Source organism: Peribacillus sp. TH27 (genome assembly GCF_016650915.1).
GTDB lineage: Bacteria > Bacillota > Bacilli > Bacillales > DSM-1321 > Peribacillus > Peribacillus butanolivorans.
The window spans coordinates 4,280,931-4,338,601 of the sequence record NZ_JAEKEV010000002.1 but is presented as its reverse complement, the minus strand read 5'-3'; the positions used below and the strand labels follow the sequence as shown (position 1 = coordinate 4,338,601).

The following is a 57,671-nucleotide window of genomic DNA, read 5'->3' as shown; positions in this document are numbered from 1 at the left end:
AGGGCGAGAGCCCAACGGTAAGGGGAGATGAATGGCGGTTGGCATAAGCCAAAGTAATCTTTTGACAAACATACGTTCGATGGTTAATAATAACTATAAGGGGGTGAAACCAATGGTCGTAAACAAAGCTTATAAATTTCGAATCTATCCAACTAAAGAACAACTAGTTCTAATCAATAAAACGATCGGCTGCTCCCGTTTTGTCTATAACTTCTTTTTAGGCAAACAAAAGGAGAAAGATGCCTACTGGTATATCTGTGAAGAAATGAAGCAGAACGGCCAATTACCCTCTAATGAATGGAAAGGTTCTTTTCTGAATAAATACGCAACAATCAAAGAACTTCCAGCTTTAAAGAAAGAGTATTCTTTCCTGAAAGAAGTAGACAGTATTGCCTTACAGAAATCGGTGGAAAATTTAGCAGATTCCTATAGTCGATATTATAAAAAGCAAAACAAGTCACCACGATCGAGATATTAACGCAGGACTCAATCTAATGAATGAAGCCTTAAGGCTTCTAACCGTAGGAACTACGGGAGTAGCCTAATTAAAAATTGGCCGATAGGCTAATGTTCTTAGGAATCCCCCACTTCAATCAGACAGTAAGGTCGATAAGTGGTGGGTAGTTCAATCAGCCAGTAATAAATATCATTATGAGCTTTGATAGATAGAGTGTTAGTGAGGAAAGCGAGCAGTAGGATAGAGAGCCACCTTTCAATCGAAATTAAAGAGCCCCATTCGTACTAGTACTAGTACGAATGGGGCTCTTTACAATAAAAGGGTACTTTAAAAGATCGAGGAACTACTTGCTATATCTCTTATAGTGGGATTATTCCTAATACAAGAGATACCAGAATCATGACAAGTGTCGATCCGCAAGCCCACTTCAAGAAAGTACGCTGCAGGGCTCCAAAATCTTCTCCTACCATCCCAATCAATAGATAGGTTGATGGAACAAGCGGACTTAATAGATGAACTGGTAACCCTAAAAGAGAAGCTCTTCCTATCATGGCAGGATCAATTCCATAAGCAGCACCTGCCTTAGCAAGTAATGGAAGTACGCCATAATAGAAGGCGTCATTAGACATGAAGAAAGTAAAAGGTGCGCTAATGATAGCTGTGATAACGGCAAAGTGTGCACCCATTTGGTCAGGAATGTGCTGAATCATAGAGTTTGCCATAGCATCTACCATTTCCGTTCCGGAAAGAATTCCGGTAAAGACACCTGCTGCAAATATCATCGAAACAACTGATAAAGCATTGTCAGCATAATTGGCTACACGATCTTTTTGATCACTTACTTTCGGATAATTAATCGTAATAGCAATGGCAAAACCTATCATAAATAGGACCGCTGAAGGCATAAGTTCCATAATCAGCGCGACTAGCAGGGTAAGTGTTAACGCATAATTAAAGACAATTAATTTAGGACGCTTAATGTAAGCATCTTCAGTTGCAGCCGCATGTTGAGCTACAGCATGATAATCTACTTCTATTATCCCGATTCTTTTTCTTTCTTTTTTACCCATACAATATGCCATGAATAGAACGAATAGCACGCCGCCAATCATAGCAGGAATAACAGGCGTGAATACATCGGACATTTCTAATTTCAAAGCAGTCATCACCCTTGCTGTCGGGCCTCCCCAAGGAAGAAGATTCATGACTCCAGATGACGAAACAGCGATACCAGCTAATATAAGCGGTTTCATTCCAATCCGTTTATATAGCGGAAGCATGGCAGAAATCGTGATCATATATGTGGTTGTACCATCTCCATCTAACGAAATAAGTAAAGCCAAAACTGCCGTACCGATGGCAATTTTTACAGGATCTCCTTTTACAAGTCTAAGGATCGTATTAATGATTGGATCAAAAACTCCAGCATCAATCAAAATACCAAAGAAAAGGATTGCAAATAAAATCATGATTCCTGTTGGCGCCACACTTTTGATTCCTTCTAGCGCCATTTCACCCATTTGACTACCGAAACCACCAATAAGTGCGAAGGCACTAGGTACTACGATCAAAGCTATCATGGCTGAAAGTCGCCCTGTCATAATTAAAATCATAAACACTAAAATCATCAAATATCCTAATAAAGCGAGCATATCTATCACTCCTATCTTCTAATAAAGTAAATTGTATATGAAAACGCTTAATCTGTAAGCGTTTTCAATTTATTGTGTTTTAAAACTATTTTGTTAATTGTGTTCATTGTGTTCACGGAGGTACTTTTCATCTTCAATTTTCAGACTATACCGGATGCCATGCCCGGGGTTTGAATGGTCGGTTTTTAAATGATTTTAACAATATTGGTAATCTCTAAAGCACTTTTCTCCCCACCGATTTTCCCATACAAAAAACACCTCCATTTACGAAGGTGTTTTTATATTTCCTAGGTTATCTTTCTCTGAATCAAATCTTATAATATCTACGTTCTGGTCTCCCTACTACTCCATATATTACTTCTGCCTTACATTTCTTTACGGATATCAGGTATTCCAGATAACGCCTTGCTGTTGTTCTAGAAGCGCCGATTTGAGAGCTCACTTGCTCAGCTGACAAACCAATGTCGCTTATTTCAAGAACTTCCATTACTTTCGTTAATGTGATTTCGTCGACTCCCTTTGGTAATGCAGGTCCATCATTGATTTCCGGCGTAGACGATCCCTTTTTTAAAATAAGATCAACAAAATCCTGGTCTATATCTTGTTTAGATTGCATAAGGTGGGCTTTCTTAAGATACTCCACTATGACTTGGTTGAAGCGCTTCATTTCTACCGGTTTAATTAAATAATTCTCTACACCATAGTGAAGGGCCTTTTCAAGTTGTTCTTTTTCTGTGGCTGCCGTAATCATGATAATATCCACATTCGGGAATTTCTGACGAATGCTTGGAAGTAAGTCTGTACCAAGCTGATCCGGCATATAGACATCAAGCAGAAGCAGATCAGGGCTTTTTTGTTCCAAGATCCGAAGAGTTTTTTTTGCATTTACTGCTTTCCCGACCACTTCTATTTCTTCAAAGTTTTTTAAAAATTTCTCATGGATATCCGCTACACGAAAATCATCTTCTGCAATGACCGCTCTTATTTTTAGCATTCTTTCCCTCCTGTCTGCTCTTTAGGAAGATACACGGTGAATACGGTGTTTTCTTCCTCGCTTTGAACTTCGATGATGCCACCCAACTCTTTTACAACATGATCAGCATTTGATAGTCCATATCCACTTGGATTTCCACTTGTTTTCGAAGTGAAACCCCGGTCGAAAATAAACGCGATATCATTCTCGGGTATTCCCTTTCCATTGTCACTTACTTCAAATACCATATCATTTCCGATATCGGTAGCGAAAAATTTCACTAGTGGCTCATCCATGCCAGAAACCGCTTCCAGCGCATTATCGATTATATTGCCAAGAATCAAGGTAAGTTGGGACAATTTTATATGGTCCGGGAGTTTCTCTAAGTAACTTTGTGAGTCTATTTCAAAGGGAATCTTCTTTTCTGATGCTTTTCCTATCTTCCCAAGTAACAGAGCTTGTACCTTTGTATCTTTAATCTGTTCGAAAACAACACGGTTCAGAGAGTACAATTCGGATGTTTCGCTTTGAATCATATCTATTGCTTCATCATATTCCCCTAACTGTATCAATCCGGATAGAACATATAATTTATTAGTAAATTCATGGGTCTGTGCTCTTAAATCCTCTGAATGCATCTTCACTTCCGATAGTGTGTTAACCATTTCCTCTATTTCTGTTCGATCACGGAACGAAGCGACAACACCGCTTACACCTTCACTATCGAAGATCGGCGTGCAATTCACAATAACAGATTTATCTTTCCATGAAATTTCTTTATCCACTTGCGGTTCCCCTGATTTCAACACTTCATATAAATATGTTGAAGGAAACAACCCATCTACATTCAAATGGCGAACAGGTTCCTTTATATCCAGCAACTTTTTTGCCGGCTGATTCATGGATGTAATCAAACCATTTTGATCAATGGCTAAAATACCTTCTTTCACCGAGTGAAGTACAGCATTTTTCTCTTTATATAAATTAGCAATTTCAAATGGCTCTAACCCTAATGTATCTTTACGTATGCTTCTTGCCAGCATATAGCTCCCGACGATTGATATCATAATGGCTACTAAAGACACAATCATCTCTTTAGATAAATCCTTAAAAATTTGGGCACGAACATCGTTCACTAAAAAACCGACCGAAACGATTCCAATTATTTTTCCATCCTTATCAAATATCGGTGACTTTCCTCGAATAGAAAGACCAAGCGAACCAGCCGCTTCAGAAACGTAATATTCACCATTTTTTATAGCTCGGTTGTTATCCCCGCCTTTCATTCGCTTCCCTATTTCAGAGGCTAACGGATGAGAATAACGAATTCCCTCTTTATTTCCTACAACGATGAATTCAGCCCCCGTTTCCTTGCGAATCTTTTCGGCAATCGGCTGGATCGTTCTAGCAGGATTTTCGGATTCAAATGCCTCCGTGACGGTAGGCATAAAACTAATGGTTCTTGATAACTCCAATGCTAACTGACCTTTATCCTTCGCTATTTGTCTTCCTTCCATATAGGAAAAGGAGGTCGTTAATAGGAGAATCAAAAATAAGCTCAATGATAAGACTAACCCAAGAATCTTGGTTTCTAGCGATACTTTCTTCATATTCAACAGCATCCTCTATTTTCATTTCCACTTTTTAAATTTTATAGGAATATAGTGATTTTACCATTTCTAATAAATAATGAACATGAACCCTGATAAAAAAGAGAGAGCTTGTTTTGAAAAAGATTAACCAAACCAAGCCCAAAACCTGTTCAATAATAAACGGTATTTTTATTATTCAATGTTCCTTTTACTTGATTTATTTCTTATAAAGCTTGTGGAACTACTTGTTGAGTTTTACTAAAATCAGCCTTTTCTACGGGATAATTTAACCAGAGAGGAGGACAATCAACAGTAGGCATTTTGTTGAATAATGGTTTTCTTTGGCTTGTCCTGATTCTATCTTGCTTTGAAGCCCTTTCTTATTAGAAGAAAGCAAAGCAGTTTAAAGCTTAGGTTATCAAATTTCTCCAATGTTCAAGGGGGATATTATGACTAACATCCCCTTTGAATACTTTATTTTCAAAAACATGTAAATGAATTAATTTGTCTTGTATCAATGCCAAAAACCGTCCAGAACCTGCCATTCCATCTGAAGCCTGCAACAGATCGCGGACCGACAAAAATGGGATAATACCAGAAACTTGCACCATTATTTAGCCATATAAAAGTATTCCGGAATAAGCAAAATGAAATGGCTCCTGGGTCTACAGCAAATGTTGAAGCCGATTGTTGGAGAGGGATAAACGATGGCGGAGGGGCCGTTGGCGCTTGTGAACTTGGTGGTGATCCTGGTTGGCCCGGAGATCCTGGTGCACCTGGAAATCCTGGTTGGCCCGGAAATCCTGGTGCACCTGGAAATCCCGGTTGACTAGGAAGCCCTGGTAAACCAGGTATACTTGGAAAGCTGGGTAGACCTGGAAACTGTCGTATAAGATAATCTTGATTTTCATAATGATACATTGGGTACATATACATAGTCATTCACCTCTACATGATTGAATGTAATAAGATATGGTGAATAGGCTTGAGATGGTTGGGCTACTTTGTAATTATTAGGGGGATTCTCACTTAGTACGCTCTGTAAAACATTATTGTAAGAGAAAGGGGAATACATTTTTGACTCAATATATCTATATGGCTTCTCCAATGAAACTTCCTGAAGGTTCGCTTGGACATAAGCCAGTCTCACCTGAACAACCAAATGTTTTCAAAGATGAATTGGATTTCACACATTTACATTTTGAAGATAATTACGATAGGGCATCAAAAACAAGATTTTCATATAGTTCCCACTTTTCATTCAAACATCAGGTTGCCATTAACCATAACCTTTTACCGCTAAAATACCTATCCAAAAGCAATGCGATACAAGAAAAGTGTTTAGATATATTGTATTCGTATATAGAGGAAGAACTGCACGCTAGCGGAGTTATCGAGTATTTCACTAGTTTGAGTGGCCACGAAGACTTGCCCATAGGAATTAATCGAAGCGTTAGTTGGACTGACATTAAAACACCTTATAATCTAGTTTTAGCGGACCGTGAATTTTGGTATATTACCTTGTGAGCACACTAGCCTCCCACATTGAAAAATGAACATTCAAAAGCCCGCTTGAAACCAATTCAAGAGGGCTTTACCATGGCTTTTTAATATAGCAATCTCCATAAATAGAACGTCGCATAAGACTCCCAATTGGCCCACGCTCCTGATAATTTGAGAATTTCTTCTTTCGTAGGTTTTGCTTCAGTTTCCATAACCAATTTCATTGAATTATGCAACCCGACATCATCAATTGGAAAAGCTGCTGGAAAACGTAAACAGCGCATCAATACATAGTTCGCTGTCCACGGACCGATTCCACGAATTTTGGTCAGCATTTTTTCAGCCGCTTTAACATCCTTAGCATTTAACAACTCTTCTTTTGTGAGATCTCCTCGAACCATCAGTTGGGCCACGCCAATTAAATATTCGCATTTCTTCACGGTCATCTTCATTTCTACAAAATCTTCTACGGTTAAATTCGCGATCACTTCAGGCGTTGGGAACAGCCAATATTTCTCTCCTTCATATTCAACAGATTTACCGAATCTCTCAACAAGTCTGCGTTTCAATGTATAAGCATACGTCAAGTTGATTTGCTGCCCAAGAATTCCCCAGGCAATAGCTTCAAATAAATCCGGGATACCGATATTTCGCAGACCATAAAATTGACTTACTGGCCTTTGCAATAAAGGATCATTTTTTGCTAACTCATAAAAAGGAAGCAAATTCGTGTCCAGATCAAACCATTGTCGAACGTATTGGGAAACGGCTTCTTGAACATGTTTTTCTACTGAAGTAGTACTTCTTAAAAATCGAACAAAAATCATCGTGTCGTTCTCAGCTCGGATTTCCACTAATATTGTCTCGTTTTCTACGAATAAGGCACGATAAATTTTTTGATCAACAATTTCAAATAGACATTCATTGGAGGATCGTGACAGGTATCTCAAGTTTTCCGAAAAGCTAAACTCTCTGGGGGCGTGGATGATCAATTCATCCTTCTCTTTATCAAGTAATTCTTTGTTCATTTTATATGGCTCTTTCATTTTGCCCCTCCTTCTTCACGCTCTCTTTATTCTAATCCTATTTCCAAAAAATTAATTACGTTATCTTGCACTTTCCTTCTAAATTTGGACGGTGTATGAAAACAAACAAAAAAAGTAATGAATCCTAGAAGCTGAAAGTCGAGAAATCATAAGTAAACCAAAAGAAAAAAGACCATTATTTTTGGTCCTTCTTAGTGTACATCGTCCATATTTTAGGTATTCCTAAGACCCTCTCAATGTTGACGGATTTGCAAAAGGGGGGAATTAATTTAATAAACCTAATCGAAAAGCAAGGGCAACGACTTGCGTCCTATTTTTTGCTTTTAGTTTAGTCATTAAACTGCTTACATAATCTCTCACCGTATGCTCGCTTAAGAACAATAATTCACCTATTTTTTTATTGTCGTACCCTTCCGAAAGCAAATCAAGAATCGTGGTTTCTCTTTCTGTTAAGTGAAGATCGGAAGTTTTTGCTACTTTTTCACCTTTCCTTGATAAAAATAATCCAAGACGTTTCCCCACTTGTTCAAGTAAATCTAACTCATCTTTCGAACAATCAAAGTCTTCCCCTAACTGATCAAAAGTAAGCCATCCAAACAATTGATCTTGATGGGTGATCGGGATAAAAATAATGGAAGACAGATTAAATAATTTAATATGTTCCTCTTTTACATAATTTCTTGGATTTTTTAAATATATCGGTTTTTTGGAAGTAAGAACTGAAGTCTGCTCAGTAAGCTGTCCTTTCATGCTCTGTACCTTTGGAAGCTCTGCACCAATTACACCATAGAATTGATTCGACCATGGGATATAAGCGTAAAAAACACATCGTTTATAGTGAAAATACTCTTCACATTTTTTTAATATATAGGCTAAATCATGAACTCCTGAAGAGCGAATCAGGAGTTTGTTTAATTTGTCTAATAATTGTAGCCTTTTAAGTTCCCTATTTTCATGGGGATTTTTCTTGGTAAGATCTGTAGTATCTGCATCTACCCAATTGTTATAACTATGGACAAGGTACGTAAAAATAGATAATGAAAACATTAATATAGGAATGATTCGGTTATGTTTTATTTGGATCATGAGTGTAATCAAAGATTTTTGGAAAATCAATTGAAACAGGTTAAAACTTTTCATATTTAAAATCGATAACTGAGATTGAAGCCAATTGTCAAAGTGGCTAGCTAAATCTTCATCGATACCTTCAATGTTCGATTGGGTTAATAGTTGAAAAAATGAATGCAGCAACGTATCAGTTATTTTTCGATTTGACTCGGAAATGGAAGGTTCTAGACTGAGGTAGATATTTATATTTTCTTCAATCTGTTTGCTATGAGTTTTGATGAACAATACGAATTGTTGAAACGTAATTTCTTCATATGGATGAAATGGCTGAGTCATAAGAAATTCTTCTCCTTCAAACAAAATAACCCTATAAATGGAGGATATTCACTCTATTATTATACATCATCTTATAGGATAGTATTTCAAAATGAACGTAGTAAGATGAATGTGTAGCAAGTTAGTAAATCTTTTTGAATCCGATTTCGAATAGTAAAAAGGTTCTTTGTACACAATTTTATCCATGATTTTAATAAATATTGAAAGGATGCGTACTTGTAATGAGACTTGAAAATAAAGTAGCCATCATAACCGGTGGAGGTACAGGAATCGGTAAAGAAACAGCCTTATTATTTGCTAAAGAAGGAGCAAAAGTTGTTATCACTGACATAAATCAAGAATCTGGAAGCCAAGCAGTAAAAGACATTCAAACAAATGGTGGAGAAGCACTTTTCGTCCAACACGATGTTAGCAAAGAAGAAGACTGGAAAATGGTTGCAGAGGAAACCATCAAGACTTTTGGCAAAGTTGATGTTCTTTTCAACAATGCTGGAATTTATATTATAAAACCTGTTGCAGAGATTGAACTGGAAGAATGGAATCGTCTAATGTCTATTAATGTGACTGGCGTATTCCTTGGAATGAAACATATCATGCCTTTGATGGCCAAACAAAATAAAGGTTCAGTGATTAATGCTTCCTCCATAGCAGGTTTGATGGGATCTCCAGGACATGTTCTATATGGTGCTAGTAAAGGAGCAGTACGTATTATGACAAAAGATGCGGCGATGGAATATGCTTCTGCGGGGGTTAGAGTGAACTCTATTCATCCTGGATACATCGATACTGGAATGGCAGACTATGCTTCTGAGGTAACTGGAAATTCAAAAGAACAATTAGGTGCAAATTTATTTCCTTTAGGACATCTAGGATCTGTAAAAGATGTTGCAAATACAGTGCTATTTCTTGCTTCTGATGAATCAGCTTACTCGACAGGTGCAGAATTTGTGATTGATGGTGGAGCAACAGCACGATAAAAAGATTAAGCAATGTTAACAATAGGATATCGACTTGAATTAATTGCAGAATGGAGAGATTAATATGAAATTAAAAGACAAAGTAGCAATCGTAACAGGTGGCGCAAGTGGAATTGGTGAAGCGACTGTTCGCCTTTTTGCTGAAGAAGGAGCAAAAGTGGTCATTGCTGACTTTTCAGAACGTGGTAAAGACATATCAGTAGAATTGAATACGAATGGATATAATACATTATTTGTTAAAACAGATGTAACAAATGAAGAAGATATTAAACAGATGATCAATGAAACCGTGAATAAATACGGCAAGCTAGATATTATGTATGCAAATGCTGGAGTTGCTGATGATGCACCAGCACATGAATTGTCCTATGAAAAATGGAAACGAACCATCGATATTAATTTGTCAGGAGTATTCCTTTCTGATAAATATTCGATTGAACAGTTTCTTAAACAAGGTACAGGCGGTGTCATTGTTAACGCTGGTTCTATTCATAGTTTTGTTTCATTACCAAATCCAACAGCCTATTCCTCTGCAAAAGGTGGCGTGAAGCTACTAACTCAAAACTTATGTACTGCTTATGCAAAAGATGGTATTCGTATTAATGCGGTCTGCCCTGGTTATATTGACACTCCTTTACTTGCAAGTGTTGATCCTCAAACGAAAGAATATTTAGTTTCTCTTCATCCACAAGGCAGGCTTGGAAAACCAGAAGAAATAGCAAAGGCTGTCTTATTTTTAGCAAGTGATGATGCTAGTTTTGTTAATGGTACAACCCTTCTTGTTGATGGGGGCTATACCGCACATTAATTTAAATTAAGGGATATCTTTTAATAACAAAGCAGTCTAAATCGTAGATCATTTAGAACTGCTTTGTTATTTCATTTAAAAAAAGTGTACTAACTCTTTCATCAACAAATAGACCCTTTTGTGATTCACAACCAAACTATGTTTGCGAAACAGCCAAGTTCTCACTCTGCCATAAATTAATTCTATTTGTCGCAAATACTCCTGGAGCTTTATCTACCTTCCTTAACAGATTCAAACTATTTATAGTCACACAAGAAAAAAGCCGATCACTAATATAGTGAAAGGCTTTTTTTCTTATTTGTCCGGGCAGCCATCTTCGGCTGTCTTTTCCTATTCCTATTTGAAAGAAATTACGTTATCTTGCTTTTATATTATCGAAATGTTTGTATATCAATACTTTCTTGTATACTAAATGGAGAGGTGAATGTGATGAATTTGAAAAAAACAGACATTCCTAACGATTACTGGAAAGCTATTGTAGAGTGTGACGCAACGTATGATGATCATTTTTTATATGGCGTAAAAACAACAGGCATCTTTTGTCGGCCCTCCTGTAAATCCAGGGTGCCCAACAAAGAAAACGTGCAGATTTTCAAAAATGCCAATATGGCTTTAGAAGAAAATTTCAGGCCTTGTAAACGCTGTAAACCCGAAGGCTTGAATCTGCCAACAGAAGAGTGGATTGAGCAAATAACTGAATGGATTGATCAACATTACAGCGAGCCCCTCACATTGAACACATTGGCGGATATTTCTCATGGCAGTCCCTACCACTTACAAAGATTGTTTAAGCGTGTGAAAGGTCTATCGCCTACTGAATATACTCAACAATTCCGCCTTGAAAAAGCAATTAGAATGCTTGAAAGATCCGAACAGCCGGTAACCGAAATAGGATTGGCTGTAGGATTTTCAAGCACCCCCTATTTTATAACGTTATTCAAAAAGAAAACGGGATATACACCATCAGGATATCGAAAAGCTTACCATCAAAACTTGAAAAAGGAGCTTGAACAACATGATGAATGTTAAAGAACAAACAATAGATTGGGCCATTTTAAAATACGATAAGTGGCAATTATATGTAGCCAAGTCTGAAAAGGGACTTTGTTATGTAGGTTCACCTGGTCAATCGTATGATGAGCTGAAAACTTGGATACAAAAACGCTTCCCCTTGGCGAACCTTGTTGAAAATGAAGAAGCCTTAAAGCCCTATCTAAAAGAACTGTATGAATATTTCGAGGGAAATCGGCAAACTTTCTCATTACCCGTAGATGTTAAAGGAACGCCATTTCAACAAGAAATTTGGGCAGCATTGAATCAAATACCCTATGGAAAAACCTATTCCTATTCCGATATTGCCGAGCACATTCAAAGACCTAAAGCTGTTCGCGCGGTCGGAACGGCTATCGGTGCTAATCCAGTTCTGATTACTGTGCCCTGTCATCGGGTAATTGGAAAAAATGGAGCCATAACTGGGTACCGCGGAGGAACGGAGATGAAACAATATCTGCTTCAATTAGAAGCACAAAATGGAGGGAGATAAATGAATAGGGATTTGAAGAATTCACCAATCTACACACTTGACTGGGGCCAAATTCATCAAACATTGGACGACCAAGGCTTTGCAAAATTGCCTGTCCTGCTTACTCCTGAACAATGTCAAAACTTTATCAATTTGTATGACCAAGAAGAACTATATCGAAACACAATCAACATGGGACGTTATCGCTTCGGTGAAGGCGAGTATAAATATTTCGATTATCCATTGCCAGCTCTACTGCAGGAGCTACGTACGGCATTTTACCCTGAACTCGCAATAGCTGCTAATCGATGGTTGCACCAGTTAGGGAAAGAAGCTATTTATCCTGATTCGTTAGATGTTTTTTTAGAAGAGTGCCATGAAAAAGAACAAACCCGTTCAACCCCTCTTATTCTTAAATATGAAGCAGGCGGCTATAATTGTATGCATCAGGATCTATATGGAGATGTTTATTTCCCATTCCAAGTTGTATTTACACTAAATCAGCGGGGGGTTGATTATACCGGAGGCGAATCCATTCTTGTGGAACAGCGTCCCCGAGCCCAAAGCCGAGGGCATGTCATCACGCTAGAACAAGGAGAAGCACTCCTCTTCCCTACGAACCACCGGACAGTAGAAGGTAAAAAAGGATATTACAAGAATACGATGCGTCATGGCGTAAGCACTCTTCAATCTGGAATACGCTACGGGATGGGAATCATTTTTCATGATGCAAAGTAACGGTACAACACGATAACAATGAGATTTTCAGCTTTTTGAACACAACTTAAGCCCCAACAAAACTCGAATTGTTTTGTTGGGGCTTAAGTTTTAGTTAGCTTTGGTCAGAACCTGAATGCTATGATAAGTTTTCTCTGATCAACCTAATAATGCTTTTATAATAGGAAATATCATGCGGCACAAATTTATCTCTGCCAACATATTGATCTATCATCATTCTATGGTCATCTTGATTGATTTCAAAGCCTTGGATATTCACTTCTTCTTTTGTTCCGTCCCACAGATCTTCAAAATCATCCAATTCAACTTTTACCATCCCTGAAACTTCTTCTTTTTGTAAGGTGAAGTCATCGAAACACTGAGTACTTTCATATAGAAATACGTTAGCTAATTCTTTGTCGATGAAATTTTCTTTTGTTACATGATATTCGATAACACCTAATGAGACCAACTTATCAAAAGAAACCTCGATGCCTATTTCTTCTTTAATCTCCCTTACACCGTCGTATATCGTTTCATGAGCCAGCAAATGTCCGGCAGCCGTAATGTCCAATAGGTTCGGATAATCTTTTTTCATCTCACAACGATGTTGAAGATAAAGATAATCCACCCCCGCTTCTCTACTAACGAACCAACAATGGAAAACCTCATGCCAATGTCCCATTCTATGTACTTCTTCACGAGTAGCCACGCCGATTTGTTTACGATCAGCATTAAATACTTTCAACATCTCATTTTCCATATTTCGCTTCTCCCTACGTTTTATTTTTTACTTTTCGTCTCCAAACATTAAAAAGAAACTGCGACATAGAGGACAATATGGGATGCAGGTTAGATATAGGTGGTGAAAAAGAGCCAAGATTTAATGTGGTTCCATACCCTCACTCTTTTTTACACTACCTTCTAAACTTTTATTTTTCATTTTCCTGCTTTTTCTTTTTTCCAATTTTTCGGATTTAAGTAACTTTTAAATTTAGCAGCTACTTCTTTTCCGACTAAAAGTGCACCTACCCAGAACATTACTTCTGCAAAGACTATTGCTCCTGTTATGACCCCCGCTTTAACCGCAGTTGGAAATGGCGTAAAAGGAGCTATTACAGGAATAATCCAAGTGAGAAGAGACACTATTAGAAAACCCATTCCTATTTTGTAAAACTTCGATTTCGTTACTTCCTTACCTTCTTTATCCAATTAAATAACCTCCGTTATGATTATACTCATTTAATTTTTCCGGCAACCATTTTACTTTCAATATACCATTCTCTAAATATATTCTTTTTTTATACGTTTGAATGGACATTTCGTTTCATTATAAATGAAAATAAAAAAATAGTTGATAGTGAAAGCATAATCAATAAGCCACTGAGGTTACCTGGGATGAAAAATAGAGTAGCCAAACAGGATGATTTATAGGTAACAAATGTACAATCCTCCTCCACAATTGGGCAATATAACGGCATTGTTACTCGTGTTTTGGGCCAGACTCAGAAAGAGCAATGCCAGTATTTGTAAGTTGTATAAATAATAAATATTCGATTTTAATTTCCATTGTTTCCCAAACTTGTATGTGATATAGTATCATCGTAACTTATTAAAGATCTTTAATAAGTTTTTTATATTAGGTGGTGAACATTATGAATGAGTTATTCGTTACTCCAAAATCTATGAAGAAGGTTATCCTTAATGGTATTCGTACAACTCTTTTAGAACTTGGAAGTGCAACAAAAGTTGAACTCAGCGATAAATTAGGAATTAGTTTCCCGACAATAAGTAAATTCCTAGCGCAGATGGAGAAGGATGGGGAACTTATTTTAGTCGGCCTCGATGATTCTAGTGGTGGAAGAAGAGCAAAACGATATGCATACAATCCTGAACATATGTTAGGTTTAGCACTATTTTTAGAGAGAACAGAGACAAATTATGCAATTTTTAATTGTTTGGGTGAAGTGAAGGAACAGGGAAAAACGTCAAGTGTATTAATAGATGATAATCTAAAATTATTAACCAAGTATATTGAAGACATTATAGCTAAATACTCAAAGATTAGTTCAATGGCAATTGGTGTCCCTGGTTCGGTTGATAATGGTCGGATTTTTTATATACCAGGCTACGAGCATTTTCAAAATTTTGATTTAAAAGGATACTATGAGGATCGTTTTTCTATACCTGTGGTAGTAGAGAACGATATGAATGCTGCAGTTCTTGGATATCACAATAATATGGGGAATAATGACAATCAATCTCTTATATATTTGTATTCCGGTCAAAATGGTCCAGGTGCAGGAATTATGATAAATGGAGACGTGGTGCGAGGAAGTACTTTTTTCTCGGGTGAGGTTTCATTCGTCCCGCAGTATGATGACCGAAATTTTCTGCAAGCTTTAGAAAATGGAAGTGGACCTAAGAAAGTAACTATCCGTGAGGAATATGAGATTGATGCAATTAGCCGTTTAGTAGCTACGTTTGTAGCAATCATTAACCCTCATACGATCATTTTTTGCAATGATGAAGTGAACAAATTAATAATAGACCAAATTGTAATAAGGAGCTCAAAATATATCCCAGTAGAACATCTTCCAGAGATAACAATGAGTGATTGGAAACAAGACTATCTATATGGATTACAAAATCTTGGACTTGATCTCATGATCACTGGAACAAGCAGGTAAAACGAATCAGAAGTACAATGGAGCACCGCAAAAAAATTAAAGGCGGGTTATATATATGGCTACATTCTTTTTAGTAATCATCTATTTGGCTTTCATCAGCTTAGGTTTACCTGATTCATTGTTGGGGGTTGCATGGCCTGTGATGCAATTGGAATATGGAGCACGGCTTGAGACTGCTGGCTTGCTTTTTATGACGATAGCAGGTGGTACAATTATTTCAAGTTTAGCAAGCGGAACTGTACTTAAACGGTTCGGAACTGGGAATGTTACATTTGTCAGTTGCTTAATGACTGCTGGGGCTTTGCTAGGTTTCACTTTTGCTCCATCGCTTGTATGGTTAATTATTTGTGCCATACCACTTGGATTAGGTGCAGGTTCTGTTGATGCAGGATTAAACAATTATGTTGCTACACATTACAAAGCACACCACATGAGTTGGCTACATTGTTTCTGGGGAGTTGGGGCTACACTTGGTCCCATCATTATGTCTCAGTTTATTTCAGAGCAAAATTCTTGGAGACAAGGATATCTTGCTATTGCTGGAATTCAGTTCGCATTAGTTGTAATCCTATTCTTCACTCTGCCTTTATGGAATAGGGTCGCAAGAAACAGCAATGTTACTTTAAGTGAAGAGCCGGAAGATTCAAAAAGTGTATTTAATGATGAAGATGCTAAAGATATAAAACCTTTGAAGATTAGGGGAGTTAAGCTAGCTCTGATATCTTTCTTGTTTTATTGTGGTGTTGAAGCAACAATGGGCCTATGGGGAAGTAGCTTTCTGGTAAATGTTAAGGAGTTACCCGTAGCGGTAGCTGCACAATGGGTTTCCCTATATTACGCAGGAATAACAATTGGCAGATTTATTACAGGCTTTATTACTTTAAAGGTCAGTAACCGTACTCTCATTCGGGTAGGCCAAATAACAGCATTAGCTGGTGCGGTACTTCTATTCTTACCATTGCCGTCTAGTTTCTCACTTGTAGGCTTTGTCATGATTGGATTAGGATTAGCACCGATATTTCCGTGCATGTTACATGAAACACCAGCACGCTTTGGAAAGGAGCATTCTCAGACAATTATGGGCTATCAAATGGCTGTTGCCTATACAGGTAGTACGTTCATGCCTCCTCTTCTTGGTTTCATTGCATCTCAAGCAACAATAGGAATCTTCCCGTTTTTTATTGTTGTTTTTGTTGTAGCAATGATATTGGGTTCAGAAAAATTAAATGTCTTATTGAAAAAAAAGGATTTTTTTAAGGGGGAAAATACGAATTCTAAAGTACTTTAGTGATATAGAGTTTGCATTGATAACTACGTTGCTTATTTTTATATTAATGAGAATAAAGATTAGTAGTTGTTTAGTATGAAAGCTGATAAAGAGAAAATAAACGAATAAGGTGAAGATGATGAAAATTGAACATGTAGCTATTTGGGTGAATGATTTGGAAACAATGTGTGCTTTCTACACGCAGTACTTCAAGGGCACAGCCAATCGTTTATATCGTAATACGGAAAAGCAATTTGAATCCTATTTTATCACTTTCGAAACTGGAGCACGTCTAGAAGTTATGCGACAGAAAGGAATACAAGATAAAATGACTACCCCAATAACAGGATATGCTCATATCGCTTTTTCTGTGGGAAGCAAAGAGAATGTCGATCAATTAACAGAAACGTTAAAAGCAGCAGGATACCCTGTGTTGAACGGCCCACGTATCACTGGGGATGGTTATTATGAAAGCGTAGTAAACGACCCTGAAGGAAATCAGGTAGAGATAACAATCTAACAGAAAATCAGACCATGATAAAATTGATTGTGACTGTAGTTACATAGAAAGCTGATTTCGTTTCTAAAAAACCTCCCCTTTTTTTGAAAATGAAATGCTTATTCTTTTGTAATGAAACTTTCTTTTATAAACCAGTTTATTGTCACTGTTCTTCTGACACTTAAATTGTTTTATCCAAAAATTAATCAACAGCAACAAAATGATATACTTTTATTATTGTGATTCCTATGAAGGATACCAAAGAACTTGTCAAGAAAGGAAAATCTAATGTACATTGAATTTATTGCCACAACCATAGAAGATGCCCTTTTAATTGAAAAATCGGGTGCAGACCGTATCGAGCTCGTTTGTGCTTTAACTGAGGGCGGTTTAACTCCCAGTTACGCCCTGATAGAAGCTGTCGTCAGTTCGGTAAGCATTCCAGTCAACGTGATGGTAAGGCCTCATAGCCAATCATTTCAGTATTCTCCTGATGATCTGAGTATTATGAAGAATGATATAAAGATTATTTCCTCATTGGGGGCAAACGGCGTCGTATTGGGTGTATTAAATGAAAAAAATGAAATCAATCAAATATACCTGGAAGAACTATTAACAGCATGTGAAGGTTTGGAGATTACATTCCACCGAGCCATCGATGATACTCCTGACCCAGTACGAGCTGCTGAAATGCTAGCACAGTATCCGGAAATTACAACGATATTGACCTCCGGTGGACATGGTGATTTCCCAACCCGCATGCAAACCATTCACCAAATGAAAAAAGCCTGCGGCGACATCTCGATTTTAGTCGGCAGCGGCTTAAATAAAGATAATTTCCTTTCTATCCATTCCGAACTAAATACCGGTTACTATCATTTTGGTACAGCTGTTAGAAAAAATAGCAGCTTAATTGAAGGAGTTCAATTAGATAAAGCGAAAGAAATTGTAAACATGCTAAAGATTTAATGAAAAGATTCTGTTAAAAAACAATAGGAATGGGACCATTTCTTTGGTCCCTTTTCTGTCCCTTATTGAAGTAAAGTACACGTTTGTTGCATAAAAAAGGGCTGATCGTAACAGCTCATCTTGGTTCGTTACTCATATTTATTTTTCTTCATACTCCTCTATATTGATTAGTACGAATAGCCAAATCGCTGAACAGTTAATATACTTAATTCCACCAATTATTGTATGATTAAGAAAACATTATGAAAGTGAGCTGAAATCTGATGATGTATTCACCACTATTTGAAAATGATGTACCTGTAGTTATTCTCCCTTAACGGTAGAAAACTACAACTCCGTTAAGGACAGTATTATTTGTCTAGAGAAAACGGAGGGCACAAAATGAAAAACACCTTATTAGGTTCTTTATATTTATCACTCGCTGCTAGTATTTGGGGCGGGATGTATGTTGTGGTAAAGGTTGTGGTAGACTCTGTTCCACCACTTGAATTAGTATGGTTCCGCTATGTAATTGCTATTGTTGCATTGCTAATTATTGGCGTTGTAACAAAACAATCATGGCGTATTGAAAAACGAGACTGGCTGCTAATTTTCATGATTGGGCTTACTGGAAATACAATTTCCATTGTAACCCAAGAAATTGGTACGATGCTTTCTACCGCACAAATGGGTGCTATCATTACTTCAACCACACCTGCATTCATGGTGCTATTTGCGCGAATTATTTTAAAAGAAAAAATTACGTTTAAAAAAGCACTTTCAATTATTCTAGCTACAATTGGTGTCTGTATTATAGTCGGAAATGCGCATATCAATTCATCTAATCAACTTGGTGCGGTATCGTTACTTATTGCAGCACTAACATGGTCGCTTATGTCTGTTCTTATTAAGCGTGTCCCCGGGCAATATTCACAAATTGTGGTAACAACCTATGCTATTCTTGTTTCAATTATCTTACTTACGCCTTTTACAATTAATAGATTAGATAAACTCGACTTCCAAGCCATGATGCATCCAACTATTTGGGGCGGCCTTTTATACTTGGGAGTCATTTCGACAGCATGTGCCTTTTTACTATGGAATCGCGGATTGCAAATGCTTAATGCTTCAAGTGGCGGATTATTTTTCTTTTTCCAGCCTATAGTCGGTACCTTTTTAGGGTGGTTATTGCTAGGTGAGCAAATTGGCCTGCCTTTTTGGATAGGTACTATATTAATCTTTATTGGTGTTATATTTGTTATTCGAGAAGAATAAGCATCAGGAAAAAGCTGATTGGTGTTATTGCCGATCAGCTTTTTATATAACTTTGGCATTTTTATTAATAGTTAATTAGTCACTTAGTAAGTAATTCTTCCCATTCTTCAAGTGAAAGTTTATTGGTCATATGCTTATATGCATCAGGTACTTCTATTGAACACATAAGCTCCAAACTATTACCATCTGGATCATTAAAATAAACGGAAGCGTTCCCTTGATGGGGACGAACAAAAGGTTCAATGGACGTTCTTTTTCCAAAAGGGACAACTTGAATTTGCAGGGATTGAAGCCAAGTCAAAGCATTTTTCATATTTTCATAAGATACTCGAAAAGCGATATGCCGTAGTGAAGGGTGATATGGAGTTTGATATTCTTCCCCTTCCCACAGACCTACCCAACTTTTGTTTTCCTCGATCCAAAAGAAGGCAGTATCTTCATCCTTCCATGCCATTTTCAAGCCTATTTTCTTATAAAATTCCATTGAAATGGCTAAGTCTTTAACAGGTAAATGGGCTTCATATAAACCTTCTATCATAGTAGATTCTCCGTTCTCGTTCAAAGTAATGAAAGCTTTTACTATTCTTGCGAAACATTCATGCCGGTAAAATATTTTGGGAATGTTGTATGTTCTATCATTTTTTTCATTGGTTCATCTCCTAAATATCTCAATCGCCTATTTTTCAGTCCGAATTTTTATATTGTCCTACAATAATAGATAAACGTTTCCTTTTGACCGTGTTCATTTTTTTCCTCATTAATAGAAATCCGTATAAATCCGTTTCTTTCTAAAACTTTTTGAGAGGCAATATTGTTACTTGTTGTTTTCGCATGTATCTGGTTTACACTTAATTCTGCCGCTGTGTTTACTAATAGCTTTAATGCTTTATTGGCTATTCCCCTTTGCGTATACTTCTCTCCAATTCTATAACCCACATGTGCCGAGCCATTGGTATTATCAATATCCACCAAGTTAATTCTTCCGACAATAGAGCCTGAGTCATTCTTAATGAGATAAAAATATGAGATATTTTCTTCTTGTTCTTTTAATAATTCCCTATGTCTATTTTTAAACGTTTCGAAGGTATAATAATCATCTCCACGACTTGGGACCGTTTGTTCAAAAAACCTTCTATTATTGCATTCAAATGTAAATAACTCTTCCGCATCTCGTTCATTTAGCCTATCAATAAATATTTCCATCACTACTCATCCCTTTCCAAAACACTTGGCTCATCTTTACAAAGTTTGATAACTTCAATACCCTATAATTCAAGAAACCTATTTACATATCCTTCCTGATAATACCTGCCCTATCAAGTTCCCAAATCTTTTTGAGAATAAATATTTTTCCATACGTTGTATAAGGTGTAAAAGCTTTTACAAAAAAATAAGGGGAATCATTACATGAAGTCTACTGATGAAAATTTTATACAACGGCTGCAGCGACAAGAAGAAGACGCATTAGAATTTATAGTTGATAATTACTTGCCATTGATTAAGGGGATCACATTTAAAATTCTTTCCCCCCTTAAGAACGAAGGAATTATTGAAGAATGTATCAATGATATTTTTCTCTCCATCTGGAACAATTCGAAAAAGTTCCATGGCGATTCAACAGATTTCAGAAAATGGATTTGTGCGATCGCTAAGTTTAAATCGATTGATTCCTACAGAAAAGCTACTAAGAAAGTGGAATTTACTTCAAGTTATACCGATGTGAATCTAGAAAAATCAGCAGAAGACGAACTGATTATGATGGAAGATAGAACGGAACTACTTCAGTTAATCGAGCTTTTAGAGCCTGTTGATCGAGATATTTTTATCTTGAAGTTCTTTCTAGGTTTTAAGAATGAGGATATTTCGATAAAACTCGGGTTAACCAAAGCTTCGATTGACAATCGAATTTATAGAGGAAAGAAGAAACTAAATCAAAAAGCTACGAATCTTAAGTTAGGAGGCAGCGTAGTATGAAGGATATTTATGAATTATTAAATGATATAGACATAGACGAAACTGAATTTGAGGAAATGGAAGTTACTGAACTAGAAAAAGCTAAAGTCAAAAGAACTCTTAAAAAATCAATAAGCAAGAAGAAAAAAATGAAGGGTTGGCAAAAGAAAGTTCTGGCTGCTTCCATTATATTAGGATTATCCACCGCAACCATTGGATTATCATTCACAGCTTCTGCTAAAAGCATTCCTTCGATTGGAGATATTTTTAGCTTTTTTGGTAATGGAAATACTGGTCTCTATGATGATATCAAGAATGATGGAAAGGGTCTTTATAGTGATTATAAGAACTACTCCAACGAAATTGGCCTTACCGAAGAAAGCAATGGCCTTACTTTCACGATAAATGACGCCATTTATGATGGAAAAACAGTAACCATCACTTATACCATTGAAAGTGAAGAAGATTTGGGTGACGGATCATTCTATATTCCCGGCCCACAAATAAAAGAAATAAAAGCCCAAGCAGGATCAGATGGAATTACAAAAGTAGCTGATAAAAAATATGTAGGCTTACTAACGGCTAGTAATTTAGATGAGCTTAAAGAAAATACGGTAAATATAGACTGGGATATTAACAGCATTAGTATTACCGATACGAATAAAGAGATAAAAGGAAATTGGAACTTTGCATTCTCTCTAAAAGCAACGGAAAGCAACGAAAAGGTTATTAATAAAAGTGTAGATCAATATGGAGTAAAGGTGTCCGTTGAAAAAATCGCGATATCACCGATGTCCTTTGTCGTTCATTACAATCAAGAAGTTTCCGACTTAGTTAAAAACAAGTGGGATGAGGTCTATGTTGAATTGACTATTAAAGATGACTTAGGAAATGTGTACGCTGGACAAGGCAACGGAGGAAAAGGTTTCGGTTCTTATAATATGAGCTGGAGTAAAACCTTCCAAAAAATTGATCAGAACGCTACGAAACTGATTGCAACTCCTCATTTGTCCTTACGTAATTTCACTTCAGAGAACCATGGGGAAGTAACCATAACGGAAGATGGTAAAGAAAAGGTGTCATCCTTCCCAACAAAACCGAGTAGTGCTCCCAAAGAGTTGGTATTGGATGATATCGTGATTGATTTGAAGAAGTAATAATTGTATCTATGAGAGGTATACTGAAACCCTGATCCGTGAGTGGAGAAAGGTTCATGTATACCTCTCTTTTATTGTTCCTTCTTATTCAGTTCTTGAATATGGATAAATACATGAATTCCTCTCCAAGTCAAAAATAAATAATTTTCTTCTGGTAAATAAATAAAAAATGATGTATTATAATTTCAGATATTAATTAATCTTATTTGGTTAATCGGAATTGAGGAGGGAAATATATGATTGGTTATGTATTTTTAAATCTTGCTATTATGCTCGTACTTTTAGGCGTTTTATTTTATATGAATAAGAAACATGTTTCTTTTACAAAAAGGGTCTTTACTGGACTTGGATTAGGGATTGTATTCGGTCTTCTTTTGCAGTATTTCTATGAACCTCAGTCAGAAGCGATTGTTAAATCAGTCGATTGGTTTAACATTGTAGGTTCAGGCTATGTTAAGTTTCTGCAAATGATTGTTATGCCGCTTGTCTTCATCTCTATCTTGTCCGCCTTTACAAGGTTGAAACTAACTAGCAATATCGGAAAGATCAGTGTCCTGATTATCGGGATCTTGCTTGGAACGACTGCGATTGCAGCAGCCGTGGGGATTACATCCGCAACTGTGTTCAATTTAGAAGCCGTTCAAATTGAGCAAGGAGATGCAGAGTTAAGCCGTGGGGATCAAATAACGGAAACATACGGTACCATTCAAGATAAAACGATGCCGCAACAAATCCTTGAATTGATTCCGTCAAATCCGTTTCAGGATTTAACGGGAGCCCGTCCGACTTCAACTATTTCTGTTGTGATTTTTGCTGCATTTCTTGGGATTGCCTATTTAGGGGTCAAAAGGAAGCAGCCTGAACATGCTGAGTTTTTTGCTAAAATAGTAGATACATTGCACAGCATCATCATGCGCGTGGTAACGTTAATTCTACGTTTAACGCCTTATGGAATCTTGGCGATCATGACTAAAACGGTAGCGACAAGTGATCTGGACGCTATCCTGAAATTAGGAAAATTCGTGGGAGCCTCTTATGTCGCCCTAATTGTCATGTTCTTGATTCATTTGTTATTGTTGACGCTTGCCGGATTGAATCCAGTGGTATATTTGAGAAAAGCTTTCCCAGTATTATCGTTTGCCTTCACTTCAAGAACAAGTGCGGGTGCTCTGCCATTGAACATCCAAACACAGAAACAATTAGGAGTGTCTGAAGGAATTGCCAACTTTGCTGGATCCTTCGGTTTGTCGATTGGTCAAAACGGCTGTGCCGGCATCTATCCGGCCATGTTAGCCGTCATGATCGCTCCAACAGTGGGTATTGACCCTCTAACACCATCCTTTATTGCCATGTTAATTGCCATTGTAGCCATTAGCTCTTTCGGGGTTGCTGGCGTAGGTGGAGGAGCAACTTTTGCTGCTATTCTAGTATTGTCAGCAATGAACTTGCCAATTGCCTTGGCGGGACTTTTGATTTCCGTTGAGCCATTGATCGATATGGGAAGAACGGCTGTGAATGTCAGCGGAAGCATGACTTCAGGTATTCTAACAAGTAAAATAACGGGTGACCTGGATAAGGAAAAATTCAGCGAAGAATCATCATTGAAAATAGAAGCTGAAATGTAAAAGCAAAAGCACCAATCTTCTTATTTCTTGAAGATTGGTGCTTTTCTCATTGATTGTAAAATGTATTTTACTTAAGAAGCCTATATAAAATGCCACTGTAAGATATACGCTCCTAAGAGCTGGTATCTTACAGTGGCATTTTTCTTGTAAACGGATCAAGGCATTTTCTCAAAATACCTATAGATCCGTATTTTTTATTTCTTTTTTTATTTGTCTCCCTGCATAATGATTGGTCCGATAGGCTGATAGTGCTTGGAACATATACTGTATCGAAACATACACCCCACATGCAAGGAGTATTCCTGCTAGTACATCTAAAACAGCATGCTGTTTCGTAAATAGCGTGGATAAAATAATCAGTGTTCCAAATGCAGTGACACTAGCAAACTCCCATTTATGCTGGTCTTTCCGTTTATACACAACGATCATCATAATAAATGTTGTCAGTACATGAATACTAGGTAAACAGTTAACAGGTTGATCATGACTATAAACAAGTCGAACTAAATTGGCAAAGATATCGTTCCCCACCACTTCTGGACGTGGTACGGTCGTTTGCCAAAAACAATATACAATAAAACAGAGAAGTTTTCCGCTAACCAAACTACCTAATGCAACAAAATAATGCTTGCGGTCAACAAAACAGTAATAAATCATCAATCCATATATATACGGATACCAAAGTAAATAAGGAACGACAAATTCTTTAATGAAGGGAATCTCCCCATCTATTAGAGTCGTAACATCGACAGCATGACCTGTTGATTGATTGATGATCGAGTAAATAGAACTAGTAAGTACCAAAAGTAATAAATAACATACTGGGTGAAAAGAGAAAAGAGTATTGTTTTTCATAGTTCGCTCCGGCTTTCAATATAATGGTTATTTTCCAAAGATTATTATACAACATTTAGCACTCAATTGGACTCATAACATGCTAGATTTAATGATTCCCAGGAACTATTAAATGATATCTTTGACTCTTTCTAATAATAGACCTTCTCATGATAAAAAAAGCCATGGTATGTTAATATATACCATGGCTTAAATAAGTTGCTTTATCCAACTCTCTCATTCGTTCGATAATACTTTTCTTGACCATATGAAACTGGAACTACACTATAAGAGAAAAAGGGTAGCCCCTCTTCCTTCTAGATTTTATTAAAGCGTCTTTTCCATACATAAGTTAAGGTAATAAAGAAGTAGATGCTAAGTGTAATAATCGTTACGATGATGGATGTCGTGAAAATGATTCCAATCAGGATCGTTATTAAAGCGATGATCGCAGCCCAAGTTGTATAAGGGAACCATTTAACCGAATAGGCACTTGTTTTTTCAGGATGTTTTTTACGTGATTTCAGATGAGCTATAGCTATGATTAACCAGATAAATAATACGGTATATCCCAGCGATCCCATTAGGAAATCGAAGGTCTTGCTCCCAGCAAATAAGGAAATCAGTACACCGCCATATAAAGCTGAAGTACACATTAATATTGCGTAAACAGGAACTTTCTTCTTGGATAAACGTGAAAAGATTTTCGGAATGCGACCGTCCACGGCTTGTGTATACAATACGCGAGATGAACCATACAGTCCAGAGTTCATCGATGAAATGATTGCTAGTAGAACAACTGCGTTCATAATATGGTCGGCACCTGGAATCCCTATCATTTGAAAGACCATCACAAACGGACTTTCAGGCACCCCGTTTACTTCGTTCCAAGGAATTAAACTAACGATGATGAAAAATGGAATGATATAGAAAGAAATGATCCTGACCAATGTACTGCGAACGGCTTTTGGAACCACTTTTTCGGGATTTTTCGTTTCAGCTAACGTGACCCCAATAATTTCAGTACCACCATATGAATAGATCACAACAAGCATCGCAGTGATTAAACCTGTTGATCCATTCGGAAAGAAACCACCATGGTCAGTCAAGTTAGAGAAACCGACGGCTGTATGATCACCAAAAGTTACGAGCAGTAACAATAATCCAGCCATGATGAACACAATAATGACGGTAATTTTAATTAACGCAAGCCAGTACTCCGTTTCAGCAAAAACCTTTACCGACAGCAAGTTAATCGCTGTAACTAACACAGAAACAGCTAATGCCAGTATCCAAATTGGATATCCAGGCAGCCAATATTGAATGAAAATCGCTGCAACGACGGATTCTGCCGTTATGTTCAATACCCACATTTTCCAATAAATCCAATCTAGAAAATAGGCAGGATACTTTCCTAGGATCGATTGAACTAAGTCCCTGAATGTTCTTGCACCGCTATTGCGGACCGCCATTTCAGCTAAACCTTGCATAATGAATAATAAGATGATTCCACCAATTAAGTACGCAATAATTACGGATGGGCCTGCCATATCAATGGCTGAACTGCTTCCTTTGAATAAACCTGCTCCAATAGCACCGCCTAATGCCATCATCGTAATATGCCGTGAAGTCATTGTCCTCTGTAAATTTCGTTTGTCCGTTTCCATATCATTACCTCCCAAAATCAAAAAAGGCATATCGTCTCTTCCTTCATAATCAAATGAAGAAAGAGACGATATGCCTTATGCTTACCGCGGTACCACTCTTATTGGTTCTTTTGAACCCTGCTTTAAAAACCTTGTAACGAAGGTTAATCGTTAAAACAAAGAGAATAGGTTTGATCTATTCTTTTGCTTTACCACTCCCAGGCAAGTTCAAAGTATTATTGGACTGCGTTACACCACCCCGCAGCTCTCTTTACCGAATAATTTGCTTTTACTACTCCTGATCTTTGCGTTTTGAAAATTATATCTGAATATTTTTAATAATATCCAATACTATACGGATTCGATGTAAATTTGTCAATAACTTTTTTAAAATAACATTTTAAAAGAAACAAATCTTAGTGAATTGTGGTGAAATAGCTATATAAAATCAGTAAAATACTATTTAAAATTAAGTATGATGTATGTCCTCTGGAGAACTTACGAGTGGCAACAAGGATTCAGAAGGTAAGAGGAAAAACCGCCCGATGGATCCCCTTCTATACCTCTTTATTGTGGTATTATCAAAGGCTTATAGTCTTTAGTAAATACGAGTTTTCATCCTGTACACTTAAAAAGGAATGAAGAATTATTCCTTTTCATCTTTATACCAAAAATTCTCACTAACTGAGAAAGAAGTTTTGATGTTTCGAACGGCATGCCACCAATTTTTAGGTGTGTACATTAATTCTCCTGAAAACTGTTCCACAATGTAGGGCTTGGTATATTTGAAATTTGAATCCTCCTTTAAATCCAAATCGAATAAATCATGCTTAAATTCTTTCACATACTCAGTATCATCAGGACTGAAGAAAATCCACTTTTTTTGGCCAAATACTACTGCGTTCCAATTATGTGATTTCTCAAAATCCTGGTGTAGTGGGGTTCCTGTTCCAACCGAACCAAGGAAGATCCATTTTAATTTCTTGTTGTTTTTTGTCTTGATTGTATTATGGTTGAATAGAGATGGGGTTTCAAAATAACTCTCTAAATCCTCATTGCCCATTATGGAAAAAGGCCAGTCACAATACAATTTTTCGGGGTTATCATTTAATATACCAATGAATTTACCAAGTTTTGATTTGTAAAATTTTTTTTCTTGTTCGTATCCTGATTTCCTTATGATTATTTCCCTTTCTCCATAATTTGACTGTAGGTAGTCTGTATCCCAATCCCTAGAAGGCCATAAATCTACTAATCCAGTTATTATCAGTGGCTTTTTACCCGCATAATTTTCTTCAAAATTCATTAGTGATAATTCTTTATAGTGTATCTTTTCTATCAATTCGCTCATCCTTTCAGAGTACGGGATACAATGTTAGATTTTCAAAATGAATATGAGGTGAACCTTGGGTGACGCTAAGATTATTTTCACCATTTTTATTACAACCGAAAACCGGATTAAAAAAAAGCAGTTCCTTGCTAAGGGACTTAATAGCTTTAGCTGAATCAAGTTTGTTTCCTTTAATATCAAATCTTCTAAGTATTTTATTGGTTAATTTCCCATTTTTAATGACCAAACCATATGATGGCCTGATTACAAAATTCAAACCAAGTGATCCCCCACCCCAGGCACCTCTGCAATAAATACCATTTTCGATTCCTGAAATTATCTCCTGTACTTCCATATTGCCAGAATCCAAATAAGTTGTTGACATTCTGGGCATCACAATTGAAGATTTGTCAACGCTTCTTGCATTACAGGAAGATTGTAAACCTAGGAGCTTACAGGTTTTTGCATTATGCAGCAAACCTACGTTTATCCCGTCCTTTATTAAGTGAGTCCTAAATGTTTCATTCTGTTCCGCATCCAATAAATAACTACCATTTTGCCTAGGAATGGTCGGATCATCGAATACGTTAATTTTATATTCTGACCATTTGTATCCCATCGTTATTCCATTTGGCTTTAAATACTCTAGGTAATTATCTGCTTCTAAAGTATGACCAAAACATTCGTGTACATAATGAGATCCAGTCCATGGCTCAAGCACAATTTGTGTTTCAATCTTGCGTTCAAGTTGCTGACCATATAAAGCAGCTTCTATTTCCGCTAAAATAACTTCAAAATGATCCATTAATTCAGTACATGGTGACTTATTAGTTCTTGTTTGCCATAATACTGGAATAATAGATGTTGAAGTCTCTATTAAAATCATTATAAGGATGGAATACTTTAATTCATTACTGCTCAATCCAATACGAAGTTTAAAAGACTTCCAATGTCTTAAGTGATCATAGCTATCACGTTCAATGAATTTTAAACAATGATTTAATTCTTCTTGAAGAAACTTATTCTTTTCATTATCGCACCTTGGTGAAACAACCCCTTCAACAGTTGAATCATATGATATTAAATATTCATTGTTCATGGTTTCGTATCAGCTCGACTAATTATTAATTGCGAAGGATCGTAATGGATCTTGCCATCAAAATCCAGTAATTTCATTCCTAGTTTTGATGCGAATACTTCACCCAATATATAACCCTCTATTCTCATGGGTAATAATTCGATGCACTCTTTTGATAAATAATATCCTTTTTGATACAGCTCCAAACGAAGGCAACAAATTAAACTTAATATTAGGCCATGTGCCTCGATGGTATCCACTATATTTCCAGTTTTACTAAACCAATTTAAAGCCTCTTCATAATTACTATCCTTGAAAAAGTGAATTCCTAAAACATAGGCAGCCCAATATGAATCATCACCTGTTTTAGTCGCTATTTGATAGCAATTCTTAGCAAGCTCAATTTCACCAGATTGGGTATAGAGAATGGATTTCAATTTCCACCCTATTGCTCCTAATGGTTTCAATTCAAAGTTTAAATCATCTATTTCTGCTAGACTCAACTTTTTATTTGATGAAATTTTCTCCATCGTTACCTTAGGGGAAATCTTATCTTCCTTGGAATATACAATTTCCCTCCCCATTTGCCCGGCTATATATTCCCCTATCCACCTGAAACTTTCAGGTAGAAACCCACTTTTGATTGAATAGGTCATTGTTTTCACTTGATTAATGAGGCCTAGATTGTTCAATACATTTAAGGTTTCGTCTATATCATTGGATAAATCATTAGTCTTGGGATCATAAAAATAATCCAAATCAATATCTACAATAACCTGTTCATTAATTATGAATTCTCCCAGATATTCAATAGTCGTGACATGTAACTCAATATTATTTAATTGTACAGAAGCAGAATTTTTCCCATTTCTAAAGCTTGATATGAATTCTTTTCCATGATTTGGCACAAGAGATAAAAGCCCCCAAAGTAATTCACTAAATCCTTTTTCTCCTAACATATGAGGGTATACCCATATAATTTTCCGAAAAAGACCCTCTTGTATTGCGGCGTACAAAAAGTCATCAATTCCATAAGAATATCTTCCATCTTCCCTACAAGGAATATCTTTTTTTAATTCATCAATACACAGACCCTCTTTAATGGACTGACTAATTCTGTTCATTTTTGAATTTTCTATGAACTTTAAATCTAAGTGTTGATCTAAATAAACCAAGGTACTATTCCTAGGAATTTCATTGACCCAATATGAAAATACTTCACTATGTTCCTCAAATACATATATTTTATCCATCATTCTTGATTAATCCTAAGTTTAGAATCCAATTTATCTGGTCTTGATTGAACTTTTGTTGGCGGTTTATTTCCCTTGAACCTCCTATTTCTACCATTTCTAATATACTTGGGTGAATGGGGCCCCTAATTAAATTTTTTTCGGTCGCTGCATATAGCCATATAACCTTTTCGGAATCACTAGCTACTTTTTTTCCACTTAGTGCCTCGGATATTTCTTTAGAATATGTTTGATACGCATAGTAAATATGACCATTATTTTTAACAAGGTCACTATCTATTCTAAAAAATGGGTGTTTATTGACTGTTAGTATAGATAAAATGGCATTTAAAAATTCGTGTTTTAATAGTAAATGATTATTATCAGCCGCAAGGATAAACTCTTCGTTTTCAGACAAATAATTGTAAAACGCTTCCTCGATACATGTCCCTTCCCCTGCATAGGGCAATTCCATGTAACACTCGAAATGTTTGGACGCCAGGAACTTATGCATTAGCATCGTTATATCGGTTTCACGGAATTCTAAAGCCTGAAAAACACCGGGAAAAGAAGTTCTTAAACCACCTTTATGTTCAATATTTCCACTCATTAAATTTCTTACAATCGTTGTAGCCGTCGCTACAAGCTCTTCTTTATCTATTGTTTTTATGTGATTTAAATTATCAGCTGATAAATTCAATTCATTAAATTCATCATTTAAAAAGTTATTTCTATACTGGTAATCATATAATAAATTGTAAAGTAACTCGTCTAGTGAATAATTCTTTGGTTTTAAACCATTTGCCATTTTTCAACTGCCTCCTTCATCCTTTGATAATTTTTCTGTGACTTCGGAATTAATATTCCTTCATCTGTATATTTAGGGTCTTCATATGTAATGGCTTTTAAATTAGGGCATAAAGGAAGCAAGTAATCTAAAAGCTGGATTTGTTCATCCATTAAAATTCCATGATGCAGATCTCTGAATTTCCCTTTGATAATTTGACAACCTGAAAGATGCAATTCAAAACAGTTTTCAAAAGGCAATTTTTCTAAACCATTGAACATCTTTTCATTTGTATTCCCTAACAACCATTGATAACTAAGGATATGACCAATGTCTATAGTGATAGGGGAGTTTGTCTCCTCGACCAATGTTCTGAAATAATCAAAGCCATTTATTTCTCCAATAAAGAAGTTAGTACCTTCAGTGAATCCAGGAAACTCAACTGAAACTGGAACAGCCAGTTCAGATTGGTATTCGTTGATGTTCTTTATACAAGCTTCCAATCCTGCTGGTGTCATATATGGTGGTAAGGGGAAAGGGACGGTTTTCCCTTTTATTGACCACAGGCCAAGATCTTCTACAATCCATCTTATGTTATATCTTTCTATAATCTTATTAGTAAATTCTATGATTTCAGATTTTTTGTAATATTCGGTAGCCCCCATATTTAAAATCGTTTGATGGAATGCTCTCGCCTTAAGATGTGGATTGGCTTCGAATAATCTATCATAGGCATCAAAGTAATCCTCGGCTTTTAACACACTTCTATTTTTCGGTTGAAAAGCAAAGAAAATATAGTTAAACTCGTCTTTATAATTTTGAAAAAAGCCTTTCATCTTAGGCGTGATGTCGTCATGGTCCCCTTTGCTGGAAAAACCTATATCTTCCCCCCAAGGTAAATCCATGCCTAAACCAAGTCCAAGCTTTTCCTTTACATTTGGAAATTTTATTTTCTGATAGACTGTGCTCATTAGTCTTTCCTCCCCATAAGTTATTTTATTTAAGGCTAATCACACCTTTTTCGACAAAATACTCTAGGTACTTTTTATCGTCTGCTTTGCTCATTATCAGTGTGTTTCCGAATACTTCTAAGGATTCTGGCACTAAGAAGATTCTTTGCCATACAAAATCCATGATATACGTTTTATCTAACTTAATGATTTTAGTCCATGGGTTTATCAATAAGGTATTTGAAGTGATATCCGGTCCTTCCTTTTTGTATTTATCAGGAGGAAGCTCATCATTCTTTTGTGGGTTGACATTTTTATGCAGTTGCAAGAATCTATTCAGCTTTTCTTCAAACGTTATTCCGTCAGAGTATTGAAATGTAGCGCCCATTCTACCCATCCCATAATTGAGTAATTTGTTCCCTCTTAGATTTTTGCTTGATTGAATATGGATATCAGGATTATTTGTATCTTCATAAATATAAGTACCGGGTTCTAAAACAAGCATTTGCATGACGTCGATGCCAATTTTATCTTGATTTTTAAGTAAAAATTCCTCAGAACATTCAATTTCATCCTCGGTTTCACCAGGTAAGCCACCAATGATAGACATTCGCAGCGTAATGTTGGCATTATGTAAATTATCTATTATCTGTTGATAGTTACTAGAATGCACTCCTTTATCCAAGGAGTCTAAAATCCTTTGAGAATTGGTTTCATAGCCAACAGACATTAAAATACAACCTAAATTACTTAGTTCAAAACAAAATTCAGCGTCTAACAACACATTCTCAAGACGGTTTCGTGTACTGAATTTAATTTCATAACCTCTAGATTTAAGTATTTTGACTGCATTGACGACAAGCCGCAAATTAGTATTCTCATCTATGAAATTAATTCTATTAACCCCATAATTGTTAATGATATCCTCGCACTCGCTTGCTACTTGCCTTGCCGTTTTCTGCTGATAACTTTTTTCTTTTCTTGATCTATTACCATATGAACAAAAAGTACATCGTCCCCAGTAACACCCCACACATGTAATCAAAGACATATGCACTTCTTCATCTAAATAGTTTTTGTACGGTAAATCAGAAAAATCAGGTGGTAAGGCATCGGTGATCCTATATGCAGACTTAGATGGGACATTTTCAACATTTTTTTCATTAAGCCAAACAATATCCGGCACCTCCCCGATTTGGCAATCGTTTTTCAAATACCTGTTTAACATGAATAATGTTTCTTCACCGGCTGATATTCCTAATGAATCCACAAATTGATTTAATCCATTTAGGCTAAAGAAAGATGATTGACGAATCATGATTTGTTGCCCACCCATAATAATGTGGGTATTAGGGGAAAGTTCTCTAATCCACTTGCATATTAAAAGGGAAGGTAATATTTGGCTATAGTAAGCGATAGAAAGCGCGAAGATTTTGGGCTTATCGTTAAGAATTTTTTCTTTGATATTTTCGTATAAAACCTTTGTTGCTATATCACTTTTTTTCCAACTAAAATTCCTTACCGATTCAAGGATTTCTTCCAATGAGGTAATCTCAAGTTTTAAAAATGAATTTACTAGTAGTAGCTCTATGCCTTGTCTCACCAACCGAACGTCATACTTCAATGAATCAGACGATCTTTTCTCAATAAATACATTATTGTAAAGTTGCTTTTGTTCTTTGAATAAGTATTTAGCCATTTCGACTTTATATATCAATTTTAAGTCTTTACTTCCATTTTCATTGATACTCACATATTCAGCTAAACAATCTTCACTAAATAGGGTATGGCATAATTCAATATTTAAATCAATTTGACTTACACTCATTCCCTTGTTTCTCAAAAAACTAGTAATCATAGGTAAACTTAAATAAGGAAAGAGCCTGGCTTCAGTTAGAGGAGGAAAAACTACCATAGCATCTGAATTTTTCATCTAAAGAAATTCTCCTTTTATTTATCCAAAGAGAGTGCTAGTTTTTAAAAAGCTAACACTCTCTTTGAATCACCTTTATGGATTTAGGATCTAACTTATTTTTCTGCGTCCGTCACTGTACTGAAACGGAACGCATGAAATGCACTCCCTACTTCTAGCTCTTTAGCTTCGATTACTTCAAGGTTTTCCACTAGCTTTTCCGCTTGTGTTTTTTCCACTTGCTTAGTCATATGTTTCACCTCCTTAACATTTGTAATGGATTGCCTGTAACTCCTAGGCTCTAATCTATTTTTCTGCGTCCGTCACTGTACTGAAACGGAACGCATGAAATGCACTCCCTACTTCTAGCTCTTTAGCTTCAATTACTTCAAGGTTTTCCACTAGCTTTTCCGCTTGTGTTTTTTCCACCTGCTTAGTCATATGTTTCACCTCCTTAACATTTGTAATGGATTGCCTGTAACTCCTAGGCTTTAATCTATTTTTCTGCGTCCGTCACTGCACTGAAACGGAACGCATGGAATGCACTCCCTACTTCTAGCTCTTTAGCTTCGATTACTTCAAGGTTTTCCACTAGCTTTTCCGCTTGTGTTTTTTCCACTTGCTTAGTCATATGTTTCACCTCCTTAACATTTGTAATGGATTGCCTGTAACTCCTAGGCTTTAATCTATTTTTCTGCGTCCGTCACTGCACTGAAACGGAACGCATGAAATGCACTCCCTACTTCTAGCTCTTTAGCTTCGATTACTTCAAGGTTTTCCACTAGCTTTTCCGCTTGTGTTTTTTCCACTTGCTTAGTCATATGTTTCACCTCCTTAAAATCACTTCAAATCTGTCTCTTCTTGGTATATTTCACTTTCAGATAAACGAGAATTATACTTCTTCTTTCAAAGACAATTTTATATTGCTCTTTAGAAGCCTTTTATCATAAACGACTGTTCCTATAGCCACCAAATATAATCCTATACAAATGATTAACACGTATGAAAAACCAACTTGGGAAAATTCACCTTGGTCAGTACCATAGTCCAGAAAAGTGTTGAATACCCCCGCAGCGAAAGCCCCAGTTCCAAACTGTACCATCTGGAACAAACCCATATAAACCCCTGTTTCTTCCTCAGGAACGGACAACATAGCAATTTTATTTTGTGTGGGCATGGAAATGACACCGGCCAATCCAAAAAGGAGAAATGCAAATATAAAGAAAATTAAGCTGCCATTAAACATTGTCAAAGTAAGGTTTACCATTCCAATTATGGAAATCGAAATAGATAAAAGTAAAAGGTTTCTATTGTCTTTTAAATCTGCAAGTTTACCGGCATACCCAGATAACAAAACCGCCAGTATCGAATCTGCCATAATGATATAGCCAACAATATCTGGTTGAATATTGTGTACATCCCGCATGTAACTTGGAATGTAAAGCACTATTACATTTGTGATGAGAAAAAGAACGAATATTCTTATGATTGAAGAGATAAAAATGGTGTTTTTTATTGCCTTTCTTGGAAGCAAAGAAGTATTTCCGTGGTTTGCCCGTTCATAAAATATAAATAAAATTAAACTCAATATCGTAACAACAATAGAAAGCGACCGTTCCACTACACTAATATCATCATTGAATATGAATTGAAAACTGATTACCATAACTAGTAAAGCCAAACTGTTTTTTAAAGGTAAATGAAGGTTTGCCGTGATTCTTTTTTTTGATTTGGGAGTTACCATTAATACAAGAATTAAGGATATGCAACTTATGATAATCAATACTCCAAATATCATTTGCCAAGAGTAATATTTTATTACCAAACCACCAACAGCTGGTCCAATAAGTGTGGCAGTCGCTAAAACTCCGGAAAACCATCCAAAAGCCCACCCTAATTTATTATCCTTAAAACTTTGCCTGATTAATAATACCTGTGCAGGTACTACCATTGCATCTGCAATTGCCTGAAGCGTCTGGTAGAGCAAGAACAAATTCCAATTATTTGTGGTCCCACTAAGAATGGTTGATGTGATGAATAGCGATAGGCCAAATATCAACAATTTTCTTGCGCCTAATACATCCGCCACTTTACCAAAAAGCGGAATGAGAAATGCGAAAAAAGAAAAGAATAGAATATTTCTAATTTGAAGCGTGGAATAAGAAATATTAAAATAGTCTACAAGATTAGGGAATGCAATCGTCAACATGGACGTAGACATCACACTAGCTATAACACATGAAGAAATGGTTATAATCAATAATTGATCCTTATTTATTTTCATATATATAATCCTTTTTTTATTTATTTTATTTAAATTCCCCTTTAGGCATCTTCCTTTTTTAACATAGGTTCATATTGGTATTTAAATCTTTTCATGCTGATTCGGCAGATCATTTATTGTAGGCCGATCATCTACAGCCAATTTGACGCTTGAATCGAATTGTAAAACCATTGCTAGCATTAATAGAATGGAGAACCCAGATACTAATATTTTTTTCATATACCTTAACCTCCCGATATTGATTGATACAACTAGTATAAACCATCCAAATATGGTACATTTTTCTTGCGTGACTGCTACAGGGTATTTTTTTCGATATATTTTTGGTGTTTCCAATGAAATACATAAAAAAATATAAAAGTATTTATATTTTTAGGAGTTGATAAAATGGATGCAAGTATTCCTTTTAAGCTTGGAAATGTTCTCTACACTTTAAGAAAAAGGTCAGGTATAACACAAAAAGTTATGGCAGAGGGAATCATTACTCAAGCACAACTAAGCAACATAGAGAAGGGGAAAGTCATTCCATTAGCGACTACTTTATATGAGCTCTCATTACGTTTAGGTATCAGCATTGAAGATATACTTTTAGAAACTTATTCAGACCGAATGGAATATAGTGAGGAAGTGAAATCTCAAGTAAGGGTTTCAATTAGAAATAGAGAGTATCGGCAGGTAAAACGGATTCTCGAAGCAGAACAATACCATGCAGATTTCCAGTCATCTATCAATAAACAATTCATCCTCTGGCATTTGGGGATCGTAGCATATTATTGTGATAGTGATATATTGAAATCCCTAGATTTTTTAGATCGAGCCTTAGACTTATCTACTCATTTTCATATTTTTTCTGCTCAAAAAATAGAAATTTTGAATAGCAAAGCCATTATTTATAACGAAATTACTGAATATAAAAAGTCAATTGCCACTTACGAAGATGCCCTTAAGCAATTTCAACAACTTCCAAAAACTTCAATGAATTATAGAATTAAAGTCCGGATTCATTACGGATTGACAAAATCCTTACATAAGGACGCACAATATTATGAATCTATAAAAATTTGCTCTGACGCTATTCAAATTTTAACCCGGGAAGAATCTATGTACCTATTGGGAGAAGTTTTATATCAACGTGCCCAATCCTTGCAGTCAATGAACAACATGGAAAGTGCCACAAAAGGGTATGAAGAGGCAAGGAATATATTCTTATTGCAGCAGAATTACGAATTTGAGAAAGTCGTTCAGGAAAGACTCTATGAGATAAAGAAATCTCTTAAAGTGTATAAAGATTGAAGAATTCACATAGCAACACAATGCTGTACTTTTTTGGTTAGTATAATGTCACTGATATATTCTAGTTAAGTCCTTTACAATAATTTTTTTAGAGAATGTGTCCGTCTTGGAACGTAAAAAGACTGCATATCATTATTACCGATAATCAAGCACGAGAGTTAAGGGAAAACGGTTATGGCATATCAAAAGGAAAGCATTCAATTCAAACTGGAAATTTCCATCTAAAAAAAGACTTTTATATTTTCAATCAAAAATAGCCAAGATTTATCGAGGTACACAAAAATCAATAACCCGTACTAAAAAAATCCCAAGAAACCACCTTTTTCAAACCATTCAACTAGACGTCATGAACAGGACTAACAAAAGAAACCTAGCTCATTCAAGCTGGAAAGCAAAGGATAGCATAGGGGAATTCCTCGATGTCATTTTGAAAGGCATCTTACCCTCATGGGTCCAGAACCTCTCGAAACCAACTCTATCTGTCTATTTCCATCCATAAAAATAAAATCTATTTTTTCAAAAACTGTCATCAATGTTACAATAACAAAGTTGAAATTAAACCAATCTATAGAACACGTGAGGTATCATACTTTTTATGAAAGCACTACGATTATTAAAAAGTTTTAACTTTTTATATTTTGGACTGCTTGCCATTTTCATTCCGTTTCTCCCAGTCTATCTGGCTGATCAAGGTTTGCGTCCAGCCCAAATCGGATTCATCATTGGTACAGGAGGTTTTGTCACCCTCATTACCCAGCCTTTATGGGGAATGATCAGCGACAAAACGAGGACTATACGTAAAGTCCTGTTGTTACTTATCTTTTTCTCGAGCGTAATCGGATATTTTCTATATGACTCAAGCAGTTATCTTCAACTCATCCTGTTTGCCATGCTGCTATATTTCTTTCTGATGCCGATTGATCCCCTGACGGAAAGCCTCAACTTTACGATTGCGGAAAAATCTGGGATCAGTTATGGTTCCATCCGGACATATGGTGCATTGGGTTATGCGGTCATCTCGCTGATCACTGGCTATGTTATGTCATCTTTCGGAGCAAACAGCCTGGCCTTCCTTTTTGCCGTCATAGGTTTGATCAGTTTCATTGTCAGCTGGATGATGCCTGATGCACCCGTTTCAGGGAAACCTGTCACCTTAAAGAGCCTTAAGCATTTTTTCAGTAATAAAGAGACTCTTCTTTTCTTGTTATTGGTCTTTATCTGTGCTGTTCCAGCAAGGATGAATGATACTTTCCTCGGAGTATATATCCGTGAACTTGGAGGAAGTGCCAAGCTTGTAGGCTTGACCTGGTTCTTAGCAGCAGGAAGTGAAATTGTTGTTTTCGCCTTAAGCTTCTGGTGGCTGCGTAAAGGTAAGGAAATCATTATTATTTCGTTCGCAGCTGCGTTTTTCTTTATTCGTTACTTCGTCTCTGCCTGGATTACCGATCCACATCTATTAGCTTATTTGCAAGTCATGCAGCTATTGACTTTCCCGATCTTCTACTCTGCTGCCATTCAGTACCTGTATCGGATTGTTCCGGTGGAGTGGCGTGCCACAGGCCAGACCGTACTGGCGCTATTGTTCTTTGGAGTTTCGGGAATCATGGCTTCTTATATAGGCGGAGCAATATATGGGGCTTTCGGAGGCAAGACTCTTTACCTGTTCATCTCCTCCATCTCCTTTATAGGAATGGTATTTGCCTTGGTTCTTTATCGGATATATGGCAAGAGGCTCGATACTGCAGAGGAAGCTATATAATCTGAAAACATAACTGTATAAAAAAGAGCATGTTTTGATTAAACTTAATCAAAACATGCTCTTTTTGCATTCCGTTAGCGAAATAAGGGGCAGCCGTTAACATTAGCATGGAGAAACAAATTAGGGAGTACTTGTTTTGTTCGTCTTGTCTATCATTTTTATAAATCCCTGAAAATTGAAGCCGGTTTTTCAATATCACTCTTCTTCTTGAACGAGCGAATGTTTAAATGCGTAAATCACTGCTTGGGTGCGGTCCTGCACCGCAAGCTTACTTAATATATTGCTAACATGTACTTTGGCTGTTTTCAGGGCTATGTATAGGTCATCCGCAATTTCCTGATTCGTTTTCCCTTGTGTCATCAACAGCAAAATTTCCATTTCCCGGTTTGTCAATTGTTCATGAAGTTGGGTTTTCTGAGGGCGACGTAACTTTTCCATCATTTTCCCGGTCACTTCAGGTTCAAGTACACTTTGCCCTTGAAAGGTGGAACGGACGGCTCTCGCAATCTCGCTCGCCTTTGATGTTTTCAACATATAGCTTGTCGCCCCGGCTTCCAATGCCGGATACACTTTTTCGTCATCCAGGAAGCTTGTCACAATGATGATTTTTGCTTCAGGCCATTTTTCAATAATTCGTTTAGTCGCTTCTATGCCGTCCATTTCTGGCATAACCAAATCCATCAAAATGATATCTGGACGCAACTCCATCGCTAGTTCAACAGCTTTCAAACCATTGTCCGCTTCACCAATCACTTCGATATCTGCCTGTGCGGATAAATAGGCAGATACCCCTATTCTTACCATTTCATGATCATCGACAAATAATACTTTAATCATCATGATCACCTCCTGTATTTAATAATGGGATTTTCACTTCAAGTTGTGTTCCTTTATTCGGAACACTTACCAGTTTCATCGTTCCGCCTAATTCAACAGCTCGTTCATGCATGTTTTGCAGACCATATGATCCGGTTTTCGACTCCTCGACGTTAAAGCCGATGCCATCATCCGTAATCCGTAAAATGATCAACTCATCACGAACGATCAATAGCACTTCAAGCGAGCTCGCTTTTGCATGTCTTAGTGTATTGGAAATCGATTCTTGTAAAATCCGAAACAGATGGTCCTCAATCCCCTTATCCAGAGTAACGGGCTCCATCTTCCAATTTATATCCATCGTCACTTTTTGGCCCAATTCCTCGAGGAGCTCCTTCATTCCTTCCTGCAATGATTTTCCCTTTAACGCAACGGGTCTCAGGTGCAGCAATAAAGCCCTCATCTCGAGCTGAGATTGATGGATCATCTCTTCCACTACCTTGAATTGTTTCATTTCCGTTTTTTCCATATTAGATTGTGACTCTGTAATGGCCGACATGAACATCGAAGCGGCAAACAATTGCTGGCTCACTGAATCATGCAGTTCCCGCGCCAAACGGTTTCGTTCCTGTGAAACAATTTCCTGGATCTGTTTCTCCTGATCAATGGCCTTTTCATTCGCCATTTTTTGAGATAATTTTGTCTGCTCATTGATATGCTTTTGGATCTGATTCATCCGTTCAACCATTTTAGCCATCTCTTGGACTGGATACATTTCCTGCTGCGAAGGTAAGCGGCCTTGTTCAAGTAAATAAAGCCCTTCATCCATCCTTTGCAGCTGCCTCTTCCAAAACATCCCTGAAACGACTCCATAGATCAGCCCTACCGTAATGACCAGACTTGGCAGGAATATGACGAAGGGTAACCCCATGACCACTTTATCCCACAATAATCTCCAGTCAGATAAAGGAAAAACAAAGAAAACCGCTGCCGGCAAGGCAAGGGAAAGGACGAAAGAAACACAAAGGGCACTCAATATCTGACGTGTCAGTATACTCATACCCGCTTCACCTCTAAATCCCCAACTAAGATAGAAGTGATGATATGAACCTTTTGATCCGTTTCATTGAACCCTTCCGTTTGATAGGAATAGATTTGATTAAATACCCTGGATTCAGGCTTATTTTCAAAAATCCGTGCTCTACCTGCAATGACCGAATGATGGACTCTGATTTCAATACCATACGGTACTAGGATTGTGATATTACCAACTATATTTCTGATGGAAATGACAGCGTCGTCTTTCGGTAAAATCGTCCGGCTTAAATCAATAACTGTATCACCGACCCCACCCTGAACATTTACGGAATTCCATTCATATACATGTTCGGTCGTTTGTTGATGACCGAACAACCTATTTTGAAACAGATAATTCGTTTTCAATAATCGTTCTTTATTGATCTGTTCTTCGTCAAACCCCTCATTGGTTAAAACGGGATTGATCCAATCAGGATTTTTTTTCGATTGATAATAAAGAAGTAATAGATAAATAAGAATTGCTATTAGGAAAAATCTAAAGACGAACATATTCAGGACAGTAATAATAAGAGATATTATACCTATAAAAAAAAGGATTTTCCCGATTGTCCGTTTTGAAAATTTCCTTCCTAAATAGATAAGTCCAATTGAAAATGCTAGGGAAAAAAGGAGACCTCCACCCTTAAATGAAATCTCTAAAATAAGCAGGACGATTCCGATGAGAAAGATCCAGCCCATATAATCCGTTTTCATTTTGTTCAACATCGGTTCGCCTCCTCTGTAAATTGTCATGATATTCTTAAAAGGCACAGGAACCCGTGCCTTTTAAGAATACCATGAATATATCACGTTCTAACAGACTGTTTTCCCCCACCTTCGATTCCAAGCAGTTGGGGGATAACAGCAAAGCTTTAATAAAAAATCGACTAAGCTTCTTTCTGTTCCATTTCCTTTTCAAGCTGGACAATCCTGGCATCGATAGTATGTCGATTATAATCTGAATGGACTTGATTCTCAATACGATCTATATATTGCTCCATTTCATCAAACTTCGCTATCGGTTTGGCATCGGAGCTACCAGCATTCAAAACCCGATTGATCCGGTGGTTTGCCCGGGCAATATTCTCCCTGCCCATCAGTTCCATTCTCTTAAGATGCATATCCTTGAGCTTATGCTTCATTTCTTCATATTTCCGCTCCAGTTCATTTAACTGAACTTCTGCACTTTTTTGCGCTTCCTTCAAACTTAGCGCCCGATCTTCATAGTGTAGGTTTTCCTTTAAGGCGAATTCCATTAAATCAATTTCTCCAGCCTGCTTAGCAATTTCAGCCTGATGTTTACGCTTTTCGGCTAGATTTTGCGCTTGACTATATTCACGAGTAAACTCTTCTTTCAGTAGATATTGACGTTCAACCAGCTTTCCTACCTTCTCTGCCTCCTGCTCACATTGACGCAGATATTGATTTAACATTCCAATTGGATTTTTTTGCTCCTTTTTATCCAACAAGTCGTGAAAATCCGCTGAAATCGTTTGTTTCATTCTTGAAAATAGATTACTCATTCCAATTCCATCCCTTCTCCTAGTTTTTATTTAACTCTTTCCACTCTCTTTCAAAATTCGAGAATGGGTCTGTTTCTTTCGATACAATTTCATCATTTTCATTCCATTTTTTATAGACGAGGTAAAGAACGTAAGCTGCTACTAGTCCTAATATCGCTGGGATATGAGAAACAGCAACTATTAGCACGATAAGGGAGATTGATCCCCAGGCAATTTTGGCTCCTGTCGATTCGGACTTCATGAACTGTTTGAATCCAAAATATAGAATAGCCAAGCAAATCGCCAAGCTGATTAATGGACCCACATTCGCTAGCAAGATAAATAATGCGATCAGCCCTACAATAAATAAACCAAATTTCTTCATTGTTTTCGTCCTCCTTTCCTTGTTTCTATCTTATCTAGTTTTGCAAGTTCGTATAATGAGCCTTAGCTATATTTTTAAGTAAGACTTAAGGCGTAGTGGTACTAAGCCTCACACTAATGAGGGCGTTTTGTTCCTGAATTTGAGAGGTTTACTCGTGAGTTGGGTTGTTTTACTCGTGAGTTTGAGATGTTTACTCGTGAGTTGGGCGTTTTACTCGTAAATTTGGGAGGTTTACTCGTGAGTTTGGAGTTTTACTCATGAGTTGAGAGGTTTACTCGTGAGTTCGGCGTTTTACTCGTGAATTTGAGAGGTTTACTCGTGAATTTGGCTGCTTTACTCGTGAATTTGAGAGGTTTACTCGTGAATTTGGGAGGTTTACTCGTGAGTTCGGCGTTTTACTCGTGAATTTGAGAGGTTTACTCGTGAGTTGGGTTGTTTTACTCGTGAGTTTGGCTGCTTTACTCGTGAATTTGAGAGGTTTACTCGTGAGTTTAGCTGCTTTACTCGTGAATTCAGTCGTTTTACTCGTGAGTTTGGCTGCTTTATTGAATTTGAGAGGTTTACTCGTGAGTTTGGCTGCTTTACTCGTGAGTTTGGCTGTTTTACTCGTGAGTTTGGCTGCTTTACTCGTGAATTCAGCTGGTTTTGGTTATAAGTGCTTGTATAAGAAGTTTTCCGATAAGAGGTGTGTAGTGGGAAAGCCTTTAAAGTAGCTGTAAAACCTTGATTAAATAAAATAAAATCTTCCGACTGTAAAACCGGAAGATTACTTGACATGCATGCTTTTAGTAAAATATATATTCATTGCTTATTGTCTAAAAATAAAGTTATAGATAAAGACCTTCGACGTAAACAGACGTGATGGTTTTAGCAATTTCTTCGACAGAACTCTGATGTTCGTTTCGGACAATTTCCCAAAGATACATTTCATTTGCGAAAAACCAACCTCTTGCAACAAGCTCATGGTTTAATTCAGCTCTTGCTAGCCCATTTTGCTGTGCATAGGCAACGTCCTTTGAAATTCGCTGTATAAACTTTACACGGATTGCCTTCCATTTATCTGAGATAACAGTTGAAATCCCAATAGCCTGCTCGAAAACTTGCATCATATTGCGTTCAGCCTCTGCCATTTTTAAAAAAGCATTAGCTTGTTTATTTATAATACGTTCTGCTTCGTCCTTCGATTTTGGAAAGAAAGAGGTCTCGGCAATTTCATAAAATTGCTCCATAACATTCTCCATTAATACAATTAAAAGATCCTCTTTTCCTTTAAAATGAACATAGGCCGTTCCATACCCGATGTTTGCCTTTTTGATCATTTGGGAAATAACCGCAGCTTGAAAACCTTCTTCAAGAAATATTTCCTTTGCAGCTTCTAATAACTTTTGACGTGTCATAATTGAGCGCAAATGTCGTTTATCCCCTACTTTACCATTATCCATTCCTATTCCTCCCCTTATCTTCTAGCATAAAGGATTTCAATAAAAATAAAAAACATTTGAATAATTTAATGTTTAAAATTTTCTGAATTAACTTATTGACATCGTGTCATATTCTTTGGTACGATTCTCCTAGAATTATAAGAAAAATAGAATAAGGGAGGATAATTATGCTTTCAAACGGCTTTCAACACACATTAGATTACGCAAAACAAATGGATAAAGAAGATACCCTTCGTTGTTATCGTGAAGAGTTTTATTTAAAGCCAAATTCGATCTATATGGATGGAAACTCATTGGGGCTTCTTTCGAAAAGAGCTGAACGTACTCTTTTGGAATCCTTAGAAGATTGGAAAGAACATGGGATTGATGGATGGACACAAGGGAATCACCCATGGTTTTTCATGGCAGAGAAATTGGGCGCGAAGATTGCCCAATTAGTGGGAGCTTCTCCTGAGGAAGTTATTGTAACAGGCTCGACAACTGTAAATCTGCATCAACTTGTAGCTACTTTTTATAAGCCTAAAGGAATGCGTACAAAAATTTTAGCAGATGAATTAACCTTTCCGACTGATATTTATGCTCTTCAAAGTCAGCTTCGTACACATGGATACGATCCGGAAACCGATCTCATCCGCGTGAAAAGTCGGGATGGCCGATTTTTAGAAGAGGATGATATTATCGAAGCAATGACCGATGATATTGCTTTAATCATCTTGCCAACAGTACTGTACCGCAGCGGTCAAATATTGGACATGAAACGATTAACTGATGAAGCTCATAAAAGAGGAATATTAATTGGATTTGACGGATGTCATTCTATTGGAGCGATCCCGCATTCATTCAGTGAATGGGATGTTGACTTTGCATATTGGTGCAATTATAAACATTTAAATGGCGGTCCTGGCGGTGTTGGCGGCTTATATGTAAATCGAAAACATTTTGGAACGATGCCTGGATTGGCTGGATGGTTCGGGTCTAGAAAAGATAAACAATTCGATATGGAACATACATTAACACCAGCTGAATCAGCAGGCGCTTATCAAATTGGAACGCCACATGTATTAAGTTGTGCACCTTTGATTGGGTCTTTAGAAATGTTTATAGAAGCTGGTATAGAGAATATTAGGGAAAAATCTCTTAAAATTAATCAATATTTAATAGACTTAATCGAACTCGAGTTGAAAGACCTGGGGTTTTTCATTGGAACTCCTAGAGAAGACGTACGTCGCGGAGGTCATGTGAGCCTCGAGCATAAAGAAGCTGCACGCATTTGTAAGGCATTGAAAGAAAACGGTGTGATTCCGGATTTCCGAGCACCAAACATCATTCGTCTTGCTCCAGTTGCACTCTATACTTCCTATGCAGAAGTTTGGGAAGTTGTACAAATTCTCAAAAAAATCATGACAAAAAAACAATATGAAAAATTCAAGAATGAGCGTGAAGTGGTCGCATAACATGGAATTCCACCAGATGAGGCTCATCCCTCTAATGGTTAGTGTCGAATCAGTCGGTTATTATATTCGGTTAGCCTACGCTTAAAGAGGTGGAAACTCACTGCCTATTAGGGTAGGATAAAATCTTTTTGGATAAAAAGGGGATGAACTATGGAGAACAAAAATACTCAATTGAACTTTAAAGATGGGCCGGAGAAAGGGTTAAAACGTGATTTAGAAACAAATCAGCTTTCCATGATCGCGATGGGCTGTGCCATCGGGACAGGGCTATTCCTTGGCAGCGGGCTTGCAATTCAAGCGGCAGGGCCAAGTGTATTGCTCAGCTATGCACTCGGGGCGTTCATTGTTTTGCTGTTGATGGGCTGTTTAGCCGAAATGACGGTTGCCCATCCTACTTCCGGTTCTTTTGGAGCTATTGCTGAAAAGTACATGACTCCTATGGCAGGCTATCTTGTCCGCTATTCCTATTGGATTGGCAATGTTCTGGCAGTTGGGGTTGAAGTAAGTGCAGTCAGCGTGTATATGAATTATTGGTTTCCGACCGTGCCGGGAATCGTATGGATTTTGTTGTTTGCAGGTGTCCTGATTTATGTAAATGCTACCAGCGTGAATACATTCGCTACTTTTGAGTATTGGTTCTCCTTTATTAAAATAAGTGCCATTGTTGGTTTTATTCTCCTTGGAGCCTATGTACTATTCGGTTCATCCGAACAGCCACATATAGGGCCGGAAAACTTTGTGAATGAAGGAGGTTTTTTCCCATTTGGTTTAAAGGGAATGTGGATAGCCGTATTTATTTCTTTATTCAGCTTTCTTGGTACTGAAATGATAGCGGTTACATCAGGAGAAGCAAAAGATCCAGATGCAGCTGTTCCAAAAGCATTGAAAGCGACTGTCTTCCGTTTATCCACCTTCTATGTGTTGACAATTGGAATCATGTTGATGATCGTTCCGTGGAAAACGGCTGGGATCGAGGAGAGTCCATTCGTAAAAGTGATGGAAATCTTGAACATTCCAGGTGCATCCGGGATCATGAACTTTATTATTTTAACGGCTGCTTTATCTGCCATGAATGCTCAGCTCTATGCTTCAACTCGTATGATGTTTTCATTGGCGCGTGGAAAACATGCACCCAGCTTTTTAGGAAACCTAAACAAAAGGGGTGTTCCGGCAAAAGCACTTGCTGTCTCTACAACCGGGATTCTTATTGCTGCAGGCGTTCATGCGTTACTTCCTGGTTCCTCCTATGCATTCATGATGGGAATTTCCATGTTCGGTGCTATGTTCACATGGCTTATCATCTTCATTTCTCATTTGTTTTTCAGGGTGAAATGGGAGAAAACAGGCGGACGCAAATTACCGGTAAGGATGATCGGTTTTCCCTATTTAACGATACTAGGAGCCGTTCTTCTATTTAGCTTAATGATTACGACATGGTTTACAGATTTCAAAATTATGCTTCAATTCGGGATTCCTTGGTTACTATTTTTATCTGTCGCTTATTTTGTTTCGAAAAGAAGAAATAGTAATCATAATGTAGTGGAGGAATCTCTGGAAGAGAAGATAGAATAGAATGACGGAATAACTAGTATGGAGAAATCACAGTTTTTTGAATATGAAAAGTGGGGGGATTGCGGAATGAAGAATATGGATACCAATGAACAAACAATAACTGGTCTAGAGAAAGAAATTCAAACCGATTTTCAAAAATCGATGTCTTACGGAGATTATCTCCACCTTGATAAGATTTTAACTAGTCAACATAGATGTTCCGATCATCATGATGAAATGCTATTTATCGTTATCCATCAAGCGAGTGAATTATGGATGAAGCTCATTTTACATGAGTTGACAGCTGCTACTCAGTGTATACGCCAAAACAATTTGGAACCCTCGTTTAAAATGTTGTCACGCGTTTCGAGAATTCAGCAGCAACTGATTCAGTCATGGAGTGTCCTTTCAACTTTGACACCGGCTGAATACATGGAGTTTAGGGATAAACTAGGACAATCTTCTGGATTCCAATCTTATCAGAATCGTTTGATTGAATTTGCACTAGGTAACAAAAATGTTCATACGCTATCAGTCTATCAACATCAGACAGATCTATACGAGCAAATGCAGCAGGCTCTTCATAAGCCAAGTATTTATGACGCGGCGATTAATGCTCTTGTGGCCCGTGGACTACCTGTTGATCAAGAAGCTATTAATAGGGATTGGTCACAAAGATATGAACCAAATACCAGTGTAGAAGAAGCGTGGCTGACAGTTTACCGCGATGTCGAGCAATATTGGGACTTATATGAGTTGGCCGAGAAGTTAGTGGACATTGGCAATCAACAGCAATTATGGCGTTTTAATCATATGAGTACTGTGGAAAGAATTATTGGTCATAAACAAGGAACTGGTGGATCATCAGGTGTTACGTATTTAAAAAGAGCTCTAGACCAACACTTTTTCCCAGAACTATGGAGTCTAAGAACGAAGCTTTAAGAAGAAATTAAGTACGTTATTCTTTTTGAAAAAGTGGCAAAGAAAGCAATAGCCAGAAGAGATGGAGGTAAGATACATGGGTACATGGATTGATATTTCACAACGTCTGGATGAAAATGTCGCAGTCTGGCCTGGAGATACACCTTTCTCATACAAGGTCAATTGGAGTAAAGAAGAGAGTGGATCTGTCAACGTAGGTCAAATCAATATGAGTATACACACTGGTACTCATATTGATGCACCTTTTCATTTTGATAATGATGGAAAAAGAGTGATTGAACTGGATCTCGATTTATATATTGGAAGTGCCCGAGTCATCCATTTACCAAACAAGACAAGCATAGGAGTCCATGAATTATCCAGTATAGATTTAGAAGGAGTGACCCGTCTGTTAATTCGCACAGATGCCTGGAAGGATCGTCGTGTGTTTCCACAAACTATTCCTCATATCCAACCAGAATTAGCGGCTTATCTTTCAGAACTCGGTGTTCGTCTTATTGGTCTTGATTTACCATCAGTAGATCCATTAGATAGTAAAGAACTGTCTGCCCATCATGAACTTGCTGAGCATGGAATTCACATTTTGGAGGGGCTTGTATTAGATGATGTGTTACCGGGGGATTATGAATTGGCAGCCCTCCCACTTCCATTAGTTGAAGCAGATGGAAGTCCGGTACGTGCGGTGTTGAAAAAATTACCCTAAAAAGAAATAGATAGATTTTCACTAGATTTAAATAAAAAAACAAGCCGAGTCACAAAAATGATTCGGCTTGTTTTTTATCTTTTTTAATTAAGCTGCCCATGGAGAATTGCTATTCATCCCCTACGTATAGAAAATTTCCCATAACATTTTTATCTCCTCCCTTAGTTCGATAAAAAAAAATCAAAATCATAGATAGATTTCAGTCCATTCTTTATTTAAGAGGTTATTAATGCTGTGTTTCATAGTTTTTTCACATGATCACAACTACTACTTACAGGAATTCGGCTTACTTATTTACCTCCCCAAACTACGTTCATTTATGTTAAATTAAATGTAACAATTTTTAGAATTTTCATCTTTGAATGGAGGTCCATAAATGGAAAACTTTTATTTGTTTGTGATTACGTGTATTCTTCTCATTATTCTACCTGGTCCAGATACAGCAATAACAACAAGGAATACCGTTACCGTTGGGACAACGGGAGGTTTCAAGACGATGTTTGGTACGTGTTGCGCACTTCTTATTCATACATCAGCTGCAGTGTTTGGCCTTTCAGCAATCATTGTAAAATCCGCTTTATTATTTTCTATTTTCAAATACGTCGGTGCCGTTTACTTGGTATATCTAGGCATCAAGACGTTATGGGGATTAAAAAACAAGGAAGTGGCAGCAACCACTGAAACGGCTGTCAAAAATAAGTATGAAAACCAGTCTTACTTTAAGCAAGGGTTCCTTACCAACCTGCTGAATCCTAAAGTGGCGGTTTTCTTCTTAACTTTCTTGCCACAGTTTGTTGACCATGGAACCAATACATTTTTACCGTTTCTTATAATGGGTTTAACGTATACCGTATTAACCTTAGTGTGGTTTGTATTTTATATCTATTTATTGAATCAGATTAGTGCTTTTATGAAAAAGCCTAGAACACAAGCGATTTTTGAAGGAATAACGGGTGCGATACTGATAGGTTTTGGGATAAAACTAGCTCTAGAAAAAGCTCATAATTAATTGGCTGTTTAAGCCCCTTCGTTGATAAAACGAAGGGGCTTTTATTGAAGGATAATTAGATGACTTAGAGATACACTGACTTCAAGTTCTCTATGAAATCTCCCATCTAATCATTACAAAAAGCAATCGGCCGTAACGTCGGACAAAAGTGATTGTCTGGCCCTTGGCATACTCAGCACCATATATAGCCGCTTTTAGTCCTCGTAATTATTCAGCATATCCGTTTACAAAAAAACCAACTGTTTCGAGTTCACTTTCGGTTAATTTCCGGTTTAGCTGCTTGGCCAATTCCTGCTCCATTAAATCACGATTTCCCTGATAGTTGACGACAAGCCTTGCACAATCTTTCATTAGCTTTAGCTCGGTCTCCATTTCCTGCTTCGTGCTGGGCTTTTCGTGATGGGAGAGTATATATGTATCGGCATCATAGGCTTCAATCTTCTTAATGAGCAGCAAAGCTTGTTCAGCCGTATAATTCCATTTTTCTGCATAAAGATTGGCATAAAGACAATCTCCTAGAAATAATGTTTTTTCCTCCGGAACATAAATGATACAAGAGTCTGCTGCATGATCACCGCCAACGTGTTCAATTACACAGGTTATATCGCCAAGATCAATGGTAATCGCTGTTTCAAAGATAATATCGGGCAACGGCAGGTCAATATTTCTCTTTGTCCCGAGTTCCAATTTGATTGCATCGGCACAAAATGGAATCTCAATCCCTGCTTCGACCCGTTGATCAAGATCGTGATCTTCCCATGAAAGCTGCTGCATATCCTTAATATTGTTGTAAGTTTTCTCCTGACAAATTACCGGTATTCTCACATTCTCCAGACCAAATACATGGTCCCAGTGGGAATGGGTAAGAACAAGAAAATTCCCGCTTATATTAGCCTGTAGTAATTCGTCCTGAAAAAGCTGTGCATGCTGGACAGAGTTACCGGCATCAATGATGATAGTTTTCTTAGCTCCAGAAACGGCGGCGAGAATGGGCCGATCAGTTTCTCCCACTGGAGTCAGGTAGACAATATGTTTCGATAGATGCTGTAAAGTTTGCATGTTTCTGTTCTCCTTAGGATAGTTTAATTATCTGACCAAAACATCAATCAGCTTGCTTAAGTATAGCAAAATTACACATCTGTTGATTAGCTAATTATCCCCATAAAAAATTTACCTATTCTGTTACGATGATAAGCGTTGAAATCATCCCCTTTAATTAGCAGGCACACCACCTTGTAACTTCCATGTTCTAAGCAACTTGATTTGTGGATTAAACTTCTGAATCAATTGTTCAATCTTTCTATCACATTCATTTTGACTCATAAATCTCCTCCTATACATATATTTTCAGAAACTCATTTTATAGCGTTAGCTTTATTTCTATCATTATAATAATTAAGGTTTCCAATATGTTGAATTTTACATAATTTTCTTTCGTTCCATCAAGCTTGGTATACTATTTCTCCAAACTAAAAGACAACAATCACTGGATTGCTGTCTTTTCGTCATCATTCAAACGAACCTTTTCCAATATACCGTTATTTTCGAAAGGGCATTTAAAAAGGTCGCTTTAAAGAAAGATTCTTCCTTTTTCTTATCTTCAGGTGGTTCTATATATCTTTTATTGTCCGCGACGAGTGTACTATCTGAGATTTTCGACTCGATGGCCCCTGTCAATTGCGCTGCAAATTCTTCACCATCGATTATCACTATCGATTCTGTATTTAAAAAGGCAGATCGCGAATCCAGATTGAAGGAACCAACTGCACTTAATCGCTGATCGTAAACAGCCGATTTACCGTGCAATGAATAAAGCTTTGAATATTCATAAAGCCTTGCCCCTGTCTCAACGATACTATCCCTAAGTGCCAAGTAACTGGAAAAAGCTATCACATTCGGGGTTGATGTCACCGAGTTGGTAAGTATGGTCCAATCAGCTTTTGAATCCATATTCTTTGGTACATATTCCTTCATGGCATCCGCAGGAACAATATAGGGACTCTGGATAAGTACCGACTTATTGGCGTTCGCAGCAATATCCACTAGAGATCTCCACACAAAAGGGTGTTTATTGAAACGTTCGATTGGATTATGAATGAAGGACACTTTTTTAGTAGGTGTTGTAGACTTGCTCCAATCGATGGCCGGATTAACGAAATCGGCATTATTTTGATTAGCTTTGCTGTATTGATTTAATAATGTATCTCTGACGCGTTTTCCTTTTTCCTTTTGCCTTTTCGAAAGGTCCGCAAAGACTTCGCTCGTATACGGATGAGTCCATAATTCATGTATATAGTCTTTCATTTCAACGATAACACTATCTTTCTCCTGTTCAGCATTGAAAATGAGTACATCCCGGTCATAGACATAATTCTTGGGCGGCGGATTGCTTGCTAAATACTTATCGGCGATATTCCTTCCTCCGATGATGCCTAACTTTCCATCTGCAGTGATTATCTTGTCATGGAGGCGGTTATGCCAGGTCCAGGGCTTAAATGGCTTAAAGGTTTCGTAGTACCTTAATTCAATGTTTTCATGTGATGCCAGTGCATAACGGACACTGCTTAATTGACCTCTGAGTCCATGAGAAATTCCATCCAGAAGGATTCTAACTTTGACACCCCGGTCAGCAGCTTCGAACAAGGCTCCAAGAATAAGTTCAGTAGATTTTCCTTTTCCAAAAGCGTAGTAGGCAATATCGATTGAATGCTGGGCTTCCTGGATCATTCGCATTCGGGCTAGTCCCGATTCATAACCATCTTCAAGAAGCAGGACACGATCCACGGTGGATTCCTTCTCCCCCATATATTCACTTATATGTTTAATCGGCCTATCTTCTTCTTTTTCCTTGAGGAAGTAGAAAAGGACCACTGCCGTCACCACTATATACAGGAAATATAATAGAAGAACGAGCAGAAATCCTTTAATCATCGTTTGTGCAGTCATAGCGCTCTCCCCCTTTACATTTTATTACTATTCGTAATAAGTACGGACTCTATTCAACATCTTCAAGCTTAAATAAATCCTCCTAAGAATAAACCCTCTGACTAGTTAGCCAGAGGGTTTATTTCATTTCGTATAGTGACCATTTACCTGTCTTAGGACCGAAAGCATGATCCTGGGTGGAACTTGGAACATTTATTTTTCTTTTAAATGTGACAGAGTCGTGAACATGAAAGCAGTTGCATAATATATATATAGAAGGAGGGATTTCATGCTTAAACGACCTGATAAGATAAGTATTTTCAATTATTGTTTTGCATTAGGTGTTTCCGAAGTGTTCTTTTTATCTAGCTTTTATCTTTCCATTCTAGACGTTTCATTATTTGCTTTAGCTTTACCATTTTCCGCTTTATTTCTATTAGTCTCCTTATACCTATTTCTTCGAACAAACAAAGCTGCAAAGACTTCACACAATCAAGAAGAACGAAGAAGTGAAATTTATGCTTTCTATCATCAATCTTTCGGGATCTTCACAATCATTTTTTTCGTTTTGCTCTTTGTTGCTTTAGCGTATATCCCCTTGCTGCAAAACGGAGGACATGTCTATATACTTTATTGTTTACCCATGGCGCTATTTTGTTTGATTCCTTCGATTACCTCGTACAAGGGAATGAAATTATACAAACTGGAATCTGACAAGAACTTAACAAAAATCTAATCTGGTTATACATGGCCCTAAAGTGGATCCTCTTGAAATCCGAAAGCTTTAGTGCTTTTTTTATTTCACTTCAGTCATTTTACCAAGCCTTCAAGTTCCTAGATACGGCTTGGATAACGGGCACCGGCGGCAAAGCCTTTCGTTTTCCGCAAGATCTGCTTTGAAATAACTTCAAGATTTAATGAAAATGAATTGAACTTCATGTCCGTTACAGTTAGGCCTAACTCCATTTGCCATGTTTTTTAGTTGAATGTATAGGTAAAATGAGGATATAATAAAGATAACTATCATATATAAAAAAAGACACTGGTAAAAACCAGCGTCTTAATGAACAGCAAACTGCATAAAGAGCAGCGGCTTTCTGTGGTAAGTCAGTAGCTACTCGATCAAGAAAGTAACCCTTTTCCTACATACATCTGGCCGGATGGTATGGAGGGGGTTACTTTTTTAATGTAACCGCGATTACTGCGACGATTAAAGAGGCGAATGAGATCATAAGCATCAAACCGTCCATTATAGAAATCACCAGCGACACCCCCTTTCTTAAAGGAGTCACCGCTGCCCACTATACCAAATTGCTGTCCATTTACTATTATATCTGTATTTACTTGTTATTTATAGAAAAATATAGATATATTTAATTTCAGTATGTTTTTTTAAAAATCCCACTAAAGAACAAATTTCACCTGATTTACCCCTTATTCTTCTACTACACGGCCATCTTTATAAAGTGTCTTTTTGTCGATGTCTTAATGTAACTAACCTGGTTCTTTCGTTACACAACAAAAAGGTTGCCGCAGACAACCTCACTTATTGATGGATAGTACCTTCTTCTCCATTAAATCCTGGTTACTTATAACCTTTTAAAAAAAGAATAACAATAGTCAAAATTATTACCTAAGTAATAAAGGTCCGATGCCTGAACTATACACGAAGTATATAGTAATGTGGCGGAAAACGATCACAACAAGAAATAAGAGTAACAGGATACACAAAATAATGATTAGAGCGGCATTTTTATTCCGATACAAAGTAACCAGCCCCATTTTCAAATCTTTATTTATACTAAAGAATAGGAAAATCAAACCATAGTAGATATTAGTAATAATTAGAATAAACAATACAGATTCATTCCGTTAAGAAACAATATGCCACCCACATTTTGTACTATTCTGTGAATATTGAAATATAACTTGCCCAGAAACCATAATAAAAAGGTTGCCGCAGCAACCCTGATTTTTGAAGTGGTTCATTCAGGTGGTAAAAAATACACTATTAGCTATATAACTTAAAAACTCTGAAGCTCATTAACAGTTACAAATGTATATCCTTCGTTTGATAACAATTTTAATACACCTTCAATCGCTTGAAGTTCTTTACCCGTATCATCATACATGGGATGCATTAATATAATCGAACCTGGTTTAATATGATCCTTCACATAATTTACTTTGTCAGAAGCAGAATTGTAATAGCTATCTGGCTCAATATTCCAGGTTATAGTGTCCCTATCATTTTTATTTAAGTAATAAGGCAAGCCTACAAGTTTTTTTCCGTTGGGTGGTCGAACGTCAATTTCACCCTTATATCCGAAGTTTTGAATTAATTTATCCGTTTTCTCGATTTCCTCTTTGATATAGGAGGACGATTTAAAAACCATTCGCTTGTGAGAATAGGTATGATTTCCAATTTGATGTCCTGCTTCTACAATTTTTTTAGCTTCCTCTGGGTATCTTTCTATTTCGTTACCGATTAGGAAGAATGTAGCCTTTACATTGTATTTATCTAATAGTGGTAGAATCTGATTTACATTCTTCGATGGACCATCATCAAAAGTTAGAGCAACCACTTTTTGATTTGTCTCGACTTTTGCTGTTAACCCTCCGAATAATTGGTGTGTTCTAGAATTCATTAATTTATATGTACTAAATAATAGAATAAAAACTAACAGTATTCCGATTCCAATAAATATTAATTTCTTTTTCATAAATACAACCTTTCTTTCTAAAAGTTTTTTTAATTATTTATTATAACAAAAACCGTTCCCCCCACTTAAACAGCTATTTTTAATATCTAACCTTCTTTAGTTCAAAAAGAAAAAGGTTGCCGCAGCAACCCCTCTTTTTAAACTCAAGTACTCCTTAAGTAACGAAGAACCTGAAAAACATACTTCCACTTACCTATCACAATCTGGGATCCACAGGATCCGATTCCATGGCCAATGTTCCTAGAACACATTCATGGACTCTCTCTATCGATTCACCTTTTACATATCTTCGAATGCCTTCGATTCCCAGCGAAAATTCTCTCAGCGCTAGTTTTTGCTTTTTGCCTGTATTCCTGCTTTTCAGCCGCTCAAGATTTTTCGGTAGCAAGTAGTCCATTCCATAAATAATGTTAAGGTACTTTCTTCCCCTTACTTTAATTGCGGGCTGCAATAGCTTGCCTTTATTTCTTGAAATGTAGAATTCCGGCTTGATTACAATGCCTTCATGGCCTTCGCTTGTGATATCCTGCCACCATTTAATGACATCTTCTTCACTTGCTTCACTCGTGATTAGTTTGTATTCCGTTTCTATAAATAAACTAGAACGGATTGCAAACTCCCTGTTCATCTCCATATGCCATGTATGTGGCTGATCAAAAAAGGTTTCATTGCTATGAGCAAGCACGTGGAATGGAGCGATTTGTATAGAGTTTATATCTTCAATCTCCCAGCAATACTTTTGAAAGACTTCTTTAAAAGTATAGGCATTTTCAAGTTTTTGCTCATACTCTTCCAACCATCCTTTTAACTCCATATTCTCACGAGCTGCTTCCGCTATTTTTTCCTTCAGCATCGTTCGATCAAGAATCGCATTTTCAGAAACGTGGGCATATTGGCTGCTGATGAGCTCTTTTGCCTTCAGGTTCCAGGGCATGATTTCAGCGTCCAGGAGCACATAGTCCGTATCGTACTTTTCAAAATAGCCGCTTTCATGCAAATCTTGATTGATTTTCAAGACCAGTTCTTCCTCCGTCGCGACGTCAAAGAAACGTCTGCCCGTTCTGGTATAAATAACTCCCAAAGATTCGATACCTGTATGCTTCTTAGCGGCTTCAGTATCTTTAAATAGAAAAAGAATCGCCCGGCTCCCCATATGTTTCTTTTCAGCAATCATGGTTTGAATCCCATGGCTTCTGTAATAATCGATTGCCTCTTTGGGATGCTCTAAATAATTTTCCAAAGAGGAGGGACTTGGTGTTGGACTCATTGTAGGCGGGATATAGATTAATTGTTCAATCGGTATCGTGAAATGTGATACCGTATCAATCGCAGGCTTTACAATATCCTGATGAATTTTAATCTCACCCATTTTTTCTGTCAATACTGAATACCCATTGATGAACTTGCCAATATTCGGCGGATTCAAACGGTTTTTCTCCCATTCTCTTAGGGGATTGTCATCGGCTCCTGAAAAATCTTGACTCGCTTGTACCGAAATGAATTCTCCCTCCGGATAGCGTAAAGCTGTTAATGCTCCGCCAAAGACAACACCTTGATCGATGTTGATGGTATTGTTAATTAGCAGCGGTTGTGGCTTCGGATCATGTCCCCAGACAATCAGCGAGCTTTGCTTATGAGAAATATACCAATCTTTACGCACTGGCTTTCCTTTTTCATCAAATCCATTCGTATCACCGTAACGGCAGAAGTCACGAACAGCTTCAGACTGCTTTCCGATGAAAGCATCTTTGATTCCGGCATGAACACAAACTAAAGACTGTACATCATTCTTGGTAAATACATAATGGGAAGGAGCTTGAAGGAGGAATTCTTTAAGTGTCTGTTTCGTTTCCTCTGCTTTTTCGCTTCCAAACTCCTCTTCGTACGCTTTAAATTCTTCTTCCACTTTTTCATCGCCATGATTTAATGTTACGTCTCTTCCATCTAGCCATCTAGCAATTTTCCAGCCGTG

57 protein-coding genes, 1 pseudogene and 1 other annotated feature (1 of these 59 only partly in view) are annotated in these 57,671 nt (G+C 37.1%); of the genes and pseudogenes, 24 read left to right on the top strand and 34 right to left on the bottom strand.

All coding sequences use genetic code 11. The annotated features are described in order from the left end of the window. Positions 1–112 precede the first annotated feature (112 nt). Positions 113–466 (top strand): annotated as a pseudogene (locus JFU24_RS22225) (helix-turn-helix domain-containing protein); the annotation flags it as partial. A 350-nt stretch (positions 467–816) separates the two neighbouring features. On the opposite strand, the gene JFU24_RS22220 reads toward JFU24_RS22225, so the two are convergent. The 4 genes from JFU24_RS22220 to JFU24_RS22205 all read right to left on the bottom strand — a co-directional run bounded on the left by JFU24_RS22220 (position 817) and on the right by JFU24_RS22205 (position 5,610). After that, positions 817–2,109, bottom strand: a complete 1,293-nt coding sequence (locus JFU24_RS22220; RefSeq protein ID WP_201250505.1) for a CitMHS family transporter — start codon at positions 2,107–2,109, stop codon at positions 817–819. 307 nt (positions 2,110–2,416) lie between these two features. Further along, positions 2,417–3,103, bottom strand: coding sequence for a response regulator (locus JFU24_RS22215; protein WP_056529765.1), 687 nt, complete (start codon positions 3,101–3,103; stop codon positions 2,417–2,419). Further along, positions 3,097–4,692, bottom strand: a complete 1,596-nt coding sequence (locus JFU24_RS22210; RefSeq protein WP_201250504.1) for an ATP-binding protein — start codon at positions 4,690–4,692, stop codon at positions 3,097–3,099. Before JFU24_RS22210 ends, JFU24_RS22215 begins: the two co-directional genes overlap by 7 nt. 462 nt (positions 4,693–5,154) lie before the next feature. Beyond that, a complete protein-coding gene (locus JFU24_RS22205) occupies positions 5,155–5,610 on the bottom strand; it encodes a collagen-like protein (RefSeq protein WP_201223278.1) in 456 nt (151 codons plus the stop codon). A 141-nt stretch (positions 5,611–5,751) separates the two neighbouring features. On the opposite strand from JFU24_RS22205, the gene JFU24_RS22200 reads away from it, so the two are divergent. Next, complete coding sequence (locus tag JFU24_RS22200) at positions 5,752–6,201, top strand: hypothetical protein (protein WP_201223277.1); 450 nt, start codon at positions 5,752–5,754, stop codon at positions 6,199–6,201. A gap of 80 nt (positions 6,202–6,281) precedes the next feature. Here JFU24_RS22200 and JFU24_RS22195 read toward each other — a convergent pair whose 3' ends face one another. Then, complete coding sequence (locus JFU24_RS22195; RefSeq protein ID WP_397444136.1) at positions 6,282–7,223, bottom strand: DNA-3-methyladenine glycosylase family protein; 942 nt, start codon at positions 7,221–7,223, stop codon at positions 6,282–6,284. Positions 7,224–7,487: 264 nt separating this feature from the next. After that, positions 7,488–8,627 (bottom strand): LuxR C-terminal-related transcriptional regulator, encoded by a 1,140-nt coding sequence (locus tag JFU24_RS22190; RefSeq protein WP_201223276.1) that lies wholly within the window; start codon positions 8,625–8,627, stop codon positions 7,488–7,490. Positions 8,628–8,848: 221 nt separating this feature from the next. Between JFU24_RS22190 and JFU24_RS22185 the strand changes: the two genes are divergently transcribed. From JFU24_RS22185 to JFU24_RS22165, 5 genes are all read left to right on the top strand, one after another. Further along, positions 8,849–9,604, top strand: a complete 756-nt coding sequence (locus JFU24_RS22185; protein WP_201186411.1) for an SDR family NAD(P)-dependent oxidoreductase — start codon at positions 8,849–8,851, stop codon at positions 9,602–9,604. 64 nt (positions 9,605–9,668) lie between these two features. Continuing rightward, positions 9,669–10,412, top strand: a complete 744-nt coding sequence (locus JFU24_RS22180) for an SDR family NAD(P)-dependent oxidoreductase (protein WP_053347495.1) — start codon at positions 9,669–9,671, stop codon at positions 10,410–10,412. A gap of 429 nt (positions 10,413–10,841) precedes the next feature. Continuing rightward, positions 10,842–11,441 carry a bifunctional transcriptional activator/DNA repair enzyme AdaA gene (locus tag JFU24_RS22175; protein WP_201250503.1) on the top strand — a complete coding sequence of 200 codons (600 nt, stop codon included), beginning with the start codon at positions 10,842–10,844 and terminating at the stop codon, positions 11,439–11,441. Next, positions 11,428–11,955, top strand: coding sequence for a methylated-DNA--[protein]-cysteine S-methyltransferase (locus tag JFU24_RS22170; protein ID WP_057219880.1), 528 nt, complete (start codon positions 11,428–11,430; stop codon positions 11,953–11,955). Before JFU24_RS22175 ends, JFU24_RS22170 begins: the two co-directional genes overlap by 14 nt. Beyond that, positions 11,956–12,672: a 2OG-Fe(II) oxygenase gene (locus JFU24_RS22165; RefSeq protein ID WP_201250502.1), complete on the top strand. Its 717-nt coding sequence runs from the start codon at positions 11,956–11,958 to the stop codon at positions 12,670–12,672. A 118-nt stretch (positions 12,673–12,790) separates the two neighbouring features. On the opposite strand, the gene JFU24_RS22160 is transcribed toward JFU24_RS22165, so the two are convergent. Then, complete coding sequence (locus tag JFU24_RS22160) at positions 12,791–13,414, bottom strand: NUDIX hydrolase (protein WP_201223272.1); 624 nt, start codon at positions 13,412–13,414, stop codon at positions 12,791–12,793. A gap of 176 nt (positions 13,415–13,590) precedes the next feature. Continuing rightward, positions 13,591–13,863, bottom strand: coding sequence for a transporter suffix domain-containing protein (locus JFU24_RS22155; RefSeq protein WP_242485385.1), 273 nt, complete (start codon positions 13,861–13,863; stop codon positions 13,591–13,593). Positions 13,864–14,306: 443 nt separating this feature from the next. On the opposite strand from JFU24_RS22155, the gene JFU24_RS22150 reads away from it, so the two are divergent. The 5 genes from JFU24_RS22150 (at position 14,307) to JFU24_RS22130 (ending at position 19,330) form a co-directional block, all read left to right on the top strand. Continuing rightward, positions 14,307–15,341, top strand: a complete 1,035-nt coding sequence (locus JFU24_RS22150; RefSeq protein WP_201250501.1) for an ROK family transcriptional regulator — start codon at positions 14,307–14,309, stop codon at positions 15,339–15,341. 55 nt (positions 15,342–15,396) lie between these two features. Continuing rightward, positions 15,397–16,629: an MFS transporter gene (locus tag JFU24_RS22145; protein ID WP_201250500.1), complete on the top strand. Its 1,233-nt coding sequence runs from the start codon at positions 15,397–15,399 to the stop codon at positions 16,627–16,629. Positions 16,630–16,747: 118 nt separating this feature from the next. After that, positions 16,748–17,128: a VOC family protein gene (locus JFU24_RS22140; protein WP_201223266.1), complete on the top strand. Its 381-nt coding sequence runs from the start codon at positions 16,748–16,750 to the stop codon at positions 17,126–17,128. Positions 17,129–17,395: 267 nt separating this feature from the next. Beyond that, entirely contained in the window at positions 17,396–18,076 is a 681-nt protein-coding gene (locus JFU24_RS22135; RefSeq protein WP_201250499.1) for a copper homeostasis protein CutC, read from the top strand. Positions 18,077–18,457: 381 nt separating this feature from the next. Beyond that, positions 18,458–19,330: a DMT family transporter gene (locus JFU24_RS22130; protein ID WP_201186422.1), complete on the top strand. Its 873-nt coding sequence runs from the start codon at positions 18,458–18,460 to the stop codon at positions 19,328–19,330. Between the two features lie 79 nt (positions 19,331–19,409). Here JFU24_RS22130 and JFU24_RS22125 read toward each other — a convergent pair whose 3' ends face one another. Both JFU24_RS22125 and JFU24_RS22120 read right to left on the bottom strand, forming a co-directional pair. Beyond that, positions 19,410–19,868 carry a VOC family protein gene (locus JFU24_RS22125; RefSeq protein WP_201186423.1) on the bottom strand — a complete coding sequence of 153 codons (459 nt, stop codon included), beginning with the start codon at positions 19,866–19,868 and terminating at the stop codon, positions 19,410–19,412. 158 nt (positions 19,869–20,026) lie between these two features. After that, positions 20,027–20,533, bottom strand: a complete 507-nt coding sequence (locus JFU24_RS22120) for a GNAT family N-acetyltransferase (RefSeq protein ID WP_201186424.1) — start codon at positions 20,531–20,533, stop codon at positions 20,027–20,029. 204 nt (positions 20,534–20,737) lie between these two features. On the opposite strand from JFU24_RS22120, the gene JFU24_RS22115 reads away from it, so the two are divergent. From JFU24_RS22115 to JFU24_RS22105, 3 genes are all read left to right on the top strand, one after another. Next, complete coding sequence (locus JFU24_RS22115) at positions 20,738–21,304, top strand: sigma-70 family RNA polymerase sigma factor (protein WP_201223263.1); 567 nt, start codon at positions 20,738–20,740, stop codon at positions 21,302–21,304. Further along, a complete protein-coding gene (locus JFU24_RS22110) occupies positions 21,301–22,440 on the top strand; it encodes a DUF4179 domain-containing protein (protein ID WP_201250498.1) in 1,140 nt (379 codons plus the stop codon). Before JFU24_RS22115 ends, JFU24_RS22110 begins: the two co-directional genes overlap by 4 nt. 236 nt (positions 22,441–22,676) lie before the next feature. Then, positions 22,677–24,065: an L-cystine transporter gene (locus JFU24_RS22105; RefSeq protein WP_053347509.1), complete on the top strand. Its 1,389-nt coding sequence runs from the start codon at positions 22,677–22,679 to the stop codon at positions 24,063–24,065. Positions 24,066–24,242: 177 nt separating this feature from the next. On the opposite strand, the gene JFU24_RS22100 is transcribed toward JFU24_RS22105, so the two are convergent. The 14 genes from JFU24_RS22100 to JFU24_RS22055 form a co-directional block, all read right to left on the bottom strand. Then, positions 24,243–24,920, bottom strand: coding sequence for a phosphatase PAP2 family protein (locus tag JFU24_RS22100; RefSeq protein ID WP_201186427.1), 678 nt, complete (start codon positions 24,918–24,920; stop codon positions 24,243–24,245). A 296-nt stretch (positions 24,921–25,216) separates the two neighbouring features. Continuing rightward, a complete protein-coding gene (locus tag JFU24_RS22095) occupies positions 25,217–26,566 on the bottom strand; it encodes an amino acid permease (RefSeq protein WP_053347511.1) in 1,350 nt (449 codons plus the stop codon). Positions 26,567–26,624: 58 nt separating this feature from the next. Beyond that, positions 26,625–26,860: a binding site (T-box leader), on the bottom strand. 331 nt (positions 26,861–27,191) lie between these two features. Then, the gene (locus JFU24_RS22090) at positions 27,192–27,887 is read right to left on the bottom strand and encodes a cupin-like domain-containing protein (RefSeq protein ID WP_201186429.1); all 696 of its coding nucleotides are present in this window, start codon (positions 27,885–27,887) and stop codon (positions 27,192–27,194) included. 13 nt (positions 27,888–27,900) lie between these two features. Beyond that, complete coding sequence (locus JFU24_RS22085) at positions 27,901–28,974, bottom strand: TldD/PmbA family protein (RefSeq protein WP_201223261.1); 1,074 nt, start codon at positions 28,972–28,974, stop codon at positions 27,901–27,903. Next, on the bottom strand, positions 28,971–30,209 hold the full coding sequence (locus JFU24_RS22080) for a UPF0489 family protein (protein ID WP_201250497.1): 1,239 nt from the start codon (positions 30,207–30,209) through the stop codon (positions 28,971–28,973). Before JFU24_RS22080 ends, JFU24_RS22085 begins: the two co-directional genes overlap by 4 nt. Further along, positions 30,199–30,993 (bottom strand): hypothetical protein, encoded by a 795-nt coding sequence (locus JFU24_RS22075; RefSeq protein ID WP_201186433.1) that lies wholly within the window; start codon positions 30,991–30,993, stop codon positions 30,199–30,201. Before JFU24_RS22075 ends, JFU24_RS22080 begins: the two co-directional genes overlap by 11 nt. Further along, positions 30,978–31,943 carry a multinuclear nonheme iron-dependent oxidase gene (locus tag JFU24_RS22070; protein ID WP_201186434.1) on the bottom strand — a complete coding sequence of 322 codons (966 nt, stop codon included), beginning with the start codon at positions 31,941–31,943 and terminating at the stop codon, positions 30,978–30,980. The genes JFU24_RS22075 and JFU24_RS22070 overlap by 16 nt, the downstream gene beginning before the upstream one ends. 25 nt (positions 31,944–31,968) lie before the next feature. After that, positions 31,969–33,855 (bottom strand): B12-binding domain-containing radical SAM protein, encoded by a 1,887-nt coding sequence (locus JFU24_RS22065; protein ID WP_201186435.1) that lies wholly within the window; start codon positions 33,853–33,855, stop codon positions 31,969–31,971. 95 nt (positions 33,856–33,950) lie between these two features. Then, positions 33,951–34,085, bottom strand: a complete 135-nt coding sequence (locus JFU24_RS30860; RefSeq protein WP_274607074.1) for a hypothetical protein — start codon at positions 34,083–34,085, stop codon at positions 33,951–33,953. 55 nt (positions 34,086–34,140) lie between these two features. Next, on the bottom strand, positions 34,141–34,275 hold the full coding sequence (locus JFU24_RS30855) for a hypothetical protein (RefSeq protein WP_274607074.1): 135 nt from the start codon (positions 34,273–34,275) through the stop codon (positions 34,141–34,143). Positions 34,276–34,330: 55 nt separating this feature from the next. Further along, positions 34,331–34,465 (bottom strand): hypothetical protein, encoded by a 135-nt coding sequence (locus JFU24_RS30850; RefSeq protein ID WP_274607075.1) that lies wholly within the window; start codon positions 34,463–34,465, stop codon positions 34,331–34,333. 55 nt (positions 34,466–34,520) lie between these two features. Then, positions 34,521–34,655 (bottom strand): hypothetical protein, encoded by a 135-nt coding sequence (locus JFU24_RS30845; RefSeq protein WP_274607075.1) that lies wholly within the window; start codon positions 34,653–34,655, stop codon positions 34,521–34,523. A gap of 71 nt (positions 34,656–34,726) precedes the next feature. Beyond that, the gene (locus JFU24_RS22060; RefSeq protein ID WP_201186436.1) at positions 34,727–36,118 is read right to left on the bottom strand and encodes an MFS transporter; all 1,392 of its coding nucleotides are present in this window, start codon (positions 36,116–36,118) and stop codon (positions 34,727–34,729) included. Positions 36,119–36,199: 81 nt separating this feature from the next. Further along, positions 36,200–36,337, bottom strand: coding sequence for a hypothetical protein (locus tag JFU24_RS22055; RefSeq protein ID WP_201186437.1), 138 nt, complete (start codon positions 36,335–36,337; stop codon positions 36,200–36,202). 168 nt (positions 36,338–36,505) lie between these two features. Here JFU24_RS22055 and JFU24_RS22050 point away from each other — a divergent pair, with 168 nt between their 5' ends. After that, positions 36,506–37,411 (top strand): helix-turn-helix domain-containing protein, encoded by a 906-nt coding sequence (locus tag JFU24_RS22050; RefSeq protein ID WP_201186439.1) that lies wholly within the window; start codon positions 36,506–36,508, stop codon positions 37,409–37,411. 595 nt (positions 37,412–38,006) lie between these two features. Then, positions 38,007–39,170: an MFS transporter gene (locus JFU24_RS22045; RefSeq protein WP_201186441.1), complete on the top strand. Its 1,164-nt coding sequence runs from the start codon at positions 38,007–38,009 to the stop codon at positions 39,168–39,170. A 195-nt stretch (positions 39,171–39,365) separates the two neighbouring features. Here JFU24_RS22045 and JFU24_RS22040 read toward each other — a convergent pair whose 3' ends face one another. The 5 genes from JFU24_RS22040 to JFU24_RS22020 all read right to left on the bottom strand — a co-directional run bounded on the left by JFU24_RS22040 (position 39,366) and on the right by JFU24_RS22020 (position 42,950). Further along, the gene (locus tag JFU24_RS22040; RefSeq protein WP_201250496.1) at positions 39,366–40,007 is read right to left on the bottom strand and encodes a response regulator transcription factor; all 642 of its coding nucleotides are present in this window, start codon (positions 40,005–40,007) and stop codon (positions 39,366–39,368) included. Next, complete coding sequence (locus JFU24_RS22035) at positions 40,000–41,046, bottom strand: sensor histidine kinase (RefSeq protein ID WP_201250495.1); 1,047 nt, start codon at positions 41,044–41,046, stop codon at positions 40,000–40,002. The genes JFU24_RS22040 and JFU24_RS22035 overlap by 8 nt, the downstream gene beginning before the upstream one ends. Further along, a complete protein-coding gene (gene liaF, locus JFU24_RS22030) occupies positions 41,043–41,789 on the bottom strand; it encodes a cell wall-active antibiotics response protein LiaF (protein WP_201186447.1) in 747 nt (248 codons plus the stop codon). The genes JFU24_RS22035 and liaF overlap by 4 nt, the downstream gene beginning before the upstream one ends. A 161-nt stretch (positions 41,790–41,950) precedes the next feature. Continuing rightward, a complete protein-coding gene (locus JFU24_RS22025; RefSeq protein ID WP_201250494.1) occupies positions 41,951–42,586 on the bottom strand; it encodes a PspA/IM30 family protein in 636 nt (211 codons plus the stop codon). A 19-nt stretch (positions 42,587–42,605) separates the two neighbouring features. Beyond that, entirely contained in the window at positions 42,606–42,950 is a 345-nt protein-coding gene (locus JFU24_RS22020) for a lmo0954 family membrane protein (protein WP_053347522.1), read from the bottom strand. Positions 42,951–43,372: 422 nt separating this feature from the next. Here JFU24_RS22020 and JFU24_RS22015 point away from each other — a divergent pair, with 422 nt between their 5' ends. Next, positions 43,373–43,663, top strand: coding sequence for a hypothetical protein (locus JFU24_RS22015; RefSeq protein ID WP_201250493.1), 291 nt, complete (start codon positions 43,373–43,375; stop codon positions 43,661–43,663). Positions 43,664–43,777: 114 nt separating this feature from the next. On the opposite strand, the gene JFU24_RS22010 is transcribed toward JFU24_RS22015, so the two are convergent. Beyond that, positions 43,778–44,392: a TetR/AcrR family transcriptional regulator gene (locus JFU24_RS22010; protein ID WP_098175631.1), complete on the bottom strand. Its 615-nt coding sequence runs from the start codon at positions 44,390–44,392 to the stop codon at positions 43,778–43,780. Between the two features lie 167 nt (positions 44,393–44,559). On the opposite strand from JFU24_RS22010, the gene kynU reads away from it, so the two are divergent. The 5 genes from kynU to JFU24_RS21985 all read left to right on the top strand — a co-directional run bounded on the left by kynU (position 44,560) and on the right by JFU24_RS21985 (position 50,051). Further along, entirely contained in the window at positions 44,560–45,846 is a 1,287-nt protein-coding gene (gene kynU, locus JFU24_RS22005) for a kynureninase (protein WP_201250492.1), read from the top strand. 150 nt (positions 45,847–45,996) lie between these two features. Beyond that, positions 45,997–47,418, top strand: coding sequence for an amino acid permease (locus JFU24_RS22000; RefSeq protein WP_201186451.1), 1,422 nt, complete (start codon positions 45,997–45,999; stop codon positions 47,416–47,418). A gap of 75 nt (positions 47,419–47,493) precedes the next feature. Further along, entirely contained in the window at positions 47,494–48,339 is an 846-nt protein-coding gene (gene kynA, locus JFU24_RS21995; protein WP_201188021.1) for a tryptophan 2,3-dioxygenase, read from the top strand. A gap of 76 nt (positions 48,340–48,415) precedes the next feature. Further along, entirely contained in the window at positions 48,416–49,042 is a 627-nt protein-coding gene (gene kynB / locus JFU24_RS21990) for an arylformamidase (protein ID WP_201186452.1), read from the top strand. 376 nt (positions 49,043–49,418) lie between these two features. Then, complete coding sequence (locus tag JFU24_RS21985; protein ID WP_201186453.1) at positions 49,419–50,051, top strand: LysE family translocator; 633 nt, start codon at positions 49,419–49,421, stop codon at positions 50,049–50,051. A 207-nt stretch (positions 50,052–50,258) separates the two neighbouring features. Here JFU24_RS21985 and JFU24_RS21980 read toward each other — a convergent pair whose 3' ends face one another. Both JFU24_RS21980 and JFU24_RS21975 read right to left on the bottom strand, forming a co-directional pair. Continuing rightward, positions 50,259–51,110 (bottom strand): MBL fold metallo-hydrolase, encoded by an 852-nt coding sequence (locus JFU24_RS21980; protein ID WP_201186456.1) that lies wholly within the window; start codon positions 51,108–51,110, stop codon positions 50,259–50,261. A 453-nt stretch (positions 51,111–51,563) separates the two neighbouring features. Then, positions 51,564–52,997, bottom strand: coding sequence for a phospholipase D-like domain-containing protein (locus JFU24_RS21975; RefSeq protein ID WP_201250491.1), 1,434 nt, complete (start codon positions 52,995–52,997; stop codon positions 51,564–51,566). Between the two features lie 268 nt (positions 52,998–53,265). Here JFU24_RS21975 and JFU24_RS21970 point away from each other — a divergent pair, with 268 nt between their 5' ends. Continuing rightward, on the top strand, positions 53,266–53,712 hold the full coding sequence (locus tag JFU24_RS21970) for a hypothetical protein (RefSeq protein WP_201223250.1): 447 nt from the start codon (positions 53,266–53,268) through the stop codon (positions 53,710–53,712). Between the two features lie 1,288 nt (positions 53,713–55,000). Here the strand turns inward: JFU24_RS21970 and JFU24_RS21965 are convergent. After that, the gene (locus JFU24_RS21965) at positions 55,001–55,699 is read right to left on the bottom strand and encodes a polysaccharide deacetylase family protein (protein WP_201223248.1); all 699 of its coding nucleotides are present in this window, start codon (positions 55,697–55,699) and stop codon (positions 55,001–55,003) included. Positions 55,700–55,895: 196 nt separating this feature from the next. After that, positions 55,896–57,671: the 3' portion of a polynucleotide kinase-phosphatase gene (locus JFU24_RS21960; protein ID WP_201250490.1), read on the bottom strand. 816 nt of this gene lie beyond the right edge of the window; 1,776 of the gene's 2,592 nt are visible here — the last part of the coding sequence; the start codon falls outside the window, past its right edge — the gene reads right to left on this strand; the stop codon is at positions 55,896–55,898.

Excerpts from the sequence above, each read along its gene's own strand:
- JFU24_RS22055 (WP_201186437.1), bottom strand. The coding sequence starts at position 36,337 with ATGAAAAAAATATTAGTATCTGGGTTCTCCATTCTATTAATGCTAGCA.
- JFU24_RS22075 (WP_201186433.1), bottom strand. The coding sequence starts at position 30,993 with ATGGCAAATGGTTTAAAACCAAAGAATTATTCACTAGACGAGTTACTT.
- JFU24_RS22150 (WP_201250501.1), top strand. The coding sequence starts at position 14,307 with ATGAATGAGTTATTCGTTACTCCAAAATCTATGAAGAAGGTTATCCTT.
- JFU24_RS21970 (WP_201223250.1), top strand. The coding sequence starts at position 53,266 with ATGCTTAAACGACCTGATAAGATAAGTATTTTCAATTATTGTTTTGCA.
- JFU24_RS22040 (WP_201250496.1), bottom strand. The coding sequence starts at position 40,007 with ATGATTAAAGTATTATTTGTCGATGATCATGAAATGGTAAGAATAGGG.
- JFU24_RS22145 (WP_201250500.1), top strand. The coding sequence starts at position 15,397 with ATGGCTACATTCTTTTTAGTAATCATCTATTTGGCTTTCATCAGCTTA.
- JFU24_RS22010 (WP_098175631.1), bottom strand. The coding sequence starts at position 44,392 with ATGGATAATGGTAAAGTAGGGGATAAACGACATTTGCGCTCAATTATG.
- JFU24_RS22045 (WP_201186441.1), top strand. The coding sequence starts at position 38,007 with ATGAAAGCACTACGATTATTAAAAAGTTTTAACTTTTTATATTTTGGA.
- JFU24_RS22070 (WP_201186434.1), bottom strand. The coding sequence starts at position 31,943 with ATGAGCACAGTCTATCAGAAAATAAAATTTCCAAATGTAAAGGAAAAG.
- JFU24_RS22025 (WP_201250494.1), bottom strand. The coding sequence starts at position 42,586 with ATGAGTAATCTATTTTCAAGAATGAAACAAACGATTTCAGCGGATTTT.
- JFU24_RS30850 (WP_274607075.1), bottom strand. The coding sequence starts at position 34,465 with ATGACTAAGCAAGTGGAAAAAACACAAGCGGAAAAGCTAGTGGAAAAC.
- JFU24_RS30845 (WP_274607075.1), bottom strand. The coding sequence starts at position 34,655 with ATGACTAAGCAAGTGGAAAAAACACAAGCGGAAAAGCTAGTGGAAAAC.
- JFU24_RS21980 (WP_201186456.1), bottom strand. The coding sequence starts at position 51,110 with ATGCAAACTTTACAGCATCTATCGAAACATATTGTCTACCTGACTCCA.
- kynB (WP_201186452.1), top strand. The coding sequence starts at position 48,416 with ATGGGTACATGGATTGATATTTCACAACGTCTGGATGAAAATGTCGCA.
- JFU24_RS22035 (WP_201250495.1), bottom strand. The coding sequence starts at position 41,046 with ATGAGTATACTGACACGTCAGATATTGAGTGCCCTTTGTGTTTCTTTC.
- JFU24_RS22065 (WP_201186435.1), bottom strand. The coding sequence starts at position 33,855 with ATGAAAAATTCAGATGCTATGGTAGTTTTTCCTCCTCTAACTGAAGCC.
- JFU24_RS21975 (WP_201250491.1), bottom strand. The coding sequence starts at position 52,997 with ATGACTGCACAAACGATGATTAAAGGATTTCTGCTCGTTCTTCTATTA.
- kynA (WP_201188021.1), top strand. The coding sequence starts at position 47,494 with ATGGATACCAATGAACAAACAATAACTGGTCTAGAGAAAGAAATTCAA.
- JFU24_RS22175 (WP_201250503.1), top strand. The coding sequence starts at position 10,842 with ATGAATTTGAAAAAAACAGACATTCCTAACGATTACTGGAAAGCTATT.
- JFU24_RS22185 (WP_201186411.1), top strand. The coding sequence starts at position 8,849 with ATGAGACTTGAAAATAAAGTAGCCATCATAACCGGTGGAGGTACAGGA.
- JFU24_RS22060 (WP_201186436.1), bottom strand. The coding sequence starts at position 36,118 with ATGAAAATAAATAAGGATCAATTATTGATTATAACCATTTCTTCATGT.
- JFU24_RS22000 (WP_201186451.1), top strand. The coding sequence starts at position 45,997 with ATGGAGAACAAAAATACTCAATTGAACTTTAAAGATGGGCCGGAGAAA.
- JFU24_RS30860 (WP_274607074.1), bottom strand. The coding sequence starts at position 34,085 with ATGACTAAGCAAGTGGAAAAAACACAAGCGGAAAAGCTAGTGGAAAAC.
- JFU24_RS22100 (WP_201186427.1), bottom strand. The coding sequence starts at position 24,920 with ATGAAAAACAATACTCTTTTCTCTTTTCACCCAGTATGTTATTTATTA.
- JFU24_RS22130 (WP_201186422.1), top strand. The coding sequence starts at position 18,458 with ATGAAAAACACCTTATTAGGTTCTTTATATTTATCACTCGCTGCTAGT.
- JFU24_RS22140 (WP_201223266.1), top strand. The coding sequence starts at position 16,748 with ATGAAAATTGAACATGTAGCTATTTGGGTGAATGATTTGGAAACAATG.
- JFU24_RS22180 (WP_053347495.1), top strand. The coding sequence starts at position 9,669 with ATGAAATTAAAAGACAAAGTAGCAATCGTAACAGGTGGCGCAAGTGGA.
- JFU24_RS21985 (WP_201186453.1), top strand. The coding sequence starts at position 49,419 with ATGGAAAACTTTTATTTGTTTGTGATTACGTGTATTCTTCTCATTATT.
- JFU24_RS22205 (WP_201223278.1), bottom strand. The coding sequence starts at position 5,610 with ATGTATATGTACCCAATGTATCATTATGAAAATCAAGATTATCTTATA.
- JFU24_RS22220 (WP_201250505.1), bottom strand. The coding sequence starts at position 2,109 with ATGCTCGCTTTATTAGGATATTTGATGATTTTAGTGTTTATGATTTTA.
- JFU24_RS22195 (WP_397444136.1), bottom strand. The coding sequence starts at position 7,223 with ATGAAAGAGCCATATAAAATGAACAAAGAATTACTTGATAAAGAGAAG.
- JFU24_RS22080 (WP_201250497.1), bottom strand. The coding sequence starts at position 30,209 with ATGATGGATAAAATATATGTATTTGAGGAACATAGTGAAGTATTTTCA.
- JFU24_RS22190 (WP_201223276.1), bottom strand. The coding sequence starts at position 8,627 with ATGACTCAGCCATTTCATCCATATGAAGAAATTACGTTTCAACAATTC.
- JFU24_RS22160 (WP_201223272.1), bottom strand. The coding sequence starts at position 13,414 with ATGGAAAATGAGATGTTGAAAGTATTTAATGCTGATCGTAAACAAATC.
- JFU24_RS30855 (WP_274607074.1), bottom strand. The coding sequence starts at position 34,275 with ATGACTAAGCAGGTGGAAAAAACACAAGCGGAAAAGCTAGTGGAAAAC.
- JFU24_RS22215 (WP_056529765.1), bottom strand. The coding sequence starts at position 3,103 with ATGCTAAAAATAAGAGCGGTCATTGCAGAAGATGATTTTCGTGTAGCG.
- JFU24_RS22020 (WP_053347522.1), bottom strand. The coding sequence starts at position 42,950 with ATGAAGAAATTTGGTTTATTTATTGTAGGGCTGATCGCATTATTTATC.
- JFU24_RS22210 (WP_201250504.1), bottom strand. The coding sequence starts at position 4,692 with ATGAAGAAAGTATCGCTAGAAACCAAGATTCTTGGGTTAGTCTTATCA.
- JFU24_RS22095 (WP_053347511.1), bottom strand. The coding sequence starts at position 26,566 with ATGGAAACGGACAAACGAAATTTACAGAGGACAATGACTTCACGGCAT.
- JFU24_RS22105 (WP_053347509.1), top strand. The coding sequence starts at position 22,677 with ATGATTGGTTATGTATTTTTAAATCTTGCTATTATGCTCGTACTTTTA.
- JFU24_RS21965 (WP_201223248.1), bottom strand. The coding sequence starts at position 55,699 with ATGAAAAAGAAATTAATATTTATTGGAATCGGAATACTGTTAGTTTTT.
- liaF (WP_201186447.1), bottom strand. The coding sequence starts at position 41,789 with ATGTTGAACAAAATGAAAACGGATTATATGGGCTGGATCTTTCTCATC.
- JFU24_RS22120 (WP_201186424.1), bottom strand. The coding sequence starts at position 20,533 with ATGGAAATATTTATTGATAGGCTAAATGAACGAGATGCGGAAGAGTTA.
- JFU24_RS22110 (WP_201250498.1), top strand. The coding sequence starts at position 21,301 with ATGAAGGATATTTATGAATTATTAAATGATATAGACATAGACGAAACT.
- JFU24_RS22050 (WP_201186439.1), top strand. The coding sequence starts at position 36,506 with ATGGATGCAAGTATTCCTTTTAAGCTTGGAAATGTTCTCTACACTTTA.
- JFU24_RS22135 (WP_201250499.1), top strand. The coding sequence starts at position 17,396 with ATGTACATTGAATTTATTGCCACAACCATAGAAGATGCCCTTTTAATT.
- JFU24_RS22085 (WP_201223261.1), bottom strand. The coding sequence starts at position 28,974 with ATGAACAATGAATATTTAATATCATATGATTCAACTGTTGAAGGGGTT.
- kynU (WP_201250492.1), top strand. The coding sequence starts at position 44,560 with ATGCTTTCAAACGGCTTTCAACACACATTAGATTACGCAAAACAAATG.
- JFU24_RS22125 (WP_201186423.1), bottom strand. The coding sequence starts at position 19,868 with ATGATAGAAGGTTTATATGAAGCCCATTTACCTGTTAAAGACTTAGCC.
- JFU24_RS22165 (WP_201250502.1), top strand. The coding sequence starts at position 11,956 with ATGAATAGGGATTTGAAGAATTCACCAATCTACACACTTGACTGGGGC.
- JFU24_RS22115 (WP_201223263.1), top strand. The coding sequence starts at position 20,738 with ATGAAGTCTACTGATGAAAATTTTATACAACGGCTGCAGCGACAAGAA.
- JFU24_RS22170 (WP_057219880.1), top strand. The coding sequence starts at position 11,428 with ATGATGAATGTTAAAGAACAAACAATAGATTGGGCCATTTTAAAATAC.